49 protein-coding genes (1 of these 49 running past the window's edge) are annotated in these 57671 nt (G+C 30.9%); 26 read left to right on the top strand and 23 right to left on the bottom strand.

Annotation, left to right across the window (positions count from 1 at the left end; translation table 11 throughout):
- Together B4E59_RS08020 and B4E59_RS08015 are read right to left on the bottom strand one after the other, a co-directional pair.
- Positions 1–338: the beginning of an acyltransferase family protein gene (locus B4E59_RS08020; protein WP_219034896.1), read on the bottom strand. Its footprint begins 712 nt before the window's first position; the window shows 338 of its 1050 coding nt (coding positions 1–338); its start codon is at positions 336–338; the stop codon falls past the left edge of the window.
- Positions 338–943 carry an IMPACT family protein gene (locus B4E59_RS08015; protein WP_219034897.1) on the bottom strand — a complete coding sequence of 202 codons (606 nt, stop codon included), beginning with the start codon at positions 941–943 and terminating at the stop codon, positions 338–340. Before B4E59_RS08015 ends, B4E59_RS08020 begins: the two co-directional genes overlap by 1 nt.
- A gap of 73 nt (positions 944–1016) precedes the next feature.
- Between B4E59_RS08015 and B4E59_RS08010 the strand changes: the two genes are divergently transcribed.
- Positions 1017–1502 (top strand): hypothetical protein, encoded by a 486-nt coding sequence (locus B4E59_RS08010; RefSeq protein WP_291052412.1) that lies wholly within the window; start codon positions 1017–1019, stop codon positions 1500–1502.
- 41 nt (positions 1503–1543) lie between these two features.
- On the opposite strand, the gene ribD is transcribed toward B4E59_RS08010, so the two are convergent.
- From ribD to B4E59_RS07980, 5 genes are read right to left on the bottom strand one after another with little or no spacing between them, the layout of a single operon-like run.
- Positions 1544–2596 carry a bifunctional diaminohydroxyphosphoribosylaminopyrimidine deaminase/5-amino-6-(5-phosphoribosylamino)uracil reductase RibD gene (gene ribD, locus B4E59_RS08005; RefSeq protein ID WP_219034899.1) on the bottom strand — a complete coding sequence of 351 codons (1053 nt, stop codon included), beginning with the start codon at positions 2594–2596 and terminating at the stop codon, positions 1544–1546.
- A 9-nt stretch (positions 2597–2605) separates the two neighbouring features.
- Entirely contained in the window at positions 2606–4468 is a 1863-nt protein-coding gene (locus tag B4E59_RS08000; RefSeq protein WP_286495758.1) for a DUF349 domain-containing protein, read from the bottom strand.
- A gap of 54 nt (positions 4469–4522) precedes the next feature.
- Entirely contained in the window at positions 4523–5932 is a 1410-nt protein-coding gene (locus tag B4E59_RS14590) for a VTT domain-containing protein (protein ID WP_312067109.1), read from the bottom strand.
- Between the two features lie 10 nt (positions 5933–5942).
- Positions 5943–7253 (bottom strand): UDP-N-acetylglucosamine 1-carboxyvinyltransferase, encoded by a 1311-nt coding sequence (gene murA / locus B4E59_RS07985; RefSeq protein ID WP_291052409.1) that lies wholly within the window; start codon positions 7251–7253, stop codon positions 5943–5945.
- Between the two features lie 24 nt (positions 7254–7277).
- Complete coding sequence (locus B4E59_RS07980; RefSeq protein ID WP_038336666.1) at positions 7278–8015, bottom strand: DUF4290 domain-containing protein; 738 nt, start codon at positions 8013–8015, stop codon at positions 7278–7280.
- Between the two features lie 359 nt (positions 8016–8374).
- On the opposite strand from B4E59_RS07980, the gene B4E59_RS07975 reads away from it, so the two are divergent.
- Entirely contained in the window at positions 8375–9154 is a 780-nt protein-coding gene (locus B4E59_RS07975; RefSeq protein ID WP_286495760.1) for an amidohydrolase family protein, read from the top strand.
- Here the strand turns inward: B4E59_RS07975 and B4E59_RS07970 are convergent.
- Positions 9066–9509, bottom strand: coding sequence for an amidohydrolase family protein (locus tag B4E59_RS07970; protein WP_286495761.1), 444 nt, complete (start codon positions 9507–9509; stop codon positions 9066–9068). The genes B4E59_RS07975 and B4E59_RS07970 overlap by 89 nt on opposite strands.
- Here B4E59_RS07970 and B4E59_RS07965 point away from each other — a divergent pair.
- Both B4E59_RS07965 and B4E59_RS07960 read left to right on the top strand, forming a co-directional pair.
- Positions 9509–9706 (top strand): hypothetical protein, encoded by a 198-nt coding sequence (locus B4E59_RS07965; protein ID WP_286495762.1) that lies wholly within the window; start codon positions 9509–9511, stop codon positions 9704–9706. The two genes, B4E59_RS07970 and B4E59_RS07965, sit on opposite strands and share 1 nt — an antisense overlap.
- 188 nt (positions 9707–9894) lie before the next feature.
- Positions 9895–10773, top strand: a complete 879-nt coding sequence (locus B4E59_RS07960; protein WP_291052404.1) for an alpha/beta fold hydrolase — start codon at positions 9895–9897, stop codon at positions 10771–10773.
- A 77-nt stretch (positions 10774–10850) separates the two neighbouring features.
- Here the strand turns inward: B4E59_RS07960 and B4E59_RS07955 are convergent, their stop codons facing one another.
- Positions 10851–12527 carry a PNGase F N-terminal domain-containing protein gene (locus B4E59_RS07955; RefSeq protein ID WP_219034907.1) on the bottom strand — a complete coding sequence of 559 codons (1677 nt, stop codon included), beginning with the start codon at positions 12525–12527 and terminating at the stop codon, positions 10851–10853.
- 73 nt (positions 12528–12600) lie between these two features.
- Positions 12601–13767: an acyl-CoA dehydrogenase family protein gene (locus B4E59_RS07950; protein ID WP_115000948.1), complete on the bottom strand. Its 1167-nt coding sequence runs from the start codon at positions 13765–13767 to the stop codon at positions 12601–12603.
- Positions 13768–13908: 141 nt separating this feature from the next.
- Here B4E59_RS07950 and amaB point away from each other — a divergent pair, with 141 nt between their 5' ends.
- The 9 genes from amaB (at position 13909) to B4E59_RS07905 (ending at position 23799) form a co-directional block, all read left to right on the top strand.
- Positions 13909–15438: an L-piperidine-6-carboxylate dehydrogenase gene (gene amaB / locus B4E59_RS07945; RefSeq protein ID WP_115000947.1), complete on the top strand. Its 1530-nt coding sequence runs from the start codon at positions 13909–13911 to the stop codon at positions 15436–15438.
- A 12-nt stretch (positions 15439–15450) separates the two neighbouring features.
- Complete coding sequence (gene lat / locus B4E59_RS07940) at positions 15451–16740, top strand: L-lysine 6-transaminase (protein ID WP_291052399.1); 1290 nt, start codon at positions 15451–15453, stop codon at positions 16738–16740.
- Between the two features lie 60 nt (positions 16741–16800).
- Positions 16801–17580, top strand: coding sequence for an HAD family hydrolase (locus B4E59_RS07935; protein ID WP_291048964.1), 780 nt, complete (start codon positions 16801–16803; stop codon positions 17578–17580).
- A 144-nt stretch (positions 17581–17724) separates the two neighbouring features.
- Positions 17725–18477 (top strand): GLPGLI family protein, encoded by a 753-nt coding sequence (locus tag B4E59_RS07930; RefSeq protein ID WP_291048962.1) that lies wholly within the window; start codon positions 17725–17727, stop codon positions 18475–18477.
- Between the two features lie 6 nt (positions 18478–18483).
- A complete protein-coding gene (locus B4E59_RS07925; RefSeq protein WP_291048960.1) occupies positions 18484–19209 on the top strand; it encodes a GLPGLI family protein in 726 nt (241 codons plus the stop codon).
- 14 nt (positions 19210–19223) lie between these two features.
- A complete protein-coding gene (locus B4E59_RS07920; RefSeq protein ID WP_291048958.1) occupies positions 19224–19973 on the top strand; it encodes a GLPGLI family protein in 750 nt (249 codons plus the stop codon).
- A 268-nt stretch (positions 19974–20241) separates the two neighbouring features.
- Entirely contained in the window at positions 20242–20997 is a 756-nt protein-coding gene (gene yaaA / locus B4E59_RS07915) for a peroxide stress protein YaaA (RefSeq protein ID WP_038336050.1), read from the top strand.
- Between the two features lie 66 nt (positions 20998–21063).
- Complete coding sequence (locus B4E59_RS07910) at positions 21064–23382, top strand: hypothetical protein (protein WP_291052396.1); 2319 nt, start codon at positions 21064–21066, stop codon at positions 23380–23382.
- 3 nt (positions 23383–23385) lie between these two features.
- Positions 23386–23799, top strand: a complete 414-nt coding sequence (locus B4E59_RS07905; RefSeq protein WP_286495774.1) for an SRPBCC family protein — start codon at positions 23386–23388, stop codon at positions 23797–23799.
- A 33-nt stretch (positions 23800–23832) separates the two neighbouring features.
- On the opposite strand, the gene B4E59_RS07900 is transcribed toward B4E59_RS07905, so the two are convergent.
- A complete protein-coding gene (locus B4E59_RS07900; protein WP_286495775.1) occupies positions 23833–27555 on the bottom strand; it encodes a metallophosphoesterase in 3723 nt (1240 codons plus the stop codon).
- Positions 27556–27579: 24 nt separating this feature from the next.
- Between B4E59_RS07900 and B4E59_RS07895 the strand changes: the two genes are divergently transcribed.
- On the top strand, positions 27580–28773 hold the full coding sequence (locus tag B4E59_RS07895) for a Pycsar system effector family protein (RefSeq protein WP_219034917.1): 1194 nt from the start codon (positions 27580–27582) through the stop codon (positions 28771–28773).
- Here B4E59_RS07895 and B4E59_RS07890 read toward each other — a convergent pair whose 3' ends face one another.
- Complete coding sequence (locus B4E59_RS07890; protein WP_219034918.1) at positions 28774–29241, bottom strand: DUF6265 family protein; 468 nt, start codon at positions 29239–29241, stop codon at positions 28774–28776.
- Positions 29242–29404: 163 nt separating this feature from the next.
- Between B4E59_RS07890 and B4E59_RS07885 the strand changes: the two genes are divergently transcribed.
- Positions 29405–31213, top strand: coding sequence for a chloride channel protein (locus B4E59_RS07885; RefSeq protein ID WP_125349835.1), 1809 nt, complete (start codon positions 29405–29407; stop codon positions 31211–31213).
- A 51-nt stretch (positions 31214–31264) separates the two neighbouring features.
- On the opposite strand, the gene B4E59_RS07880 is transcribed toward B4E59_RS07885, so the two are convergent.
- A complete protein-coding gene (locus tag B4E59_RS07880; protein WP_185144180.1) occupies positions 31265–32104 on the bottom strand; it encodes a GNAT family N-acetyltransferase in 840 nt (279 codons plus the stop codon).
- Positions 32105–32693: 589 nt separating this feature from the next.
- On the opposite strand from B4E59_RS07880, the gene B4E59_RS07875 reads away from it, so the two are divergent.
- Positions 32694–34019, top strand: coding sequence for a DcaP family trimeric outer membrane transporter (locus tag B4E59_RS07875; protein WP_291052391.1), 1326 nt, complete (start codon positions 32694–32696; stop codon positions 34017–34019).
- A 15-nt stretch (positions 34020–34034) separates the two neighbouring features.
- Complete coding sequence (locus B4E59_RS07870) at positions 34035–35417, top strand: MFS transporter (RefSeq protein ID WP_180904577.1); 1383 nt, start codon at positions 34035–34037, stop codon at positions 35415–35417.
- 124 nt (positions 35418–35541) lie between these two features.
- On the opposite strand, the gene B4E59_RS07865 is transcribed toward B4E59_RS07870, so the two are convergent.
- The 3 genes from B4E59_RS07865 to B4E59_RS07855 all read right to left on the bottom strand — a co-directional run bounded on the left by B4E59_RS07865 (position 35542) and on the right by B4E59_RS07855 (position 38768).
- Positions 35542–35829 (bottom strand): HU family DNA-binding protein, encoded by a 288-nt coding sequence (locus B4E59_RS07865; RefSeq protein ID WP_019975917.1) that lies wholly within the window; start codon positions 35827–35829, stop codon positions 35542–35544.
- Positions 35830–35961: 132 nt separating this feature from the next.
- A complete protein-coding gene (gene fmt / locus B4E59_RS07860) occupies positions 35962–36903 on the bottom strand; it encodes a methionyl-tRNA formyltransferase (protein ID WP_257468211.1) in 942 nt (313 codons plus the stop codon).
- A gap of 2 nt (positions 36904–36905) precedes the next feature.
- Positions 36906–38768, bottom strand: a complete 1863-nt coding sequence (locus B4E59_RS07855; RefSeq protein WP_291052386.1) for a RecQ family ATP-dependent DNA helicase — start codon at positions 38766–38768, stop codon at positions 36906–36908.
- 68 nt (positions 38769–38836) lie between these two features.
- Between B4E59_RS07855 and B4E59_RS07850 the strand changes: the two genes are divergently transcribed.
- Both B4E59_RS07850 and B4E59_RS07845 read left to right on the top strand, forming a co-directional pair.
- Positions 38837–39385 carry a hypothetical protein gene (locus tag B4E59_RS07850; protein ID WP_291048938.1) on the top strand — a complete coding sequence of 183 codons (549 nt, stop codon included), beginning with the start codon at positions 38837–38839 and terminating at the stop codon, positions 39383–39385.
- A complete protein-coding gene (locus tag B4E59_RS07845) occupies positions 39363–39668 on the top strand; it encodes a hypothetical protein (protein ID WP_291048935.1) in 306 nt (101 codons plus the stop codon). Before B4E59_RS07850 ends, B4E59_RS07845 begins: the two co-directional genes overlap by 23 nt.
- Before the next feature lie 95 nt (positions 39669–39763).
- Here the strand turns inward: B4E59_RS07845 and B4E59_RS07840 are convergent, their stop codons facing one another.
- Genes B4E59_RS07840 through B4E59_RS07830 form a run of 3 tightly spaced genes read right to left on the bottom strand, consistent with a single transcriptional unit; the run spans position 39764 to position 43370 of the window.
- Positions 39764–41806, bottom strand: coding sequence for a S9 family peptidase (locus B4E59_RS07840; protein ID WP_291048932.1), 2043 nt, complete (start codon positions 41804–41806; stop codon positions 39764–39766).
- 36 nt (positions 41807–41842) lie between these two features.
- On the bottom strand, positions 41843–42604 hold the full coding sequence (locus B4E59_RS07835; protein WP_291048929.1) for a hypothetical protein: 762 nt from the start codon (positions 42602–42604) through the stop codon (positions 41843–41845).
- A gap of 7 nt (positions 42605–42611) precedes the next feature.
- On the bottom strand, positions 42612–43370 hold the full coding sequence (locus B4E59_RS07830) for a hypothetical protein (protein WP_291048926.1): 759 nt from the start codon (positions 43368–43370) through the stop codon (positions 42612–42614).
- 188 nt (positions 43371–43558) lie between these two features.
- On the opposite strand from B4E59_RS07830, the gene B4E59_RS07825 reads away from it, so the two are divergent.
- Entirely contained in the window at positions 43559–44311 is a 753-nt protein-coding gene (locus B4E59_RS07825; RefSeq protein ID WP_291048923.1) for an SDR family NAD(P)-dependent oxidoreductase, read from the top strand.
- An 83-nt stretch (positions 44312–44394) separates the two neighbouring features.
- Entirely contained in the window at positions 44395–45051 is a 657-nt protein-coding gene (fsa, locus tag B4E59_RS07820; RefSeq protein ID WP_125349844.1) for a fructose-6-phosphate aldolase, read from the top strand.
- Between the two features lie 386 nt (positions 45052–45437).
- Here fsa and B4E59_RS07815 read toward each other — a convergent pair whose 3' ends face one another.
- The 3 genes from B4E59_RS07815 to B4E59_RS07805 form a co-directional block, all read right to left on the bottom strand.
- The gene (locus B4E59_RS07815) at positions 45438–46547 is read right to left on the bottom strand and encodes an endonuclease (RefSeq protein ID WP_291052384.1); all 1110 of its coding nucleotides are present in this window, start codon (positions 46545–46547) and stop codon (positions 45438–45440) included.
- Between the two features lie 85 nt (positions 46548–46632).
- Complete coding sequence (locus tag B4E59_RS07810) at positions 46633–47067, bottom strand: hypothetical protein (protein WP_291048915.1); 435 nt, start codon at positions 47065–47067, stop codon at positions 46633–46635.
- Between the two features lie 111 nt (positions 47068–47178).
- On the bottom strand, positions 47179–48459 hold the full coding sequence (locus tag B4E59_RS07805; RefSeq protein ID WP_291048912.1) for a UDP-N-acetylmuramoyl-tripeptide--D-alanyl-D-alanine ligase: 1281 nt from the start codon (positions 48457–48459) through the stop codon (positions 47179–47181).
- A 221-nt stretch (positions 48460–48680) separates the two neighbouring features.
- Here B4E59_RS07805 and B4E59_RS07800 point away from each other — a divergent pair, with 221 nt between their 5' ends.
- Positions 48681–49208 (top strand): GNAT family N-acetyltransferase, encoded by a 528-nt coding sequence (locus tag B4E59_RS07800; RefSeq protein WP_286495783.1) that lies wholly within the window; start codon positions 48681–48683, stop codon positions 49206–49208.
- A 74-nt stretch (positions 49209–49282) separates the two neighbouring features.
- Here B4E59_RS07800 and gldJ read toward each other — a convergent pair whose 3' ends face one another.
- A complete protein-coding gene (gldJ, locus tag B4E59_RS07795; RefSeq protein ID WP_524535944.1) occupies positions 49283–50917 on the bottom strand; it encodes a gliding motility lipoprotein GldJ in 1635 nt (544 codons plus the stop codon).
- 158 nt (positions 50918–51075) lie between these two features.
- Here gldJ and porU point away from each other — a divergent pair, with 158 nt between their 5' ends.
- From porU to B4E59_RS07775, 4 genes are all read left to right on the top strand, one after another.
- Positions 51076–54939, top strand: a complete 3864-nt coding sequence (gene porU, locus B4E59_RS07790; protein WP_291048908.1) for a type IX secretion system sortase PorU — start codon at positions 51076–51078, stop codon at positions 54937–54939.
- A gap of 37 nt (positions 54940–54976) precedes the next feature.
- Entirely contained in the window at positions 54977–56167 is a 1191-nt protein-coding gene (porV, locus tag B4E59_RS07785) for a type IX secretion system outer membrane channel protein PorV (RefSeq protein ID WP_286495786.1), read from the top strand.
- Between the two features lie 126 nt (positions 56168–56293).
- Positions 56294–57199: a pirin family protein gene (locus B4E59_RS07780; protein ID WP_291052380.1), complete on the top strand. Its 906-nt coding sequence runs from the start codon at positions 56294–56296 to the stop codon at positions 57197–57199.
- Positions 57200–57206: 7 nt separating this feature from the next.
- Positions 57207–57608 (top strand): OsmC family protein, encoded by a 402-nt coding sequence (locus B4E59_RS07775; protein WP_221855955.1) that lies wholly within the window; start codon positions 57207–57209, stop codon positions 57606–57608.
- Positions 57609–57671: the final 63 nt, after the last annotated feature.

Here is a 57671-nt window from a genome sequence, read left to right as displayed (position 1 = left end):
GCAATATCCCAATGAAAATAACCTTGCCAAACATTGATGATAACAAATGGTAACATGACACAAAAGGTTAGGACATGAAGTGGATAAATTCGAGCAATTCGCGCGATATAAAACTTCTTTTTATCAAAATTTGGATTGTCGATGACTTTCTTTTCGTAATTAAGCGCTATAACAAATCCGCTTAAAATAAAGAAAAAACCAACACCAAGATAACCTTCGAAAAAGACGTTATTTTTTAGATAATTATACCAAGCTAAATCAGTTTTTACAAACGTTAAATGGCTTAAGAAAACGACAAAAGCAAAGAAAAAACGTAAAGAAGTTAAGCTATTTAGCATTAGTCAATAATTTTAATTTCCATTTGATAATATTCGTCAAACATGCGAATAAATTCTTCCAATTTACTTTCTCTTACTGAAATTGTAAACATACATTTATCAGAAAAATGTTTGTCTTTAATTTCTCCAGAAATCCGATAGACATTGCGTTCTACAATTCCTTGTTGATCATAGTTAAAAACCATTTTCACACGTTTTGAAACAAATTTTTCTACAATATTTGCTTCTTCTAACACAACTTGTGCCGCATATTTATAGGCTTTTACCAAACCAGGAATTCCTAATTTTGTTCCACCAAAATAACGTACAGAAACAATTAAAACATTGGTGATTTCGCTTGATAAAATTTGATTATAAATTGGTAAACCAGCCGAACCATTTGGCTCACCGTCATCATTTGCACGATGATTTTTACCATCTATACCAAGAGCGTACGCGTAACAATGATGATTTGCATCGGGATGAATTTCGCGTAATTGATCCAAATAAATTTTGATGTCATCTTCATTTTCAATTGGATAAGCAAAATTAATAAACTTACTACCCAATTCTTTGAAAATTACATCTTCCACCGCTTTCTCGATTGTACGATAATTGTCCGTCATGTTGTATTGAAAAGTAGCGCAAAGATAGTTTAAATAGTACTTTTAAAGAAAAAAGGTTTTATATTTATGAATGATGAAAAAATTTAATATAAATGAAAGCTTATTTATTTTTATTCATACTAATGTGTTCGAGTATTCTTTTTGCCAGAGTATTTCAAAGAAGGAATTTAAAAGGATCATTAATAATTCAATGATAGATTATAATTATAGAATTATTACAGATAATCAAGATAGTATGTTTTACAAAACTGAAAATCTGAAGATTTATAATAGTTCAATTGGAAAATCTAAATTTCAATTTCGTCGTACAATAGAATTTAGATTTTTGAAAAATAATAAAGTAAATTTAATTGATTGCCAAAATTGTAATGAACCATCATTTTGCTATGTAACAAAAAAACAAAATATTTTTAATTATAAAATTGATAATGTTGGTGGGAAATTAATATTTAAGCTACAAAATAAATTTTATAAAATGAGTTTTCTTGTTGAATCAATAAATAACATAGAATTTGAGAAGAATAAATTTTCTGAAATAATTATTAAACGAAAATTTTAATAAATTCAAATAAATCATAAATAAAAAAAGAACCTTAAAATCTAAGGCTCTTCAATTTCTATTCTATTTTCGAAAATATTTAATTCATCATTCAGAAAACGATGTTTTTCAGTTCGTGTTCCTTTCAGTCGAGGAGCTAAAATTCCTTCATTCCAAATAGTATCCGAGCTCAAAATTCGTGCTTCATCCCACAAATCAGCATCAATAAAATGTCGTATGGTATCACTTCCACCTTCAATAATTAAGGATTGAACATTGTTTTCGTATAAATAATCCATCACTTGTGGCAATATTTTTTGCGTAAAATCTAATTGAACAAGTTCTAAATTTTCTTCAGAACAATTTTCAATCGAATTGAAAATTACAGTAGGTTGTGTTTGATCAAACAAATGGAAACTTCTCGGAATCGCTAAGTTTTTGTCAATCGCAATTCTCAACGGATTATTTCCTTTCCATAATCGTGTGTTAAGTTGTGGATTATCAATCAAAGCGGTGTTTTTTCCAACCAAAATAGCTTGTTCTTCCGTTCGCCATTTATGTACTAACTGTTTTGTATATTGGTTTGTAATCCACAATTGTACATCATCACGCCCCATGTATCCGTCTTCTGTTTGCGCCCATTTTAAGATAATATATGGACGTTTTTTCTGATGAAATGTTATAAAACGCTTATTGAGTTTGATACATTCTTTTTCCAAAACACCAAGCGTTACATCAACACCATTTTTCAACAAACGTAAATAACCTTGCCCATTTACTTTCGCAAAAGGATCTAAAGTTCCAATTATGACTTTTGGAATTTCTTTTTCTATAATCAAATCCGCACAAGGAGGCGTTTTTCCGTGATGCGAACAAGGCTCTAACGTAACATATAACGTAGATTCTTTTAATAATTCTTGATTTTTAACCGAATTAATAGCGTTCACTTCGGCGTGCGGTCCGCCATATTCTGACGTAAAACCTTCGCCTATAATTTTGTTGTTATGTACAATAATAGAACCAACAAACGGATTAGGATATGTTGTTCCTAACCCGTTTGTTGCAATTTGTATACAACGAGCCATATATTGCTCATCGATAGATTGTTGTGTCATGCCTAAAAATTATGCATTAAAATCAATATTGAATAATGTTTTCAGTTTGATTTCTGCTTCAATTAATTTTTTACGTTTATCGTCAATTTGTTTGTAAACGTCTTTTAATAAAGGATTATTCTCATTTGCATTCGAAAAGAAATGTACATTATTATCCAATTGATTGATTTCTTTTTCTAAATCCTCAATTATTTTACGTGTTTTTCTAATCTCGTCATCCAATAAATTTCCATTATTTCCAGATTTTACTTTATTGACAAATGATTTCAACTTATAATCGTTCAATTCATTTTTAGAAAGATTTAAAGCATCTAATTTTTTGTGGTAAACATCTGTAAATTCTTGATTGATTGAAGTTTTTTCTGATGGAACTTTTCCTAAACTTGTCCAATTATGTTGGATTTCTTCTAGTTGTTTCAACGCCTCTTCTTTGTTTTCAGAAATCGTTTGATTTTTGAAATCGTCTAAGAAAGCTTGTTTCTTTTCTAAATTTTGTTCCATTTTTTGATTCGCTTGTTCGTGACGTTTTTTGTAACGATCAAAGAATTGATTACATGTATCTTTGAATTCTTTCCAGATTTTGTCTGAATTTTTTCTTGGAACATGTCCAATTTTTTTCCAATCATTTTGGATTTTTTTAATCACTTGTACAGAAGCATTCCAATCCGTGCTTTCCGTATGTTGTTTTGCAATTTCTAACAAAGCCAATTTCTTTTCAAGATTCAGTTGTTGCTCTGATTTTAGATTTTTATAGAAATCATTTTTGATGTGATTAAATTGTCTTGTCACTTCTTTGAAAGCTTCCCAAGTTGCAGAATTTTTATCTTTCGGAACACGTCCAATTGTGATAAAGTTCTCACGCAAAGAGTTTATTTCAGAAATAGCTTTTTGCCAATCGCCATGCGATTTTGTTGTTGCTTGCTCAGAAATTTCTTTGATACGAGCGATAATTTGATTCTTCTTTTCTAAATTATCTTTTTGCTCTTGTTTTATTTTTTCATTCAATTCCCCTTTACGGTCATGAATTTTATTTGTTAATTCTTTGAATTTTTGCCACGTTGGTTCGCGCAAATCTTCTTGTACAGGGACGGCTTCTTCTTTCCATAAACGATGCAAATATTGCAATTCATTCAAAGCTTTTTGCACGTTTTGCTCTCCAATTAATTCTTCTGCACGTTTAATAATCGATTGACGAACTTCCAGATTATGTGCATAATCCAATGTTTGCAATTCCTTATTCATATCCAAATATGTGTAGAAATTATCTAAGTGGAAAAAATAATTTTTGAATACATTTTCAGCATTTTTGCTCGGAATTCTTCCTGCATTGTGCCAACGAGTTTTTAACTCACGAAATTTCTTGAACATTGCCGCCGAAGAATCACTTGGTTCTTGATACAAGGCTTTCAATTCGTCAATAATTTCTAAACGTTCCTTTAAATTATCAGATTCCTTTTTTTCGTTTTCTTTATGAAAAACTGCTAATTGATTTTTAAAATCGTTGTAAACAGCGTTAAATTTTGCTCTAAAAGATGTTTCGTATTTAAAATCTAATTCATCACCACCTTCACTTAAGAAAGCTTCTTTTTTTGCAGCTTCATCTTCTTCTAATTTAGTTTTGAATGCATCACGAATTTGATTAAAATGCTCGCGAATCTCTTGAACATCATATTTGCTTAATAGATTTTTTGCTTCGTTAATCAAAACATCAAAACTAAATTTTTCGTAATCTTTGAACGAAATATCGCTTATTTTTTCTTGGTTCGTTAACTCTACCGTTTTGTAAGATTCCGTGTTAGAGTCGTTTGTATTTGCAGGTTTAGGTAATTGTTCTCCGTCTGCATTTTGCAGGTTATCCATTTCAGTATTCATAAGAAATTAAGTTTTGTTTCTCAAATCTAATAAAATTTGAGGACAATATCAAGTCTATTTTGTACGATTATTCCAAATTTCCCAAGCTTTTTCGGCTTGTAGAACCAACATTTCGTGACCATTTTTTATTTTGGCTCCATTTTGTTGACCATTTTCTAAAAATTTTGTCAATGGTGGATTGTAAATCAAGTCGTACAATAAATGATTTTCGTTGATAAATTGGTAGGGTAGAAGTGGAGCGATTTCAGTATTTGGAAAAGTACCAGCTGGCGAACAATTCACAATAATTTGATGATTATGAATGATTTCTTTATTTAATTCATCATATGAATAATGATTTTCAGTTTTTGTTCTTGAAACTATTTTATATTCAATTTTCAATAAATCAAGAATATAAAAAACCGCTTTTGCAGCACCTCCATTTCCTAACACCAATGCTTTTTTATGATGAGGTTCTAAAATAGGTTCTATCGAATGATGAAAACCATAACAATCTGTATTATGCCCGATTCGTTTTCCATCTTGTATCAAAACTGTATTAACCGCACCAATTGCTTTAGCTTCTGGTGATAATTCGTCCAAAAATGGAATGATTTCTTGTTTGTAAGGAATTGTAACATTAAAGCCCACTAAACCTTCGGTTTCGAATACTTTTTCTACTTCATCGATTTGCTGTAAATCAAAAACATTGTAGACAGCGTCTACAATGTTTTCGTTTTTAAATTTTTCAGCAAAATAAGATTTAGAAAATGAATAGGAAATATTTCTTCCGATTAATCCAAATTGTCTTTCTTCTGTTTTATTTTTATTGAATTGAGCTTTCACAATTCGGATAATCAACGGCATATTCGCCAATAATATAATTCCGAAAATGAATTTCTCTAAATTATTTTTTACAATGTCAAACTGACCTAATGTGTGTCCCAAAAGAGAAATAACACCAACCCAAAGTACCGCGCCTATAAAACTATAGGTAATAAATGTGCGATAATTAAGGTTTGTAACACCGCAAATAAATGGAATTATTGTACGAACAACAGGCATAAAACGAGCGATAATAATTGCTTTTTTACCATTTTCGTTAAAAAATTCTGTTGCTTTTTCGATATGTTTCTTTTTAAGAAACCACGAGTCTTTTCGTCCTAAAATCCAGCCACCAAATTTTCGTCCAACATAATAATTTACGTTATCACCAAGAATTGCTGCAACCATCAGTAATGGAATAATATATTCGATATGCAAATGGTTTTGATCATCGCTTGCTGCAATCATTCCAATCGAAAAGATTAGTGCATCTCCAGGTAAAAAAGGCATTAAAAATGACATGATAATTAAGCCTGTTTCAGCAAAAATTATCAAGAATAAAATAGCATATATCCAATAACCGTAATTATTGATAATGTCCATTAATACCTTGTCTGGGCGTTGAACAAAATTAGTGATAAACTCAATAATAGATTGCATTTTTTATTTTTTAAGCTCTAATTATATCAGCTCCAATAGCACGTAAACGTACATCGATATCTTCATAACCACGGTCAATTTGATCGATATTATGAATAACAGTTTTTCCTTTTGCAGAAAGGGCAGCTATCAATAAAGACATACCAGCACGAATATCTGGAGAAGTTAATTCGGCTCCTTTTAAAGGAGTTTCGTGATTAAGACCAATAACAGTTGCGCGATGTGGATCACATAAAATAATTTGCGCTCCCATATCAATTAATTTATCCACGAAGAATAAACGAGACTCGAACATTTTTTGGTGGATCAAAACGCTTCCTTTTGCTTGAGTGGCAATTACCAAGATAATTGATAATAAATCTGGTGTAAATCCTGGCCAAGGCGCATCAGAAATTGTTAAGATAGAACCGTCAATAAAACGCTCGATTTCGTAATGTTCTTGTGCTGGAATATAGATGTCGTCATCACGACGCTCTAATTTGATTCCTAATTTTTTGAACACATCTGGAATAACACCTAAATTCTCCCACGAAACATTTTTGATTGTTAATTCAGATTTTGTCATGGCAGCTAAACCAATCCATGATCCAATTTCAATCATATCTGGTAAACATGTATGTTCAGTTCCGCCTAACTTCTCAACTCCTTCAATCGTTAAAAGATTCGAAGATATTCCAGAAATTTTAGCACCCATTCGGTTCAACATTTTACACAATTGTTCAATGTAAGGCTCACATGCAGCGTTGTAAATAGTTGTTGTTCCTTTTGCTAAAACTGCAGCCATAATAATATTTGCAGTTCCTGTTACAGAAGCTTCTTCCAATAACATATAAGAACCTTGCAATCCGTTTTCGTCTACTTCTACACCGTAGAAATCTTCGTCTGGATTGAAGCGATATTTTGCTCCTAACGCAAAGAAACCTTCGAAGTGCGTATCTAAACGACGACGCCCAATTTTATCTCCTCCAGGTTTCGGCATAAAAGCTTCTCCGAAACGAGCTAAAAGTGGTCCCATTAACATGATTGATCCACGTAATGCAGCACCATCTTTACGAAATTGTTTTCCTTTTAAATAATCTAATCGTAATTCGTCGGCTTGGAAAGTAAAATCTCCTTTTCCATTTTTTTGTGTTTTTACGCCTAAATCACCCAAAATTTCAATCAAACGATTGACATCTCGGATGTCTGGAATATTTTTAACACGAACTTGTTCATTGGTTAATAAAACCGCACATAAAATTTGTAGTACTTCATTTTTAGCACCTTGCGGAGTAATTTCTCCTTTCAAAGGTTTCCCTCCCTTTATTTGAAATGTAGCCATTTAGTTGTATTAAATAGTTTTGATTTAACCTTTATTGTTTCGAACGTTTTGGTTTCGATTGTTGTTATTTTGATTATTTCGGTTATTGTTGTTTTGACGATTATTCGAATTTTGGTTATTATTTCGATTGTTGTTATTTTGATGATTACGATTATTGTTTTGGTAACTTCTATTGTTTTGATTGTTGTTTGAATGATTATTATTCGAATTTAAACGATCAGGAGAAACCAAATGATCATCAACTTTTCTCAAATCAATTTTACCATCAGATAATTCGTACAAATGATTAAAAATAACTTGATCATCAACAGTATCTTTATTCCAAAGTAAATAACATTTTTTCATGTGATTGGCAATCGCAAAGTACAAACCTTCGCGTTTTTCGCCTTCTTCCCACGTTACAGCAACATCAATCATTTTACGAATATTGTTTCCGTAATATCTGTATTTATAGATGCTTTTTGGATATTCTACTTTATTTGGTTTACTATTTACCGTATCTTTTTTTGTCGGAATTGGATAAGGAGATTTTACATCCAAATCAAATTCTGCCATGATAAAAAGTTGATCCCAAAGTTTATGTTGAAAATCTGGTACATCGCGCAAGTGAGGATTTAATTCTCCCATTACTTCAATTATAATTTCGGCAAATCCGTTGCGTTCTGTTTCGTCTGTTATTGTTTTACAATGATTTACCATTTCTTGAATATGACGACCATATTCTGGAATAATCAATTGCGAACGAAGTGTATTATATTCCATTAAATTTTCTAATGTATTGGTTACAAATTTACAAAATTCTATCCGATTATTTGGGTAGAAAAGGTGTATTGATTGCTAATTTTTTATTAAATTTTATTCCTTAACAAACGATTATAGTCGGAAGAAGATAAGCCGTAAAACAAGATTTTGTCTATTTAATTCAAAACAGTTAAAAATCTTTATCACCAAGGAAAATTAAGTTAAAACCTTTTGGTTGTCAACAAATATAGTATTTTCTTTTAATAAAAAGTAAATTTGGGTTTTTGTTTGAATGATTTAAATGAATATATTTTTAATTTAAACTTTATCCTCAAATTACACGCATTCAACGTATCTTTAGGGCAATTAAACAATAAATTATGAAAATAAAGTCGATAATAGCACTTTTTTTTCTCGCTACCACTTTTACTTTTGCTCAAACAAAACAGATTTTAATTGAAAATGTTAGAATTTTAGATCATCAAACTCAAGCATTAACATCGCCGATGAATGTTTTGGTTTCTGGGCAAAAAATTGAAAAAATTAGTTCTGCAAAAATTTCTTCACCTAATCAAGACGTTGTAAAAATTAATGGAGGAGGAAAAACGTTGATGCCAGGTTTGATAGATGTTCATGTACACATGGTATTTGGTTCATTGACGATGGCGCAAATGATGTCGCCAGATATGTCCGAAGAAATGTTAATGAATAAGGTTGGCGAAGCTTCCCACAAAATGTTGATGCGTGGTTTTACGAGTGTTCGTGATGCTGGTGGGCCAATTTTTCCCTTGAAATTAGCCATCGATAAAGGTAAAGTTGCAGGGCCTAGAATTTGGCCTTCGGGTGCAACGATTAGTCAAACAGCTGGTCACGGAGATTTTAGAACTCCTGATGAACGTTCGCGTCGTTTTTTTGGTAAAGCATCTCGTGCAGAGGAATTAGGAGCTACTTTTATTGCTGATGGAAGAGATGAAGTTTTGACTGCAACAAGAGAGAATTTACGTTTTGGTGCGAGTCAAATCAAATTAATGGCAGGTGGAGGAACGTCTTCTGCTTATGATCCGATTGATGTTACACAATATACTTTTGACGAAATGAAAGCTGCAGTTGATGCTGCTGAAGATTGGGGAACGTATGTAATTCTCCATTATCTTGCGTAACCATCTTTAAAATTTCGGCATTTGTAAACCATTTTTGAAGACGTAATATGTAACTATTTTGATCATCATTCAACTCAGGTTCAAACAAGAAATCCGTTCCCCATGCAAGCTTCACACCAAGTTTTTTTGCTAAAGGCCAAACTTTATCTTGACCATCCAAAACTGGTTTACGTTTTTCTTTTCGCTGCTCGTCCATGTTTTCATTATTATCCATCAAATTTTGAAGGCTTAACCAAACTCCTTTTTTGGCAAGAATTTTTAATGTTTCTTCATCTAACATTTGACCATGCTCAATTGACTTCACTCCTGCTTCCACAGCACGTTGCACAGCTCTCGGCGTATAGGCATGTACCATTGTTGCAATTATCTGGTTTAAGAAGTCCATATCCAGGGAAATTAGGCGTTGTTGAAGAACAAGCTTTAGCCGATTTGATTTTGGTTGATGGAAATCCGTTGAAAGATTTATCATTAATTGCTAATCCTGATAAAAATTTTTTAGTGATTATTAAAGATGGACAGATCTATAAGAATACAATTAAAACTAAAAAGTAAAATTATCGTACATCATAAAAAAAACGAGGTTAATTTTTATTTTACCTCGTTTTTTTAGTTGTAAAAATTAGAAATTTTAGATCTTATTTATTAGCTTGAAATTTGTTGAAAAAGTCAATGGTTTATTTATAAAAAATATTGATTTTGAATGAGTAAAACTGTAAATTAATAATTAAATCTTAATAAAAATGTCAATACTAGAAAATATTTATTATAGAGTAATTCTTCCAGAAGATGAGATTAAAGCAACACTGATAATTGTCCATGGTATGCAAGAACATAGTGGGCGATATGAGAATTTTGCAAAGTATTTGACGGACAAAGGAATTCTAGTTTTGTTATATGATCATTTAGGACATGGAAAAACAGCGAAAATAGAAGAAGATTATAGTTTTTTTAGTTTAGATAGTCCAACAGAAAAACTGATTGAAAATACTAAAATTATGGTAAAATGGTTAGAAGATCAATATCCTTTATTACCACATTTTATTTTGGGGCATTCAATGGGATCGTTTATAACACGTTGCCTACTTCAAGAATATGGAAATCATTTTGATGGTGCTATAATTATGGGAACAGGAGGTAGAATTCCTGGAATTAAATTATTGAGTAGTTTTTTAAGTCTTCTAAATAAATTGATTCCTCATAAAAGAAGTAAATTACTTAATATTATTTTTTTAAAATCAAATAATAAATATTTTAAAAATGAAGAAAATTTTTATGAAACTAATTGGCTTAGTTTAGATGAGTTAAATCGTTTAAATTTTCTGAAAGATCCTCTTTGTGGAATACCTTTCACTGTTAATGGTTTTTATACTTTGATTAATTTAAATATACAAGCAACAAAAAAGAATTGGACAAAAGCTATACCGCAATCTTTACCTATTTATTTTGTGAGTGGAGCAGATGATCCAATTGGTGATTTTGGTAAAGGAGTTTTGCAATCGTATAAAGATTTAGAGCAAAATGGTTTTGAAAAAGTTTCAATAAAATTATATCCAAACTTGAGACATGAAATATTGAATGAATCTATTAAAGAGCAAGTTTATCAAGATATTGTATTGTAGATTGGTTAACGGTTTTGATAAATCATAAAAAAATAGAGCAAAAAGACGTTTAATAAATCTTTTTGCTCTAAAAAAAACTATTCTCCTAAAAGAACACCAGAAACATTCCAATAACTGAAACTATTTCCTTCAGGTTTTCCTTGCGGTATTTTTACTTGTATACTATGTTTTCCGGCTTTTAAATTGCCTAAATCTATGAAGTATGGATTTGTGATTGTTCCAGGACACCAATTAGAACGGCTATAATCTGATGATGATAAACCATTATCAAAATTACCAGAAGCAGGATTATAAGCGCGATACGAACCACAATCTTGTCTCCAAGGAACTATATTAAATACTTTTTGTCCATCAAGAAAAATACTATTTTCTTTTGGAACAAACTCATCTCCATTTTCCCAACCGCCATGTCCAGTTGTTGTAAATCTTAATTTAGCATTGTTGTAATCTTCTTTCAGCGTGAATTCTACCGTAAAACCATTCGGATTTTCGAATAAAGTAGGGTATTCTTGTCCAGCCATTTCCATCACATTTGCAGTGTTGAAAATTGGTAAAGCCTTTTTAATTGGCATTGTTGTAGAACCTGATGGATGAACAGAAATATTGGCAGAAATAATATGTCCGCCTTGATCATAATTTCCAATAAAGAAACCGATTAAAACCTCTTGATTAGATAATAAACCTTGGAATTCTGTGATTTCTTGACGATATTTTGCTTCGGTTTCCCAAGTTTGATTTTTTAATTGAATATGATTGAATTTTTTGATTCCAAAAGGTGTGAAAAATCGCATTAATTCTATCGTTGGTGAATAATTTTCAGTTAAAAAATAACCTTGATATTTTTTATTATTTGCTGATGTATAAATTGGTAATTGATTGATTCCTTTTTGTAAACCATCCATAAATGTAATTTTAGAATCACGTGGAATCAAAAATACAGAACCTGTTCTATCGTAAGCATCACCATTTGATTGTTGCGAAACATTTAAGAAAACTTGGCTTCCTACTTTAATTTGAGGAATTTTAATTTTTCGAATTACAACAGTTCCATTTGCAAAGCGATAAATTGAATCATTTGACGAAAAATCTTTACTAAAATTAACTTGTTGATGTGATAAAAGCGGAATATCGACAAATTTACTTTTCCAAATAATATCTTTATATGTCAATAAATCAACTCGATTTTGATGCAATTCTTTTTGAATAAATTGACTTGGAATCAAATCTTTTTCACGTTCTATTTTTGAAGCTCGAATGGTTGAATTATTATTTCGAGTAAGTTCTAAAACAAACCCCAAATTCATTCCAACCATTGTTGGTGAGGCATTCAAATCCATATTGTCAACAAACCAAACGTCTATTGTATTCGAATTGATATTTGTCGTCGCCTTTTTACAACGTAAACCTAAAATTCGTTTCGTTTCTTTAGAAATTGTGAAAACAGATTTATTAAACGCAACCGAATCATTTGTAATGATAGAATTAGTCGGATCAAATTGTGTAATCAAGGAAATAATTGATGGATTTGTTTTGGTATAATAAAACATTTCATCAGGATAATTTGATGAATAACTAAAACTTTGTTGCTTTCCAATAACTGTTTCTTTTGTATTAGCAATAACTTGTATGGGGTTATTTTCTTCGACTTTTTTTCCATTCGAAAAGCGTTCATACGTAATTTTGTAGGTTTCCTGCGCATCAAGAATAATAGCCTGAATACAAAAAATAATAAGTAGAATTGATTTCAATTTCATGTGTGATAAAATAAAAAAGGTTTACAAACGAATTGTAAACCTATAAAATTATCTGATTGTATGGAAAAATATCTTACACAAAAGCATTAATTCCTGTCACATCTGCGCCAGTTATTAGTAAATGGACATCATGTGTTCCTTCGTAAGTGATTACAGACTCAAGATTTGCAGCATGTCGCATCATAGGGAAATCGCCTACAATTCCCATTGCACCAATGATTTGTCGTGACTCTCTCGCAATATCGATAGCCATTTTTACATTATTTCGTTTTGCCATTGATATTTGTTCAGGCGTTGCTTTATTTTCGTTTTTCAGTGTTCCTAATCGCCAACATAACAACTGAGCTTTCGTTATTTCTGTAATAAATTCAGCTAATTTTTTCTGCTGTAATTGATAAGAAGCAATCGGTTTTCCAAATTGTGTTCGTTCTAATGAATATTTTAAAGCTGATTCGTAACAATCAATTGCAGCACCAATTACACCCCAAGAAATTCCGTATCTAGCAGAATTTAAACAAGATAATGGTCCGCGTAAACTACTCACTTCTGGTAAAATTTGAGATTCTTCAATCTTCACATTTTCGAAAACTAATTCACCTGTTTTTGAAGCTCTTAATGACCATTTATTCAAAGTTTCTGGTGTTGTAAAACCTTGCATACCGCGTTCTACAATTACACCACGAATTTTTCCTTCTTCATCTCTTGCCCAAACAACTGCAATATCACAAATTGGTGAATTTGTAATCCACATTTTTGCTCCATTTAAGATATAATGATCACCATTTTTTGTTAAACGAGTTTCCATTCCGCCTGGATTTGAACCATGATTTGGTTCAGTTAATCCAAAACTTCCAACGAATTCTCCTGAAGCTAATTTTGGTAAATATTTGCGTTTTTGTTCTTCTGATCCAAAAGAAAAAATTGGATACATCACTAACGAAGATTGTACTGATGCAGCAGAACGAACAGCCGAATCGCCGCGTTCTAATTCTTGCATGATTAATCCGTACGACATTTGATCCAAGCCTGCACCTCCATATTCTTCAGGAATATAAGGTCCTAAAGCACCAATTGCACCTAATTTTTTCATTAAATCTGGAATATCTTTATGATGTTGCGCGGCATCATCTATCACAGGTTTTATTTCGTTATCCACAAAATCTCGAACAGATTGACGAATTAATTTATGTTCTTCGGTTAATAAATCATCAATCTTAAAATAATCTGTAGTTGAATTCATTTTATGCGGTTTTATTTTATTAAATCTAACGATTATTCATTAAATTAAAAATTATTCTGAATAATATTTATTAAAAATTTTAATTTATGAAACTTTTGACTAATTTAGGTAAAAGTTAAAAACACAAAATAACACAAAAAAATGATAGAAAACGAATTAAAAGAATTAGGTATTTCTTCCGAAAATCTTGGAACATCAACAGGAAATACTTGGTTTGGAAAAGGTGAAGAGCTTTCTTCTTACTCGCCAGTAGATGGAAAATTGATTGGAAAAGTAAAATCATCAACAAAAGATGATTATGAAGAAGTGATAAAAGAGGCACAAGTTGCTTTCAAAGAATGGCGAATGGTTCCTGCTCCGAAACGTGGAGAAATTGTGCGTCAATTTGGAGATAAACTTCGTGAGAAAAAAGCTTCCTTGGGAAAATTGGTTTCGTACGAAATGGGAAAATCCTATCAAGAAGGTTTGGGTGAAGTGCAAGAAATGATTGACATCTGTGATTTTGCAGTTGGATTATCGCGTCAATTATATGGTTCGACAATTCATTCGGAAAGACCTTTGCATCGCATGTACGATCAATATCATCCGCTTGGAGTTGTCGGCGTTATTTCTGCCTTCAACTTTCCAGTTGCTGTATGGTCTTGGAATACGTGTTTAGCGATGGTTTGCGGTGATGTTGTTGTTTGGAAACCAAGTGAAAAAACGCCTTTATGTGCAGTTGCATGTCAGCATATTTTAGCAGAAGTTTTAAAAGCAAATAATATTTCAGAAGGAGTTTCTTCTTTGGTGATGGGCGATAAAACAATTGGAGAATTGATTGCACAAGATTCCCGTGTGGCTTTGGTTTCTGCAACAGGTTCTACGCGAATGGGAATTGAAGTGAATAAAGTTGTTGCAGCTCGTTTGGGTAAAACAATTTTAGAATTAGGTGGAAATAATGCGATTATTGTTACACCAGATGCTGATCTAAAAATTATGTTGACTTCGGCTGTTTTTGGTGCAGTTGGTACGGCTGGACAGCGTTGTACAACAACAAGGCGTTTGATTGTTCATGAATCGATTTATGATAAAGTAAAAGAATCGTTAGTAAATGCTTACAAACAGATAAAAATAGGTAATCCGTTGGATATAGCAAATCATGTTGGACCGTTGATTGATAAACATGCGGTTGAAATGTATTCAAAAGCATTAGAAAAAATTAATGAAGAAGGAGGAAAGATTATCGTTGAAGGAGGAATTTTAGAAGGAAATGGTTTTGAAAGCGGTTGCTATGTAAAGCCTGTTATTGCTGAGGTTGAGAATCATTTTGATATTGTTCAACATGAAACTTTTGCTCCAATTTTATATTTAATCAAATATTTTGGAGATGTGTTAAATGCAATTGAAATTCAGAATAATGTGGCACAAGGTTTATCGTCTTCTATTATGACAAATAATCTTCGTGAAGCTGAATTATTCTTGAGTCAGCAAGGCTCTGATTGTGGAATTGCAAATGTAAATATCGGAACTTCTGGAGCTGAAATTGGCGGCGCTTTCGGTGGAGAAAAGGAAACTGGAGGTGGGCGTGAGTCAGGTTCGGATGCTTGGAAAGCGTATATGCGACGACAAACGAATACAATTAATTATTCGACAGAAGTGCCATTGGCGCAAGGAATTAAGTTTGATTTTTAAAAATTTACAGAGATGAGTACAGTACACGAAAGATTAGCAAAACATATATTGGCAGATGGATATCCGATTGTAATGGATATGGATAAGTCGCATGGATCCTATGTTGTAGACGAAAATGGCATTGAATATTTGGATTTATTTTCAATGTTTGCTTCGACTGCGATTGGTTATAATCATCCACATTTGATGGCGAAAATAGATTTTTTAGGTCGAAATGCAGTCAATAAACCTGCGATGTCAGACATTTATACAAAAGATTACGCCGATTTAATTGATACATTTGAGCGTGTAGCGATGCCGAAAGAATTGCAATATTTATTTTTTATTTCTGGTGGAACATTGGCAGTAGAAAATGCATTGAAAACGGCTTTTGATTGGAAAACAAGATTAAACTTTTCGAGAGGAATTGAGAAAGAAGCAAGTGATGTTATTCATTTTAAACAAGCTTTTCATGGGCGTTCTGGTTATACATTATCGCTAACGAATACGAAAGATCCTCGTAAATACGAATATTTTCCAAAGTTTGATTGGCCAAGAATTGAAAATCCAAAACGAATTTATCCTGTTACAGAAGATAATTTATGCAAGGTTGTTGAGGCTGAAAAACGTGCGATTGAACAAATTGAAAATGCTTTAGAAACACGCAAAAATAAAGTTGCTTGTATTATTATTGAGCCGATTCAAGGTGAAGGAGGAGATAATTATTTTCGAAAAGAATTCTTTCAGAAATTGAGAGAAATTTGTGATAGAGAAGAGATTTTATTGATTTTTGATGAGGTACAAACAGGAATGGGAATGACTGGTAAAATGTGGGCTTTTCAGCATTATGATGTGATTCCTGATGTGATTTCGTTTGGAAAGAAAACACAAGTTTGTGGAATTTTAGCGAATAAAGAAAAGTTAGATCAAATTCCGAATAATGTTTTCAAGGAATCAAGCCGTATTAATTCGACTTTTGGTGGAAATTATATCGATATGTTGCGTTTCAAATTAATTTTAGAAGTGATTGAACAAGAAAAATTAGTTGAAAATGCGGAAGAGAAAGGAAAATATATTTTATCAAAATTGAATGAAATCGCAAAAGAAACGAAGAAAATTCATTCGATTCGTGGATTAGGATTGTTCATTGCGTTTGATTTTTCATCAGATTTGGATCGTTCAGAATTCATCAAAACATGTTTCGAAAATCATATGATTATTCTTCCTTGTGGTGAAAACTCGGTGCGAATGCGTCCTCATCTCAATATTTCCGAAGAAGATACCAATAAAGCAATAGAAATTATTAAATTAGCATTAAAATAAACAGCAAAAGCAACCAAACAAAGGTTGCTTTTTTAATTTTGTAAAAGATAAAACTAAAGTATGATAGATTCTTTTTTCTTCGATTTTGACGGAACATTACAAGGTTTTGAAAACCATGAAATCAGTGATTCGACAATCGAAGCGTTGAAATTATTGAAACAAAAAAACAAAAAAATATACATCGCAACAGGACGAAATATGGTGGATATGCCTGAGCATATTTTTGATTATGGTTTTGATGGTTACATCAATAATAATGGAGGAATGTGCTCCGACGAAAACCGTCAATCATTTTTTGTAGATTACATCAACCCTAATGATATAGAGGCTTTGTTACAATATGATGATGAAAATCCTTTCTCATTTTCGTATATGACGAAAGAAGCGTTTAGTATCAATCGTGTGAATGAGAATGTAGAAAAATCGTTTGCTTATTTTGGAATGGAACTTCCAGAAGTGGTTGATCCTCGAACTTTGCCGAAAGATAATATTATGCAAATGAATTTTTTTGTGAACGAAGAACAAGAAGATTATTTGATGAAAAATGTGTTGACAAACAGTGTAGGAACACGTTGGATAGAATATTTTGCTGATATAAATCCGAAAAATATTAGTAAAATGCGTGGAATAGAGCGAATGGCTGAACGCGATAATTTAGATTTAACTAAAACAATGGCTTTTGGTGATGGTGGTAACGATATTAGTATGTTGAAAGGTTGTAAAATAGGCGTAGCAATGGGCGATGCGAAAGAGAATGTTCGTGAAGCGGCTGATTATTATACAACTTCTGCAGATAATCACGGAATATGGAATGCACTGAAACATTTTGAGGTAATTTAGAAACTTATTTTAATTTTTAGAAAAAAAATCCAGCCTAAGTTGGATTTTTTTTCTTTTCATAATGTTGTGTTAATTACGCATTCTATTGTTGTAGAATTAAAAAATAAAAATTATTTTAGAGTATTAATTAAAAACTACAATATAATGAAACAATTATTACTAGCTGGATTTTTACTTTTTTCGAATTTTGGTTTTGGGCAAGAAAAGCTTATTGTCGATTATAAATATGATATAAAGCATGATGAAGAAAAAATAAAGGAGTTTGAAAGAGAGCAAGCACAAAAAGGAGGAGGTACAATAAAAATTGGAGGGTCTCCAAATATTTATTATCAATTAGAATATAGTGATCATCAGTCCGTTTACAAAAAAATAGAAACCATTAATAATGATCAAAATGGTAGCTCTATGGGGGCTTTTTCAATTAATATTGGAGGAGAATATAAAGCTTTGATTAATGAAACAAGTAAGAAAGAGTTTCGTCAAGAAGTCGTTTTAGATAAACAGAATTTTATTGTGGTTACGCCATATAAAGACTATGAATGGAAAATTACAGATATTGAAGATACGATTTTGGGTCACAAAGTAAAAAAAGCTATTGGTAATGATAAAGGCAAGCAAATAGCAGCTTGGTTTGCACCAGATATTAAGGTTGATGCAGGACCAAATCAAGTGAATGGATTGCCAGGTTTGATTCTGAAAACGGTGAGCGAAACGGGTGGTAAATTTGGTTCGATTATGACTTATGAAGCGGATAAAATTACCTTAAATCCTAAGAAAATGTCTAAAACTAAACCTATGAAAGGTGAAGAAATAACACAAGAAGATTTTAAAAAATTGCAAGATGAATCTCGTCAAAAAATGAGAGAATCTTTTTCAATAGGAGTGGATAAAAAATAATTTTGAATGAAATATTTAGTAATTTTTATAAGCCTTTTTTCTATTGTGTTACAAGCACAAGATGCATTAGAAATTGAATACGAGGAGGTTTCTATTCCTCGTCTTTTTGGGAAGGATGGAAAGGAAGAAAAATTGGGTGATGATTTTATAAAAGCACTTTCTGTTCCAAAAAATTATGTACTACAAATAGAAAAAGGAAAAAGTGTTTTTTCTAAGATTGAGAAAATTAATAATTCTCAAGGGAATGCGTTAGTTACGATGTATGGTATTTTTTCGTATAATTTTGAACAAGATTTCAATCAAAATAAAATGAAACAAGAATGGATGATAGAGAATAAAAAATACCTTGTAACTGATACCATTTCGACACATTATAAATACGAATTAACGCAAGAAAAATCGACTTATTTGGGTTTTGATGTTAAACAAGCAGTTGTAAAATATAATGACAATAATAAATCAATCATTTGGTACGCACCAAGTTTACCCAAACGTTTTGGTCCAAAAGAATTTATTAATCTTCCAGGTCTGGTATTAAAAATAGAATCTATTCGAAATGGAATTATTGATCCATCTTATTCTTTGAAAGCAACTTCTGTTACAACAAAAGATCATTTAGAATTTAAGAAATTATTCAAGGCTAAGGAAATTTCTAAAGCCGAATTTGAAAAGCTGAAAGCTGATTATAACCAACAAAGTTCGAATGAACACCAAGGTGTAGATAAAGATTAACCTAAATAAAAATTATGAAAAAATTATTATTGATTGTATTAAGCAGCTTATGTTATTTTGCAAATGCGCAAGATGTTTTAGAGGTAGAATATGATGTATATACAGTATATGACGCAAGTAAAACTCAAGGTTCAGTTACAATTGACAACCGAAAATTAAGTAGAGATGAAACGATTAGATACTTTACTGAACAAATGAAAATTCCTAAACCTTATATTTTAATAACAAATAAAACGGCTTCTAATTATAATCAAAAACCAACACTAAATAGTGGAAATTCAGTAAGCTACAGTAGTAATCAAGGAAATGGATTATATTACAAAAACTTACTTGAAAACTTTTATATGCACGAATCGGTTGGCTTTGGGATGGATCGAATTATCAAAGATTCTATTCCTAAAATTAATTGGACTATAACGCGCGACAAGAGAAAAGTCTTAGGCTTTGATGTTCGTAAAGCAACTGCAAAAATCAATAAAGAAGAGTTTACAGCTTGGTTTGCTACTTCTTTGTCTTTTCCTTCGGGACCTGATAAGTATATGGGATTACCTGGTTTGATTTTAGAATTAGAAAGAAAAACGAACGACGATGCTGATATGGTTATTACTTATAATGCAACATCTGTAAAAGAAGCTAAGAAAAATGTAACAATAAATCAACCAAAGAAAGGGAAAATTGTTGATTTCAAAACGTATAAAGCAGAAATGGATGCTTTTTTTAAGAAACAACAAGAAATGAATAGCCAAGGAGTAGATAAAGATTAAGTTTATAGTATAGAGAACAATAAATAAATCAACCAAAGGAAAACAGATAAGTCAGTCAGATTTCGAAAAAATGATTGACGAAGAAAACCGAAAATTTAATTAAATCCTTTTTGATATTAATTAATAGTTATTTATAATCTGTGAATATTTTTAATCAATATAATTACACTTTTTCTAAAGCAAACAATTCTTATCTTTGTTAAAGAAGAGTTGAATTAGATTTTATTCTAACAGAATACTTTTTTTATTAATTAAGATTTTTTGATACATGAAAATATTACTTTCGCCAGCGAAGATGATGAATTTGGAAACGAATGCTAAATGGAGAGCAACAACACCTCAATTTTTAGAACATTCGCAAAAAATTATGGATGTTATGAAAGAGATGAGTACAACTGATCTTGAAAAATTAATGAAAATTTCGAAAGATATTGCAGAAATGAATGTGGAGCGTAATCAGGTTTGGAATGTTAAACCTACTGCGAAACAAGCTATTCCAGCAGCTTTAGCTTTCAAAGGTGAAGTGTATAGAGGTTTGAATGCTGAGACGTTAAACGACGAAGCACTTGATTATTTCAATAAACATGCATTTTTGTTATCTGGGCTTTATGGAATGTTGCGTCCTTCGGATAAAGTAATGTTGTATCGCTTGGAAATGGGTTCGAAATTAGATGTTCATGGTTCGAAAAATTTGTATGGTTTTTGGAAAGAAATTTTGACACCTTTTCTAAATTCGAAACTAAAAAAAGGAGAATTTATCTTAAATTTAGCAAGTAATGAATATGCTAAAGTTTTGGATAAAAAATCGTTAAAAGTTCCGATGATTGATGTAGAGTTTCAAGATTACAAAAACGGTGAATTGAAAAAAATCATGATGTATTTTAAACATGCTCGTGGTGCAATGGCGCGTTATTGTGCAGAAAATAAAGTTGAAACTTTGGATCAAGTGAAAGCATTTGACGTGGATGGTTATCGTTTTGATGAGAACCTTTCTACCGAAGAAACTTTGGTATTTACAAGATAATGACTAAAAAAAATAATAACTTGAAGACTGCTTTATTAGTAGTCTTTTGTTATTTTTAAATCATATATGAAAGAAAATTTTATCGATAAATTACCCATCAAAATTATTTACTCGTTCCAATCGCTGATTGAAGAATTAGAACGATCTGAATACAACTTTGGAGAGTTTAAAGCTTTTTTAGAATATCTGAAAGCTACTCGACCAGAGTTGATTGATGGTGTTGAAACATTTGAAGATTTTCAGAAAATTATTAAAGATGTTGAGCCAATTATTGAGAAAATTATTCCTAAACCATTTGTAAAATATAATTTAAAAGCGATAACTTTTCCTTTTTCTGACAAATTTATTTTTGCAACAGATCGACTTAAAGAGTTGATTGATAATAATGAATCACGACTAAAATTCAATTTTGAAGATTTAGATTATGATACATTATATAAGTTTTGTTGTTGCTTCATCTTATCGAAATATTATCATAAAAATTTAGATTTTAATCTATCAAATCAGTTGGTGATAGACAATCAAAATGGCTACAGAATTTATCTTGGGACTGATATAAACCATGATTATTTTCGTATTTATCCATCCGAAGATAAATTTAAATTGACTGAAGATGAAATTGAAGAGTTGTTGAATAATTATGAAGATACAGCTTTGTGGATGAGAAAAATTCCAATTGGATCTTGGATTGCAAAAGGGTTTAATCTTGTTTCATTTTTTGATAATACGACTGAAATTGCACTTTCTAACTTAAAATCTAAATTATTATCTTATGGAGAACCTTTTAATATTGTTCGAAATGATATTATTTCTGCATTAAAATCTATTTTTAGAATCAATAATTTAGAAGTTGGTTTTTCGGCTTATAATTCGGATAAAAATCAATTGGAAATTAGTCATTTATTACAATTGAATGATAGTTTATTGATTGATAATCATAAAAAAATAAAACTGAATCAAATTTTTTGTGCTGATTTAGAGAACAAAATATCGAAATCAGATTATTATGTTGTTTCTAATATTGACGCAGCTTTGGAGAAGTTTCCGCAAGATAAAATGTTGAGAATGGCAAATGAATCTGGTCTGAAAAGTTTGATTCTTTATCCATTGAAAAACGGAAAATCTCATTTAGGTATTTTAGAAATAGGCTCGAAAGAAGCTGGAGTTTTCAATCGAATTAATGCAAACTTTTTGCGCGAAATCACGCCTCTTTTAGAAGAATCTATTTATCGCTATACGGTAGAGTTTGAGAATCAAATCAATGCTTATATACAAACCGAATATACGTCGTTGCATCCAAGTGTAGATTGGAAATTTAGAGAAAAAGCTCGCGAACATATATTGCATCCGGGAAATACAAAACAAAAATTGCAGATCTCTTTTCAAAATGTATATCCAATTTATGGTGAATTGGATGTGAGAAATTCGTCAGTGATTCGAAATCAATGTTTAAAAATGGATTATACTAATCAGATTAATTACTTGATTTTGATTTGTAACGAGTTATATAATCGTACAAAAAAGAATAAATTTTTGGATTATATTGACGATTTGACTGATTTTTTGCAACGAATAGATAATGTAGATAAAATCTATTTCGAAAGCGAATTATTTGATTACATTACGTTGCATATTCATCCTGAAATTCCCAAATATGTAAAGGACAATGAGAAATCAATTATCGAAGAATATCTAAAAAAATTAGATTCTACAACGGGATTATTTTATGTAGATCGCAAAAAATTTGACCAAACAATTGTAATGACAAATTCACTTTTGTCGAACAAATTAGATACTTTTCAGAAAGATGCTCAAGGTGTATTTCCGCATTATTACGAACGTTTCAAGACAGATGGAATTGATTATAATTTGTATGTTGGACGAAGTATTGCGCCGTTCAAAAAATTCTCCTATCAAAATATTCGTGAAATTAGATATTGGCAATTACAGGCGATGATTTCGATGGAGCAATCGTATAAAGAAATTCAGAAAAAAACACCGCTAAAAGTAGAGGTTGCTTCGTTGATTTTTGCAACGAATACCACTATAGATATTTTGTTCAAATTAGATGAGAAACGTTTTGATGTTAATGGATACAACAATGCAAAATATGAAATAATTAAGAAAAGATTGAGTAAAGCTTTTGTGAAAGGAACAAATGAACGAATCAATTTGCCACACAAAATTTGTATTATTTATACCGAAGATATCCTAAAAGAAGAATACTCAAATTATATCAATTTATTAATTGATAAGAAATTTTTGAAAAAAGATGTTGAATATTTGGAAATTGATGATTTGCAGGGTATAAGCGGTTTGCAAGCAATTAGAGTTTCGATTAATTATAAAAATAAACTCGAAAAATATACTAAAATAGAAGAATAAAGAATGGAAAAAGATGATGTATTGCTTAATATTTCGATAGATAGTACTGCCGAAAATATTTGGAAAGTTTTGACAGATGAACAAGCGTTTAATGAATGTTTTGAAAACATAAAAATGACTTGTAACGAATGGAAAGTAGGAGAGAGGATAAAGTTTGTAACGCAAAAAAATAATGAAACGTTGGTAGATGAAGCCTTGATTACATCTATTATGGAGAATGAACGTTTGCGATATAATTATAAAAAACAAAATACAGACCATGAGATTGAAGTAATTTTTAATCTAAAATCTTCAGGTAATTTTACTTATCTATCAATTGAAGGAAAAGATTTTGCGGATGATTTTGAACGCTCACATTCAGAGAATGCGTGGATAAATATGATGCAAGCAATCAAGAAATATGTACAAAAAAAATAACCTTCAAATTTTTGAAGGTTATTTTTTTATATGTTAAAATCCGAAATTCAAACCAAAAACGATTCGCCCTGGATCTTCACCTTTAAAGTATGAAACTGTTGCGGTAATAGATTGTGCTCCGTTTATCCAAAGTCCACCACCCATAGATGAATGCCATTTATTTGAGTCTTCTCCGTTTAACCAAACTCGTCCATAATCAGCTCCAACAAAAAGACCTAATCGAAGTGGAACAACAGCTTTGAAACGTAAAGCATCAAATCGTAAATCAGATGTTTGTAAGAAAACTTTGTCTCCTGCAAAACGACCTAATCGATAACCACGTAAATCCTGATCTCCACCTAAATTAGCCATTTGATAGAATTCCATAAAATTACCCCAAACTGCTTTACCTTTTAGCATAGAAGCAACTGTTAATCTTCCATTTGCAGAAATTTTATGTGTGAAACCTAAATTAAGTTCGGTATAAAAATGATTACGTTCAAAATCTGTCAAATTAGAAATCCACTTTGCATTTGCTAAAAATGTCATGCCTAATTTTGGCAATGATTCGTTATCGTAATTTTTGAACAAATATTTAGCTCCAATTTCTCCGAAATGTTGTCCTTTGAAAACGTCTCTATTAATTGATGGGAAATCTTCGACGATACGATCTTTATTCTCTTCAATCTTTTTGTAACTATAAATTGCAGAAAAATCTAAACGACCATTGTTATTCATAATCTTGAAAATAGACGGTCCAATGCTATAACTTTCTAATCGAACACGGTTATAATCCATTCCAATTTCTTCTTGATTATTCACGGTCTCGTTTCCTAAACCAAAGAAATTTGTACTATAAGTCGGGCTCGTGTAAGCTGCATTAAGATCTAAATTCCACTTACCCAACGCTTTTGTAAACGTTCCTTTATATTTGGCATCCCAACCGCCTGTCGCAAAATAATAACTTAATTGCAAATTGTGACGTTGCGAATATGGTTTACGATCAAAACCGTTGACAGTGTAGGTTGGCGATAAACCAATTTTTATTCCGTCATCAGGATTGTAGCCAATATTAGGTAACATAGTAAAGAAATTATACATCGGTTGTTTGTAATCGTATGTATTAACCTCGTAATCGTTGACAAAATTTTTCGATGTTAAAAAGGTAGATTCTGATGCATCACTTCCGTTTGCGTAATCATATACTTTTACTTTTGCAGAACGCTTTACTTCGTATATATCGTCATCTATTCCACCAATAATACGAACTAAAATAGCGTTATTTGGCTTTCCTTCAACCTTGAATTTATCTTTTCCGTTTAATCCATATAAACGAATTTCTTTCGTTTCTTTTTTATCAAAATCTTCATCAAGAATTAAAGTTCGATCTTGTCCTGAATAGATTTTTACATTTGTTTTTCCCTTTGGTAAACGAGTGATCACAAAATCTTCATCTTCGTTTGTTCCTTTCAGAATGATTAATTTGCGAAGAACTTTATTATATTCTTCTGCAAATTTTTCTAATTTAGATTTTCGGGCAATAAGATTATTGATTACTTCTTGATCGTATTCTTGTTTTGTTTCTTCAGGAATTAATTCAAATGATTGTTTGATATAATCATCACTCAAATTATCTTGAATATATTTTGCTTCTTTTATCCATAATTCAAGATCGGATGATTCTAAAATGGCTAAATCCAATGGATAAGGTTCTCTATTGAACCATTTTACATTTTTGATGTCATCTTTATAATCTTGCATATGTCTCAAAGGAGGAATTTTCATAATTAAATGAAAGAAAAGTCCATCATAACGTGGAAATGCTTGATCTCTATCGCGTGGAATTGGTTTATAAACAGTTTGTTTATTCTCTTTGTAAACGCCCCAACGCCATTGGTCAGAATGTCGATCCCAATCTCCAACTAACATATCAAAAAGTCGTGCACGAATGTAGGCTTGCTTATCCACGACAACATCTTTGTTTTTGTGAATCGCAGCCAACATATCATCTGTGCTAACAATATCTTTTGGTTTTCCGAAAACACCGTCTTGATATCCGGACATTGGTCGTTCTTCTATCATGTATAATTCATCACCAAAATTCTCATTATATGCTTTCAAGGCTTCTTGTTTTGGAACGTAATATAATTTTGGCGTAGAATGCATAATATTGATTGGTTTCATCAAATTAGCAACTGTTAATGGATAATATGGATGATTGGTTGTATAGAAATCCATCAAAAATTTCTCTGTGAAAGAATCTTCAAATTCATCTGCAACATATTTATTTTTAAATGCTACTTGCTGAATGAATTGCGTGGCACTTTTCTTCACCGAGCGCATATTGTATTCTTCACCTTTTGCATTTGCCAATCGTAAACTTTGCGTTTGATGTCCACCACCCATTCTAACAGGGGTTAAACCTCCATTTAGTTGACTTAAATTAACAGTATTAGCAGTAATTGTTTGTCCATATGTTCGACGATAATGACGACCAAAAAAGAATTTATACGGATCAGATTTACGTGTAACGTCTAATGGATATACACTTGTTTCTTTCGTTTTTGGCATTTTTTTATCATCATAAACTTGTGCCAAATATTCCTTTTTCTTTTCTGTAATTTGTTTTGTTAATAATAATTCGATTCCATCGTCTTTAAAACCATAGAAATTAGCTTTAGAAGCGCCATTATCATATAAATCTAGTACAACAAAACCATTATCTCCGTAAGAAAAATCGTTTTTACCAACCGCTTTTGCAGATTCTTTTTTAGAACCAGAACCGCTGATAATTTGTTTGACATTGTTTTGTTGAATATATTGCAAGTTGTGATCGTGTCCAGAAACAACAATTACATTATTTCTATTTTCGATAAGTGTTGCAATACGAGAAGCCATTTCTCTGTATTTGAAATTATTAACATCTTGAGGACTAAGACCTGTTGTACTTCTTAATAAATTAATAAAAGATCCGATTACCGGTAATGGAACTTTGAAATTATCTCCTAATGGATAAAACTGTTTTTTGAAATCAAATTGTCCACCATGTGTTCCGTTCGAATATAGCGGATGATGCATTGTGATAACAGTTGTTCTGTTTTGATATTTGTTCAACTGCGATTCTAATTCTTCGAAGAAAGCTTCTCGCGATTTGATATCACATTTTTCATTTAGACCAGGATGTTTGTCCCAATCTTGCAAATACCATTCAGAATCTATCGCAATAATTCCGATACTATCATTTACATTTATTTTATCAATTGGACACGCATCTTTTGGTAAAAATGATTTTTTATTACCCAATTGTTTTTTGACTAATTTTTCTTGTTCTTTTAATCCTTTTACACCATTTCGCCAATCATGATTTCCTGGAATAAAAAGGGTTTTTCCTTTAAATTCTTTCGCTAAATCAATCTGAAATTGAAGTTTCTCTCTACTTGTTGTATATTCAGCTTTTGTAGAATCCGTTACAATTCCATTTTCGTAAACATTATCACCTAAAAAGAAAAGATAAGAAGAAGAGTCAGCTTTCGCTAATTGATTCTTTAAAATTTCTAAATTTTGTTTATTTTTTGGTTGATCAAGATCTCCTGCATCGCCTATTAAATAGATAGATTGAATTTTATTTCCTTCTACATTTTGTACTTTTTCTGTCTTAATGTTTTTCCCATATTGAGGATGTTGCGTAGCGCAAGATGTCATATAAAGGCAAGAACCTACTAAAGCCAAAAAAGGATAATTCAATTTTTTGTTGTTTAGTGTTGGTAATAATTTCATACATTTAAGCGTTAAAAACTTGTGATGAACCAATTGTTATTAAATATAGAAAACTATGTTTTCAATCTGTTCAAAGATAATCTTTCTTTAGATTTTACGTATCATAATTTTATGCATACCGTAAAAGTTGTAGAAGCAATAAAAACGTTGTCTACTGATGAGCAAATATCTACAGATTTACGAGAAAAATTATTAATAGCGGGTTGGTTTCATGATACGGGTTACACAAAAATCGTGCAAGGGCATGAAAGTGAGAGTGCAAACATTGCAAAAGAGTATTTGATTGAGCATAATTTTGACGAAAATTACATCAAAGAAGTCCAAGATTATATTTTAATCACAGCGCTAAATAATGTTCCAAAAAATATAGGTGAAGCAATTGTAAAAGATGCAGATAACTATCATTTAGGACAAACTGAATATCCTAAAATTTCTGAGTTATTACGTGATGAAATAGCTAAAATATGTCACAAAGAATTTTCTGATTATGAATGGCATGTAGAGAATAGAAATTTTTTTCTAAACATACATCATTTTTATACGGATGCCGCAAAAAAGCTTTGGCAGAAAGGAAAAGAAGAAAATTTGATCTTTACCCAAAATAAAATCAAAGAGATAGAGTTGATTGGTGATATTCCCAATAAGTATGAAATCAAGAAAAAGAAAAACGATAAGATTCAACAACCAGATCGTGGTGTTGATACACTTTTTCGTGTAACGTTGAACAATCATACTCGTTTAAGTGATATTGCTGATAGTAAAGCCAATATTTTATTGTCTGTAAACGCGATCGTGATTTCGATTGCACTTTCTACTTTGGTTCCAAAGTTAGGAAGTCCAAAGAATGAGTATTTACTTTTACCTTCAATTGTAATGCTTTTATCAAGTGTTGTTTCAATTATTTTTGCAATTTTAGCAACTAAACCAAATGTAACATACGAAAGTTTTAACGAAGAAGATGTCAAAAACAAAAAAGTGAATTTGCTTTTCTTTGGTAATTTTTATCAAATGTCACTTGAAGCCTACGATGATGCTATGCAAGAGTTGATGAAAGACAGAGATTATGTATATACTTCTTTGACAAGGGATTTGTATTATTTAGGAAAAGTTTTGGAACGAAAATATCGTTTGTTAAGCATAACCTACACAATTTTTATGATTGGAACTATTTTATCTGTTCTAACGTTTGCTTACGCGATGATCACAAATGTTGCTTAATTATTTTTTTACTTTTTCAAAAGTAAAAGCAATTTTACTTGATTCATCATTGCTAATTTCAGCTTTTAACTGATGACCAATTTTCCAATATTTGATAAGTTTAGGAAAATCATTCTCTTGATTTTCTAATGTAAACGAATTTCTATCAGAATTGATTAACTCAAAATCAGTTGTCTCTTTTTTAGTTTTGTCCAAATTAACTTTCAATATCCATTTATCATCAATCTTTGTGATAGTAAGATGTTCCTGCGAAATTGTATCATTATTTTTGATTGTAAACCCGCAACCTAAAAAAGTGTTTTTATCAACTTTTTTCCAGTTTTCATACGTTTTTCGATCCGATTTTTCATTTGTTCTAATCCATTCTCCAACCAAAAAATCAAAACTTGGTTTATCAGCAGAAGTTTTAGTTGATTCGCAAGAATTCAACAAAAAAATAAATAAAAGAAGAAAAGTAAATAGTTTCATATTAGTGTGCTTAATAGTAAAAATAATCAATTTGAAATAGTTAAAATGATAGAAATGATTTTTTCTCAAAAATTTTATTCTTTTATGTATTATTGGTTTACTTTTTGTGTAATTCGTGGCAGTTAAATTAGGCAATAAACAAAAGGTACACTATTTTTGAAGTATGCGACTTTCTACAAAACAAAAGTTTTTTCAATACATTAAAAAATCATTTAATTTTTTTCAAAACTTGTTGAACCTGTTAAAATTGGTTTTATCAGAGCGACAATTTTTGTATTTATCGTGTATTTTAGTAGCTATTTCATCTGCTTTTGCAGTGATTGTGCTAAAAACTTTTGCGCACAATGTTTTTCAATTTACTATTTATATTAATAATTTAGTCAAACTACCTTATATCAATAGTATATTGCCAATTATAGGTATTTTGTTGACGGTTTTTGTTGTGCAGAAATTTTTGGATGGTTCGATAGAAAAGGGAACTTCTCAAATTATGATTGCTGTAGCTAAAAAGTCTGGAATAATGCCTAAAAAACAGATGTATGCTCAGATTTTAACGAGTTCCTTAACAGTTGGTATGGGTGGTTCGGCTGGTTTAGAATCTCCAATTACAATTACTGGTGCAGCTTTTGGTTCTAATTATGCACAATATTACAGATTCAAATACAAAGAAAGAACACTTTTGTTGGCTTGTGGTGTTGCAGCTGGTATTGCGACTGCATTCAATGCACCAATTGCAGGTGTTTTGTTCGCGATAGAGATTGTATTAGCGGATATGAGTGTTACTGCTTTTATTCCTTTATTGTTATCTTCTGCAACAGGAGCTTTAATTGCCAATTTAACATTAAAAAGCAATATGTTATTATCCTTTCGTTATGCGTTAGGATTTGATTATCATAATGTTATTTTCTATGTGATTTTGGGTGTTTTAGCGGGGTTTGTTTCAGTTTACCATGCTCGATTATTTCGTAAAGTTGAACATTTGATAGGGAATTATTCGGATAATGTATATTGGCGAGCGATTGTTGGAGCGGGAAGTTTAGCAATATTGATTTTCTTTTTCCCAACATTATTTGGTGAAGGTTATGAGAGTATAAAATATTTAGCAAATGATGAAGCTGGTTTTATTTTAAATAATTCATTGTTAGAGAGTTTTAGAACGAATCAATGGATAGTTTTAGGATTTGTTTTTGTCACAATTTTAATCAAATCTATTGCAACAGGTTTAACTTTAGGAAGTGGAGGAAACGGAGGAAACTTCGCGCCTTCGTTATTTGTTGGGTCATATCTTGGTTTTTTCGTTGCAAAATTCTTTAATTTAATCGGTTTCAAAGAAGTTCCAGTCGGTAATTTTACTGTTGTTGGAATGGCAGCTGTTTTAAGTGGGTTATTTCATGCGCCATTAACAGCAATTTTCCTAATTGCCGAAATTACGGGAGGTTATGGATTAATTATTCCCTTAATGATTGTTTCTTCGATAAGTTTTGCAATTTCAAAACGATACGACAAATATTCGATGGATATATACGCAATAGCAGAAAAAGGAATTGTTTTTACATCTGATAAAGACCGAAATTTGTTTAATAAAATTGATTTGTTTTCGATTTATATCAAGAATATCAAAACATTGACGGTTTACAATTCAATTGAAGATATAAAAGAAATTTTTTCTACTACAACACAAGATTTTATTCCAGTCCTCAATGAAGATAAATCGATTCATGGAATTATAGTTTTAGATAATATTCGATCATTTATTTTTAATGATAATATTGATAAAAGTTACTTAGAATGTATAACAGAAGCAACTTCGACATCTATTTTTACGAATGCTGCTAACGTGATGAAAATGATGGAAGCAAAAAAAATAGATTATATTTTACTCACTAAAAAAGGTAAATTTGAAGGTTATGTAACCGAAAGTTTATTATTAGAAAGTTATCGAAGTAATTTGAATAAGTTGAGAATTGAGTAGAAATATTTGAATATAATATACAAAAAAAGCCTCTTAAATAGAGGCTTTTCATTATAATTCTTTTTTCATTTCGTATTGTTTGTCGTACAATTCTAATCCCATCGATTGAATAAAATCATTTGTAGAGATTTCTCTTTCGTCAACATTAATCATTTTAATCTCTTTATTTTTCAAATCGCTGAAAAGGATGGAAGCTAAATAACGATTTCTATAATCGTGATGAACACCAAATTGATAAATACGTGTATTATTTTTGTTGATAATTTTGTAAGCAACTAAAATTCCATCTTCATAAATTCCATTTATTTGACAATCTTCGATGATATTTTTTACACTTTGAATATCATTTTTCCAAGTAGGTTTTATATCCCAAAAGTTTTCACTTGTAATCAAATCTAAATCACTAAATTCTATAATTTCATGTAATGGATTTACGACCAAAATAGGAATTCCTTTATAACTGTTTAAAGTTCTTGTTTTTTCGAAACCACAAGCTTCATAAGCGTTAATAGCAAAATCATTTTTAATATTTACTTCTAAAAATATGTTTTTCACTTGTTGTTCTTTCAATTTTGGAAAACTAAAATCTAACATTTGTTGTGTGATTTTTTTTCCACGATGTTCAGGACAAACGCCCGTTCCACCAATATAAGCTGTTTTTACATCATTATAATTTCTAATTCCATAAAGTAAAAAGCCAACTAATTTTCCATCAATACTAGCACCTACAGAATAATCAAGATTGATATCTTCCATTTTTAATTTTCCCTGAAATTGTTCAGTTGAAAGATTGATAGAAACGTAATAATTTTGATAAGAAAGATTATATAAGGCTGATAATTCTTCCAAATCAACATGAGTTAATGAGTGTATTTCAATGTTTGTTTGCATAGCTGTAATTTGCATAGCAAAAATAGCCCCAACATTTAAGTTTTTTCTAAAAAAAATCTTAAAAAATTAATAAAGATTGAATTTTATTTGAACTATGTAATCCGAATTTGATAAAAATATAATTTATTTAATAATATTGACTGAATAATTATACATAAATTTTAAAAATAGTGTAGAGGATAATATATAGAATTAAGAAAACTTCTTTTTTTATGATTTAACATAAGCTTATTATTGATTATGCTGAAGAAAATTCTGTAATCAATAAATTTGCATACATTTTTAAAACTAAAACTACGAGAGAAGTCTAACTTTCTCCTCATTTGTTGAAACAATTATTCTTCTCTCGATTTTTTTTTGAAAAATACTCCTCTAAGAATTCAAGTAAAGTGTATTTCGTACACTAATTAAAATACCAAATTCTCAAAATTTCTTTCCAAAACTTATTTCAAAATATCTATTTCTCAAAAAATATTTAAACATATGATGAATTTAATAAAGCTTTGAAAAATTATTAAAAAATGATTAACGAACATTTGTTAGTTTTTTTCTTTTGATTATTTTAGTCGTTCAAATTATCACAAAAAAAATGAGTAAAAATTTAACAAAATTGGCTTGTCTAGCTATATTTTGCAGCTATAGCTATGTCTCTGCTCAACAGAAAACGACAGATAGTGTGGTTGTAGAAAAAGTAGAATTAATACAACCAAGAGAAAACAAAGACAAAGTTGATGTGCAGTTTTATGGATTTATCAGGAATGATATTTTTATGGATACGCGTCAAATGATTGGAGCAGGAGAGGCTTTGGTTCCGCTTTATCCAAAAGATCGTTTATCGGATGTAAACGGTGCTGATATCAATGCAGCTTCTAAATTTCACATGTTATCGATTGTTTCGAGAGCTGGTGTTAATTTGAAAGGTCCAGAATTACTTGGAGCTAAAACTTCTGGTATTTTAGAGGGAGAATTTTTTGGAGCAACAGAAGGAGGAATCAACGAGTTTCGTTTGCGTCACGCATATGTGATGTTGGATTGGGAGAAAACGCAATTAGGGATTGGACAATATTGGCATCCTTTCGTTGTGTTAGAAGCTTTGCCAAATGTTGCAAATTATGGAACTGGTGCGCCTGTTTATGCTTTGAATCGTAATCCTCAAGTTCGTTTAACGCATAAATTCACAGACAAATTTAAAGTTATTGCTGCTTTACATTCTCAACGAGATTTTACTCCAAATACAGAGCCCTTTCGAAATAGTGGAATGCCAGCGGCTCATCTTCAATTTCAATATAAATCACAAGTTTTTACTGCCGGAATTGGTGCGCAATATGAAAATTTGAAGCCAAAATTATCTTCAGGAAATCCTCCTGTTAAGTCTAATGAACGAGTTGAAAATGTTTCGTTTATGGCTTATTCTAAGTTAAATACAAAACCTTTACAAGTAACTTTCGCTGGATATTTGATGCAAGATGCGTCGTCTTTTGTACAACTTGGTGGAATTGTAGGATATCAAACAAGTCCGACGGCTGTTGAAACATATAAACCAATGAATACGCATAGTATGTGGATTGATTTGCAACAAAACTCAACAGGTAAATTTTCGTTCGGATTATTTGCAGGTTATGTTAGAAATAATGGTGTCAAAAATCCTGTAGAAGGAGCAATTGCATCAACATCTTATGGTGTAACGACAAATTGGGGCGCAATTTCGGCAACTCCAGGTACACGCACTGTAAATTATTTGTACAAAATAGTTCCTCGTTTAGATCTTACCTTAAGCAAAGCCTTAAAATTTAGATTAGAATATGATCGAAGCACAGCGCAATGGGCAGATGCGACGATAAAAGGTACGGGAACCGAAAATAAATATTTAGCAAATAACAATAGATTTCAACTGACAACATTATTTAACTTCTAATATTACACAAAAAACATGAGTACAAATACTTTAGATACTTCGCAAACAGTAGCGAAGAAGGATAATATTTTCCAAATTATTTTAGCATCATCTGTCGGAACATTAATCGAATGGTACGATATGTTCTTGGCAATCATCTTAGCTAGTGTATTATCAACACAATTATTTCCTAACGATGGTTCGTCACATTTCTTAGAAACACTTGCAGTAGTGGTTTCATCATTTATGTTCCGTCCGATTGGATCATTAATTTTTGGAAGTATTGGAGATCGTATTGGTAGAAAATATTCATTCTTAGTTTCTTTAATTATGATGGGAGCAGCTACATTCTTGATTGGTTGTATTCCAACTTTTGATAGTGTAGGTTGGTTTGCTCCTGTTTTATTATTGTTTTGCCGCATTATGCAAGGACTTGCAATTAGTGGAGAATATGCAGGTGCGGTAATTTATGTAGCAGAACATGCTCCAGCAGAGAAACGAGGATTTTATACAGGGTTTATTCAAGCAACTGTTCCAATTGGATTATTATTATGTTTAACAGTTGTTTTCTTAACACAATCATTTTTATCAGAAGAGGCTTTTGCAAGTTTCGGATGGAGAATTCCATTTTTGTTTAGTGGAATATTAGTGATTTTGAGTTACTTTATTCGTCAACGCTTACATGAAAGTCCAATTTTTGAACAATTAAAAAAAGAAGGAAAAACATCTAAAACTCCAATTAAAGATGCTTTTACAACTCCAGGAAACGTAAAGTTAATGTTAAAGGCTATTTTTGGAGGAAATGCGGCGCAAAGTACAATTATGCAAACAACGTTATTCGTAACACTTTTCTTTTTGCAAAGAGCGGTTAATTTACCTTACGAAACAGTTTTAATTGTTGTTTTATGTTCTACATTATTTAGTTCATTTTTTTATCAATGGTTTGGAGCCTTGAGTGATAAAATTGGTCGTAAACCTGTTATGTTAGGAGGAATGATTTGTAGTTTTATTTTAATTCCATTATCATTTTTCTTATACATGAAATTAGGAAATCCTGAAGGATTGAAAGAAGTTCATGATATTTCGAATTTAGCAGTTTTCGGAATTGTTATTGTAAGTTTAATTACTTCAATTGCAGGAGCAGCAACTTACGGACCACTTGGCGCATTTATGTTAGAAATTTTCCCAACTAAAATTCGTTATACAAGTATGGGATTTGCACAAAATATGGGAAATGGATTTATTGGTGGAGCAACGACTTTTGTAACGGAATTAATCAAAAGTACGATTATCGTTTCGGCTGCTATGTCGCCTTATATCGGATTAGCTTATCCATTGATATTAATCTTTATTGCGATTTTAGTGAATTACTTTACAATTCCAGAAACATACAAAACAGATTTAACAGAAGATAATTAAAATCAATAATAGACAAAATGTAAAAATCCTTCAAGTAATTCTTGAAGGATTTTTTTAGAGGAATTAAATTTCAATGCAAAAAAAATCCACTCAAACGAATGGATTTTTTATTGTATCAGAAATATTATTTTTTCTTTTTTGTATCAACTGCTCCTGATAATTCAGATCCAGCTTTAAATTTAGCTACTGTTTTAGCAGCAATTTTAATTTCTTTTTTAGTTTGTGGGTTGATACCTGTTCTTGCAGCTCTCTCAGAAGTTGAGAAAGTACCGAATCCTACTAAAGCAACTTTGTCTCCTTTTGCTAAAGCTTTAGTTACATTTTCTGTAAATGAGTTTAAGGCTTTTTTAGCAGCTTCTTTAGAAATTCCAGCGTCAGCTGCAATCGCATCGATAAGTTCTGATTTGTTCATAGTTGTAACTTTTTAAATTAATTTATACACAAATATACTCTTTCCCTTTATTTGTGCAAGTTTCAACGCAAAAAATTTCAAGAAAAATGCAAAATTTTATGAAATCTGTGTCAAAAATCAGTAAATAAGTACTTATTTTACGAATAAGGTATCCTCGTTTTGATGTCCATTGATGAAATCTTTGGCTGTCATACGACGCTTTCCTTCCGGTTGAAGTTCTAAAATTTCGTAAACTCCTTGAGGTAGATTGATATAAAGGTTATTTTTTTGTAAAATTAATTGATAATCTTCTCCTTCAACAACAATATCCGTTTTTAGACCTGCATATATTTTTAACGATTTATAATTTTCGCCATTTCCAAAAGTTGTCCATGCACATGGATAAGGAGAAAGTCCTCTAATCTTATTGTGAATAGTATTGATTGAATCGTTCCAATCTATTTTACAATCTTCCTTAAAGATTTTTGGAGCATGTTTTAATTCTGTTGTTTCATCTTGCGGATGAGGTTTTAATGAATCATTTTCTAAACCATCCAACGTTTTCACGACTAATTTCGCACCGATATGCATCAATTCGTCATGAATTTTACCAACATTATCATTTTCTCCAATTTCTACTTTATCAGAAATTAAGATATTTCCGGTATCAATTTTTTCATCAATTAAGAAAGTTGTTACTCCAGTTTCCTGATCACCATTCATCACAGCCCAATTAATTGGTGCAGCTCCGCGATACTGAGGAAGAAGTGAACCGTGTAAATTGAATGTTCCTTTCGACGGAATTGACCAAACAACTTGTGGCAACATACGAAAAGCTACAACAACAAAAACATCAGCATTCCAGCTTTTTAATGTTTCGATAAAAGCTTCGTCTCGTAATTTTTCTGGTTGAGCCAAAGGCAAATTATGTTCAACTGCATATTTTTTGACATCAGAAATATTCATTTTTTGTCCTCTACCAGACGGTTTATCTGGAACAGTAACAACTCCAACTATTTCGTGATGACTATTTGTATTGATTTCATTCAAAGATGTCGCCGCAAATTCGGGCGTACCCATAAAGACTACTCGCATTTTTATTCTATTAGTTTATAAGAATCGAATCCAATTGGTTGAACTCGCATTTCGTCTATCAAATATTGCAATTCTTCGACGATTTTATCTTTTGGCGAATTTATGAATTTTGAAAGGATTTCGGCTTGCGTTTTTGTACCTTCTTTCAAATATTCAATTAAATCGGTTGAATTAAAGTTTTCATTTTGTTTTTTGGATTGACAAACATCGCATTTACCACAATTTTGATCAGATTTTTGATTAAAATATCCAAATAATAAACGTTCTCTACAAATTGTATTTTGTTCGGCATAATAAGCCATAGCTTGCAAACGTTTCCAATTATTCACTTGAATTGCTTCGAAATCTTTCCACAATTTATTTTTAAACGCATTAGAATCGCGCGGAACAAGAAATCTAAATCGCGCTAAAAATCGATCCGAATAATCAATAGAACCATTTTTTGCATATTCGTGTAAGCTATTCCTAATGTCGCCAATACTCATATGCAATTCAAACGCCATTTTACTTTCCGAAATTTCTCTATTATAAGTGTAAATTCCAGGGTAATGACGTTGTAAATAATCAAAAATTCGGTTTTCATTCAAATTAATCGAATGTGGTGACGCCAAAATTTGAATGCTACTATTTTGTGAATAATTTTTTTGCTGAATGATTTCTTTCGTATTTAAAAACTCTAAAAATTGAAGAACCATTTTAAGATTTAAACCAAATTTTTCGGCAAATTTTGGAAGATCCAATTGATAATTCATTTCCGTTAATTCGCCTTCCGCTAATTGCAATTGACTAAACAAACAATTCCCAATTTTGATAAAATCTTGTTGCGAAGGTAAATTCGCTTTGAAAATATTTTCTGCTTGAATTCGATCATCAGGATTGTACAAATAAATTCCATACGATTCCTGTTCATCACGTCCAGCGCGCCCAACTTCTTGGTAATACGCTTCTATTCCTTGTGGCAAATCGATATGAAAAACGGTACGAACATTTGGTTTGTCTATTCCCATTCCAAACGCATTTGTCGAAACCATAATTCGCGAATTACTTAACATCCAATCTTGCTGTTTTTGCTCTTTTTCGTCTTTGGTTAATTTGGCGTGAAAAAAATCGGCATCAAATCCATTTTGACTTAAAAAACTTGCAATCTCGTAGGTTAATTTTCGATTTCGAACAAAAATAATACTCGAACCAGGATATTTTTTTAAATAATAAATCAAATCATTTTTCTTGTCAGCAGAAAGGAAAACATTGTACGAAAGGTTTTCTCTTTTTAAAGAAGATTTGAAAACATCAGGATTATTTAGCTCTAATTTTTCAACAATTTCTTGCTGAATTTTCTCTGTCGCTGTTGCAGTCAAAGCTAAGATTGGAACTTTAGGAAGAATAGTTTTTAATCTTGAAATTCGATGATATGCAGGTCGAAAATCATGTCCCCATTCAGAAACGCAATGTGCTTCGTCAACAGCTAGCAAACTAATATTGATTTGTTTCAATCGCTCGACAAAAATTCTACTTTGCAAACGCTCTGGCGAAACATATAATAATTTGATTTTATTGTTTTGACAATCGTCCAAAATTTTTCCAATCGTATTTTGGTCAATTTCATTGGTAATATATGCCGTAGAAATTCCTTTGGATTGTAAATTCTGAACTTGATCTTTCATCAACGCAATAAGCGGCGAAATGACCAATGTTAATCCATCAAAAATAATCGCAGGAACTTGATAACAGATAGATTTTCCGCCACCAGTCGGCAAAATTGCTAATGTATCTTTCTCTTCCAAAACACTTGCGATGATTTCCTCTTGCGGCGTTTTGAAAGAAGAATAATTCCAATACTTAAAAAGAATTTCTTTTGGTGTCAAATTACAAAGCTTTGTTGTAAATTTAAGTAAAATAGTGTTATTCTTCAAAAATTATATATTTAAAACCTATGAAGTCAAAAAATCTAATTTTATTTATATTGTTGATGGTTTCATCATTGATTTTTGCACAAGAAAAAATTAATAATATTGAACTTTCTATTGGAAATTCAAAAGATTTTTTTGAGAATGTTTATGTAAAAGACCTTGAATCTCAACAAAGAAAAATGCTTAAAGATGGATTTTATATTCTTGAAAATTCTTTTCAGAAAGGAAAATTTGAAATAAAAAATGAATTAATTAATGGAGATATTGTTTTGTATGAAGGAGAAAGTTATAGAAAAGAGTATGCGATTCAGAATTCTAAAATTATAACATTAAAAATATATCATAATGATTTGTTAGAAACTGATACATTTAGAGCAAATGATAAATTAAATTTCAAGAGTTATAATGATCAAAATAGACTTACCAATGAAGGTTTTGTTTCTTTGAATCGCCAAGCGCATTATAAAAAAGGAATTACAAAATCGTATTATAAAAGTGGAGTATTAGCTTCTGTGGAGAATTCAATTTTAGGAATAAATACGAGATACTATGAAAATGGAAGTTTATGGTAAAAGTTATGAGAAATATAATGAAGATGGAACTTTAGAAACAAAACAATATAGGAAAGAAGGTGTTTTTTATATTGAGAATTATTACAAAGGAAAACTATCGTCTAAACAATATGAAACGAAAGATAAGGAAGAGATAACGCTTGTTTATGATCATGATAAGTTTATAAGAAAAGAAGTAATTAAGAATATTGATGGCGAAAAATATCTTTATAAATATTCGCCAAATGGAGAATTTATTGAAAAAGAGAAATATTATGCACCAGGAAAAGTAATTTCACCTTAGTCGATTATACCTTTTCTGTATTTTACAAAAAGTGGAATTTCATTCATTAAAAAATACAAAAAGCCAACAAATTTGTTGACTTTTTGTATTGAAATTTATTCTGTAATCCCTTCTAACATAAATAAGAAAGCATCTTCTTTTGCATCTTCTTTCAACGATTCAAATCGGCCAGAAGCACCACCGTGTCCTGTATCCATATTTGTATCTAAAAGTAGAATGTTATTATCTGTTTTTAAATCTCTTAATTTCGCTACCCATTTTGCAGGTTCCCAATATTGTACTTGAGAATCGTGCAAACCTGTCGAAACATAAAGGTTTGGATAAGCTTTTGCTTCCACCTTATCGTATGGCGAATACGATTTCATGTAATCGTAATATTCTTTTTCGTTCGGATTTCCCCATTCATCATATTCCCCTGTTGTCAATGGAATAGAATCGTCTAACATTGTTGTCACAACATCCACAAAAGGAACTTGCGCAATTACCCCATTGAATAATGTTGGCTCGTAATTAATCACAGCTCCCATCAACAATCCACCAGCAGAACCACCCATCGCGTACAAGTGTTTTGATGAAGTATAATTTTGTTGAATCAAATATTTTGCTGCATCAATATAATCAAAAAATGTATTTTTCTTTTCTAACATTTTTCCATCTTCATACCATTCGCGACCAAGATATTGGCCACCACGAATATGCGCAATCGCATAGATAAAACCTCTATCCAAAAGACTTAATCGAACCGAACTAAAATAAGGCTCGATCGTGTAACCATATGAACCATAGGCGTAAAGTAGAAGAGGGGTTTCGGCAGAAAGAGGCGTATCTTTTCGACGAACTAATGAGATTGGAACCATTTCGCCATCGCGAGCTTCTGCCCAAATACGTTCAGAAATATAATTTTCTTTATCAAAATCACCTATAACAACTTGCTCTTTTTTGATTTCGAATGTTTTATCATTCATGTTAAAATCAATCACAGAAGAAGGAGTTGTCAATGATGTATATCCGTAACGCAATATGTCAGTATCAAAATCTGGATTTGTTCCAACATTTGCTGTATAGGTTTCTTCATTAAATGGCAAATAATAATCAGTTGAATTGTCCCACGCTTTGATATTCATCTGCAATAAACCATTTGTACGCTCTTCGATAACCAAATAATTCTTGAAAATTTCGAAACCTTCAATCAATGTTTCTTCGCGATGAGGAATTACATCAATCCAATTTTCTTGTTCTGTTTTTTCGACAGAAGTTTTCATTAATTTGAAGTTAAATGCATCATCTTTATTGGTTTGAATATAAAATGAATCACCAAAATGTTCGATTGAATATTCTAAATCACGTTCTCTTTTTTGAAAGATTTTAAACTCAGCATCTGGTTGATTAGAAGGAATATATCTAAACTCGTCAGAAACAGTACTTGAAGATCCAATAATGATGTAATCTCTAGATTTTGATTTGTAAACAAACGCATTAAACGTATCATCTACTTCTTCAAAAACTAAAATATCATCTTCTTGTTTTGTACCTAATTTGTGTTTCCAAATTTGATAAGCACGCAATGTTTCATCTTTTCTTGTATAAAACAAAGTCTGATTATCAGCGGCCCAAACAGAACCTCCAGTTGTGTTTTCTATTTTATCAGAAAGAATTTCTCCAGTTGTTAAATCTTTGATCTGAATCGTATAAATTCTTCGCGAAACATTATCAACTCCAAAGGAAACCAATTGATTATTTGGTGCCATCGAAATTCCACCCAATTGATAGTACGAATGACCTTCAGCCATTGTGTTGACATCAAAAAGAATTTCATCTGGATTCTCTAAACTATCTTTACGACGTTTGTGAATCGGATATTCTTTTCCTTTTTGATATTCCGTCAAATACCAATAACCATTCAATTTGTACGGAACAGACGAATCATCTTCTTTGATTCGCGCTTTCATTTCCTCAAAAAGTTTGGTTTGTAAAGCTTCTGTTGGTTGTAGAATAGCTTTTGTGTATTCGTTTTCTTGGTTCAAATAATTGATAACTTCAGAGTTTTCACGATCATTCAACCAATAATAATTATCGATGCGGATATCTCCGTGTTTTTCTAATTTTTGTTCTATTTTTTTCGCAATAGGTGCTTGCATTTTCTAAAATTTAAGGTGCAAATGTACTATAAAAACTTACTTTGAATAAGTTGTAGTTGACCAAGATTTATCACCTGTTTTATATTCGATGATGATATTATTTTCGTTTAAATAACCAATTGTTTGATAATTTCCGTTTTGAGAAATCACTGTCACATGGAAAATATTTTGTTGAGCAGCTGGATAAAATTGTGCAATAACTTGTGAATTTTCTTGGTCGATTAATACAAATACGTTGTTATTTGTACTTGCTGTTGTGTAATTTTTTCCGTTCGATTTGTAAACGTTTTTGTTTTCTACAGTTTTTTTTGACACTTGCGTAACGACTTTATTCGTTGTTTCTTTAACGGTTGTAGTTGTTGTATTTTCTGTTTTAGTTACAGGTAAATCTTTCGCATTTTGTTTTCCAACCTGATTCATAGCAAATGTTAAGGCTTCTTGATAACCTTTTGTAAAATCTTTTTCCTTTGACGAACCTTCATAAGTTGAAATCACATTATTATTACAGTCTGTAAACGTTACTTTTAATTTATTTTTAAAAGCAACAGAAGTATTTTCAATATTTGCTTTTGTAGCTAAACAAGGATTGATTTGCACATCTAACGGAATAGAATTTTCATTTACTATTTCATATTCTTTTTTTCTCAAAGCAGTTTTCAATCCTGTATTCAATTGATAATCTTCTTTTACGAAATCTTTAAAGAGTTGAGGAACGATAACATATTTATAATCAGCTACATTTTGTGCTTGTAATGACGATAAAGCAATAAGAAATAAACTTGATAATATAGTTTTCATTATAAGATTATTTAGCCGATAATTTAACTTCTTTCCAACTATTATTTTCAGAAACCTCATAGGAAATCGTATTTCCACTGATGTATCCTACCGAAAAATAATTCGAATTTCCTTTAGTAACAATTACTCTGTAAATTCCATTTTTTAGGGTCGGTTCAAATTTTGCAACAACTTGATTTCCATTTTCGGACATCAACATAAAACCACCATTTTGCAGTTCTATTTTTTGATACGTAGTTGTTCCATCTGTCAGCAAATTAGTAGCTGTTACCTGAGTTCCTTTTGGTTCTGGTATATATGCAGTTGTTGTTTCTGTTTGGGATTTATCTAATTTTACCATCGGAACAGAAGCTTTCGCATTTTGAGATTTTAAAGGATTTAAAGCTAGTTTTATAGCTTCTTGGTAACCTTTGTCATATTCTTTAATCTTAGAAGTTCCTTCAAATTTTTGAATACTTTTATTAGAACAATCTGTAAAACTTACCTCTAATTTATTATTCAAAAAACTTTTAACTTTTAAAATATCCGCATTCAAAGCTAAACAAGGATTTTGCACAACTTCTTGTGGCCAAGAAGATTTATCAGAAGGTAAAACTTCATATTTTTTCTGCGTCAAAATATATCTTAATCGATTATTTAATTGATATTCATCTTTATCAAAACTAGAAAATTTTTCAGGAATATTGATGTACTTATAATCACTTGTTTCTTGTGCATTTATCGTAGAAAAACTACATAAAAGTATAGCAGCTATTAAATTTTTCATTTAAAAAGTTATTTGTATCAAATATAAAAAAATAGAATTGTTTTAACCTAAATATATTTGTTATGCTGAATTTTTCATTCCAAAATAGTTAATAAAATTGAATCATTTAAAATAATATTATTTGTAAGAAATGATTTATAGATCTGATTATAAATGATTAACTTTATTTAAATTAAAATCATAAAATTATGTCAAGTTTAAAAGATAAAGTTGCGATTGTAACTGGAGCTAGCTCTGGAATTGGGAAAGCTGTTGCTGAATTATATGCCAAAGAGGGTGCGAAAGTTGTGGTTTCGGATATTAATGAAGAAGGTGGAAATGAAGTAGTAGAAATTATCAAAAAGAATGGAGGAGAAGCGATATTTTTCAAAGTTGATACTTCTTCGCCAGAAGATAATGAAGCATTAGTAAATAAAACGCTTGAAGTTTATGGAAAACTTGATATAGCTTGTAACAATGCTGGAATTGGTGGTCCTGCCGAGCTGACTGAAAATTATCCGTTAGATGGTTGGAAAAAAGTAATAGATATCAATTTTAATGGTGTTTTTTACGGATGTAAATATCAATTACAAGCAATGGAAAAGAATGGAGGAGGTTCTATTGTTAATATGGCTTCTATTCATGGTACTGTCGCTGCGCCAATGAGTTCGGCTTATACTTCTGCAAAGCATGGAGTTGTAGGTTTGACGAAAAACATTGGAGCGGAATACGGACCAAAAAATATTCGTTGTAATGCAGTTGGACCAGGTTATATTATGACGCCTTTGTTGTCGAATAATTTGAGTGCAGATCATTTAGAGTTGCTTGTTACAAAACATCCAATGGGTCGTTTGGGACAGCCAGAAGAAGTTGCGGAGTTGGTTTTATTCTTAAGTTCGGACAAAGCATCCTTTATGACAGGCGGTTATTACCTTGTTGATGGAGGATATACAGCGGTTTAAAATATTTTTGATCGAATCTTTAAGATTAAATGGTTTTCTATAATTTAATCCTTAATTTTGCCTGAACGAAATACAAACAAACAATGAAATTTTTTATCGATACAGCTAACTTAGCTGACATTAAAGAAGCCCAAGATTTAGGAGTTTTAGATGGTGTAACAACAAATCCATCTTTAATGGCAAAAGAAGGAATTACAGGTCAAGAAAATATTTTGAATCACTACAAAGCAATTTGCGAATTAGTTGACGGAGATGTTTCTGCTGAGGTAATTTCTACTGATTTCGAAGGAATGGTAAAAGAAGGTGAAGCTTTAGCAGCTTTAAATCCTCAAATCGTAGTTAAAATTCCTATGACGAAAGATGGTGTAAAAGCGTGTAAATACTTTTCTACAAAAGGAATCAGAACTAACGTTACTTTAGTTTTCTCTGTAGGACAAGCATTATTAGCTGCAAAAGCTGGTGCAACTTACGTTTCTCCATTCATCGGACGTTTAGACGATATTTCGACAGATGGTTTAAACTTAATCGAAGAAATTCGTTTGGTTTATGATAACTATTTGTACGAAACTCAAATTTTAGCTGCTTCAGTTCGTAATACAATGCATATTGTTAATTGTGCAAAAATTGGTGCTGATGTTATGACAGGACCTTTATCATCAATCTTAGGATTGTTAAAACACCCATTAACAGATTCTGGATTAGCACAATTCTTAGCTGATTACGCTAAAGGAAATCAATAAATTGAATAGAATTTTCTATATATGAGTCGCTTAATTTTAAGCGACTTTTTTTATGAATTTATATTAATGAAAAGCTTTTAATTATCAAGTTGATAAAAATAGTGTTAATAAATAAAAAAAGATGTTTTATTATGAATAATATAAAATTATTAATTGTAAATTGATAAAAGTATTAGAAACTAAAATATTTTTTATTAGTATGTTAAAAACATTTATTTTATTATCAGTCACGCTTGGTATCCCTTTTGTATTAATCATGTTTCTTTATGGAAGCACATTTTTTAAGAAAAATATCAATAATGACTAATAATTTTTTCCATTTACTAAATTAAAAAATCCTTCACTTGTATGAGCGAAGGATTTTTTTATGATGGTTTGATTAATGATTATTTTATTACAACTCTTTTGTTGATTTCCATTTGTTTTCCAACAACTTTGATGATATAAATACCTGGGTTTTTGAAATTAACTTCAACTTCTTTTTGATTTGACGAATTTGAAACTTCATTAATTAATTGTCCATTGAAATTAAAAACAGAAACTTTCTGAATTGATTTCGAATTATTTTCAAGTTTAATTTTAATCGAACGATTTGTTACATTGTAAACTGAAATATCATCACGCTTTTGATATTCGAAATCTCCAGTTCCTAAATTCGAACCCCAAATTTTTTCTGCATATTCAGGATGATCAATAAATGGGTTTCTGTTTTTTTGGTATCTGTAGACTAAATTATTAATATCTTTTTCACGATCAGAAACAGGATCATTTAAATGCCAAGTCATTAATATTTTCAAGAAAGTATCTGTAAAAACTTTATCTTTTGTTTTATTAAACATAGCATAAGACCAACTCTGAATACCATTTTCTTGATAACGAGTAGCAAAATAAAAATAAGCACGAGCTATATCACCTTTAAACTCATCAATTGGTTCGAAAACTGTTCCAGAAAATCCCGCAGAGTATCCAGAGTTTTTATTACTTCCTAATTTAGAGCCATTTAAAGAAGTGTATGTTGCACTTTCAACAACTCCATAAGGAAAATTATCTCTTTTATTATTAACATAACCATCAGTTGGCCAGATATGGAATGCATCTGCAACCATAGGAGAGTTTTTATTAAAAACACTTTGAGGAATAATATGCTCTCTGTTGTAGCAGTCTCCTTCATTTTTATAACCAGAACTGCCACATTGATCTGAAGATTTTATAAAATTATAAGGATCAATTTTTTTCGGTATCTCTGAATAAATATCATAAATAGAATTATCTTTTTCATCATATTTATCTAAAAAACCATTATCAGAATCTGTTCTATTATAAAGCGTCCATAATCCTCCATACGTTAAATCTGTGTGGTTTTTTATTATTTCATATAGCTGTGTTTTTAAGGTAAAGCTGCTACCAGTTGCATTTTCGTAATAGTTACTTGGAGCTTGAGCTGAGGCTAAAATACTTACTGTAAATATGGATAAAGTGTATAAGATTTTTTTCATAAACAATTTAGTTAAAAAAAGCTGTGATTTTCACAGCTTTTATTTTGTATAAATTTATGAAATTTAAAGTTTACTAATTGTTAAATTACTTACTGTAATTTTGATAAATCACCAATGAATCTTGAATTTGTTTATTTAATAATTTATATAAATCTGGTTGATTTAATGAAACTCCAGCTATCGATTTCAATTTTTTCTGAAAATTCTTAGAACCTGACAAAAATTTTGCTCGATAAGAATCTTTATCCATGACTTTTTTGGCTTGTAAATCTTTAAAATCTTTTCTGATTTTTCGTGCATATAATTCAGATAAGTCAAATTGCAACTGCATTTCTTTTAAAATTTCTGCATGTTGCATAGATAGCCACGAATTACTTTCATCAAATTTATTGGTAACCCAAAGTTCAGGAAGTTCTCCAGTAGATTCTGCAATTTGCCAACCTAATTTTGAATCTAAAAATCCTTGAGGAACCTTTGTTTGAATAGGTTTCTTTTTAAAGTTTTCGTAATTAAGTTTCATATCTTTTTTCCATTCAATTACAGATTGAGCCTGAAGAGAATGAGAAGTGAAAAGAGTAATTATAATAAAAAAAAATATTGATTTATTCATCAGATAATCAAGGTGTTGATTTTAAATATTTTCTAACAAATCAAGTCTCATGCCATGAGAACCTTTTATCAAAATATTTCGAGTTTTGATTGGATTTTCTTTTAAACATTCTTCAAATGCAACGCGGTTTTCAAATTTTTGTACTTTCGGATTATTCGTAATTGTTTCACCAAAATTATGTCCTAGAATATAAATTTGATCAAAATCTAAACTTTCAGCTAAATCTAAAATACGTTGATGCTCAGCTTTGGATTCTTCTCCAAGCTCAAACATATCACCAATAATAATTGTTTTAGAACCTTCAAATTTTGCAAAATTATTTAACGAAGCTTCCATACTACTTGGGTTTGCGTTGTACGCATCCATCACAATTTTGTAATTTTCTTTATTGATAATTTGTGAACGATTATTTGATGGAAAATAATTTTCGATTCCGTTTTGAATAGATTTAGCGTCAATCCCGAAATGTTGTCCAATTGCAATTGCACACGAAATATTGCTAAAATTATAGTTTCCTGTTAAATGTGATTGAATTTCTAAATCTTGGTATTTAACCGCCAAATATTCAGTTTCATTTTCTATCAATTCGATTTGAACATTAGCATTATGTTGATCAGAAAATGTAATTCGATTAATATCCTCAGTTTTTTCAACTTGAATTGGATCATTAAAATTAACAAAAGCAGTTCTGTTACTTGCTCTCAAAAAATCATATAACTCAGATTTACCTTTAATCACACCTTTAATTCCTCCGAAACCTTCTAAATGAGCTTTACCAAAATTAGTGATATATCCAAAATCTGGTTGAGAAATAGAAGCTAATAACTCGATTTCTTTTTGATGATTCGCACCCATTTCGATCACAGCCATTTCTGTATCTTCTGGAATAGATAGTATAGTTAAAGGAACCCCAATGTGATTATTCAGATTTCCGAAAGTATAATGCGTTTTGAATTTCTCTTTTAAAACAGCTGAAATCAATTCTTTTGTCGTTGTTTTCCCATTAGAACCAGTCAATCCAATAAATGGTATTTTAAGATAATTACGATAAGTTCTCGCTAAATCTTGTAAAGTTTCTAAAGCATCATTAACCAAAAAAATATTTTGAGATGTATTTTCAAATTCTTTCTCGTCAACAATTGCCATTGCAGCTCCTTGATTGATCGCTTCTTGAGCGAAAGTATTTCCATTAAAATTAGCTCCTTTTAAAGCAAAAAAGATACAATTTTGTGAGATGTTGCGTGTATCAGTCGTAACGATTTTCGATTTAAGAAATTGATCGAATATTTCTGTTGTATTCATGTTATCTAAATAAAATAGATGAGATTCTGTTTTAAAAAAAATAGAAAGAAATTATTCTTTTTATTTCGTACAAATATAAAATTTTATGATTCTATTTTTGACATTTAACGAAGTAATTTACGATAATTGCAAATAAATTAGATGAGATTAATCTTGGTAGCACAAGTTTCTCTATTTTATTTATTATATTAAAAAAATATCTCTAGGACTTTGATAAAAGTATGAAAATAAAAGAAATTACCATTAACGAATTAGAAACTGAACGATTGATTCTTGTTCCTTTTACGATTGATATTTGTGAAAATATGCTGTATAATGATTTTAATATGTTGTATGACAAAGGTTTTGTAAAAAGCAAAGACTGGCCGGATAAAGATATGATGGATACAGTGCCTAAAATTATTCAGAAATTATTAATTCATAATTACGTGACAGGCTTCGAATCCTGGATGATTATAAGAAAGGATACGAAAGAAATAATAGGTGATGTAGGATTTAAAGGGTATAATGCGGAGGAACAAAGTGTAGACATTGGTTATGGAATCATCCGTAAAGAAAGAAGAAAAGGATTTGCAGAAGAGGCGTGTAGAGGTCTTATAAAATGGGCATTTTCTCAAGAAATAGTAAAAGAAATAACAGCCAAATCTTTTTCAGATAATGTCAAATCGATTAATTTATTGAAAAAGCTTGGTTTTGAAAAGATTTTTGAATACAAAGAATTTGTGTATTGGTCATTGATCCAATCTTGAGAACAGAAAGAATTTAATTAACAAATAAAAACTCGATACTATAGTACCGAGTTTTTTTTTATTAAGAAAGATTTTTATCCTCTACGTTTACGTTTTGATTCGAAACTACCAGAGTATTCTTGTGCCACACGGAAACCAATCCAGTTTGTTGCACTTGCTTGGTGTAAGTAACGTCTTTGTCCTGGATCTATCCAGTAAATAGGGTCTTTCCAAGAACCACCTTTTACAACACGTGTTTCATCAGAGATGTCAGAAGTACGTTTAGAAGAATCTTTTTCTAAGATTACTCGACCTTTTTCATCTACTCTAAATTTACGTTGAGGAGCGTTGTACATGTCTTCTGTTGCTTGATCAGCAGATTTACCTTCCTCAGTACGTGGTGATAAAGAAGAATTAGGGTCACCATCACGATAATTTGTTAAATCGTATTCTATTTGTTTTTTGTAAGCGCCTGGTAATCCTCTATAAACTAAACGTCCGTTGTCTAATGTATCATATTCAACATTTGTTTCGTCATATTTTTCAAAACCACCTGCGCCATTGTCAATTTTTGTTTTTAAAATATTTCCACGGTAGTAGTTGAAATCGTTTGCTTCTTCATCAATAATTGGACGATAAACATCAGAAACCCATTCAGCAACGTTTCCTAACATTCCGTAAAGACCAAAATCATTTGATGGATATTTACGCACATCACTTGTAATTGCAGAACCATCGTTTCCAAATCCTCCAATACCAGAGTAATCTCCACGTCCTTGTTTGAAGTTGTCTAAATATTGTCCTCTTTGAGCTCCTTTTGTAACTCTCAAGTTATTTTGAGCAACATCTTTTCCTTTGTATTCGTTGTATTCACGATTTCCAGGTAAAGCTAATGCTGCATATTCCCATTCAGCTTCTGTAGGTAAACGGAAGGGTTGTACTTCATCTGAACCAGTTGCACGATTTGCTTTTAAGATACGTGTATTTTGCGTTTTAATTTGATTCGCTTTCATAATTTTAGTCGAATCAATCGCTTCGTTTACATTTGTATCGCCTAACTTATATTGTTCAGCACTAAATGTTTTATTTCCGTAATTATACTCCTCGTTATTGTAATAATCTTTTGATAAGATTCCTTTGTTCATTAAAGATTTTTCAAGAGCACGGTCTGTTAACCAATCACAATAGTTAACGGCTTGTAACCAAGAAATACCAACTACTGGGTAATAGCTGAATTCTGGAGAAAATAAATAATTTTCTGTAGAGAAATCATCACGAGATAATTGATTGTTAAAAACCGTTTCATCTGGTAATGCTCCATTATAAATATCCTTGTATTGCGTGTCTTCTGGTGGGAAAACAACTTTCAACCAAGTTAAATATTCTCTATATTCGTAGTTTGTAACCTCAGTTTCACCCATAAAGAAAGATTTTACTTGCATACGAACAGGAGAATTATTCCAATCGTGTAACACGTCGTCTTTCGTAATTCCCATCGTAAAAGATCCACCTTCGATGAAAACCATTCCAGGCCAAGCTTTGATGTTTTCTTTCTTTTTACCTGAAAAAAACCAACCTTTACTATCGTTTGGTTTCCATCCTGTACGGCTTGTGAAATTTTTTGTTCCACCTCCTTTTTTCTTTCCTGAACTGCTTGCACAACCCATGAACACACTCATAGTTACAGCTGCAAGGGCAAGAGAAAAAATACGTCCTTTATTCATTTTCATAGAATATTTCTGGTTTTCGAAAATTAAATTTAATGCAAATAAAAGCATTTGACATTAATCTTACAACGAAAAAATGCTTTATTTCTTGTATCAAACGTAAGAATTATTTTTTTATTTTACGATTGAAAATATATTTGTCAAAATAGCGTTATTCAGACATGAAGAAATATTTTATTTTAGTTGCAACTTTGCTTCAATTTCCTCAATTATTTAGTCAAAATTACAAAATAAATTGGGAGAATAATCAAACAATTTCTTTAACGAATGGAAATAAGGTAAATGTGCCGTTTTTTTCGAATAAAGATAATTATTTTGTTGGAGGATATTTTCTTCCAGAATTTGTCGTTGAGTTAAATTCTACAAATCAAGAAGTTGAATTATCAAATGTGCAATTTAGAGAAGTACAGGATGAATTGGCCGATTTGAATACGTCTTCGATTACAGATAAAATTAATTTTTCTTCATATAATATTATTGATAAAAATGGTCAGCAAAAACTAATTTTTAAAGTTGTACCATTTGTCAAACAAAATGATAAGATTTTAAAAATAGAATCTTTCTCAATTGTACCGAAATCAATTCAATCTCGAAAAACATCTTCTCGAAAATTAATTGATAATTCGACTACAAGTGTTTTGAAAACGGGAGATTGGTACAAAATAAAAGTCTCGAAAGATGGAGTTTTTAAATTAGATAAAAGTTTCTTTACTAAAAATGGAATTCCGACCAATTTTAACCCAAAATCGCTAAAAATCTATGGAAATGGAGAAGGGCGTTTGATGGAGAATTTAACGGAAGATAGAACTGGAGCTTTGAATGAAATTCCAATAAAATTTGTTGGAGGTGAAGATGGAAGTTTTGATAGTAATGATTACGCGTTGTTTTATGCGAAAGGTCCGCATCAGTGGTACAGAAATAATACGACAACGTTGAAAGATGCAAAAGTTCGCTATAATTTGTATGATGATTTTGCTTATTATTTTATCAGTTTTAATGGAGAAGATGGCAAAAGAGTAGGAGAACAGGCGCTTACAGCAAGTCCTATAAAAACTTTTTCTACTTTTGATAATTTACAATTTCATGAAAAAGATTCGATTAACTTAAATGGTCTTGGGCAAATTTGGGTTGGAGAAAATATTGGTTTAAATGGAGGTTTCAAGAAAACGTTCAAAGCGAATGCTGTAAATGGTGGAGAAGCATATTTGCGTTATGCGGTGGTTGGAAAAAATGCAAACAATACATCATATAGCGTTAATTTAAATGGACAAACTTTTACTCATTCTTTAGGAAACTCTTTATTTGATAGAAATATTCAAGATAAAACAGTTTCATTAGGTTCAAATTCTATCGATATTGCGGTTTCTTCTAGCGGAACCAATCCTTCTGGATTAGCTTATTTGGATTATTTACAATTGCGTTTCAAAGATGGTTTAACATATAGCAATGAGCAATTCACTTTTCAGTTTTTAGAAGATATTAATAATGGAAGTGTGAATGCTTTTTCATTGAATAATGCTGCAAATGTTTCTGTTTGGAATGTTTCTGATATTCATTTAATTTCTTCAATTGTTCCGCAAAGTAATTTGTATAAGTTTAGCACAAATCATCTGAATCAGTTTGTCGCATTCAAGGATGAAAATGCTTTTACAGATGCAAAATATGTAGGGAAAGTAGCAAATCAAGATATTCGTAGTTTAACCGATATTAATTATATAATTGTCACGCATCCAAAATATTTGGATCAAGCTACTCGCTTGGCGAATTTTAGAAAAGAACATGATAAGATAAATGTTGCAGTTGTAACAACGGAACAAGTTTACAACGATTTTTCTTCTGGAAGTCAAGATCCTATTGCGATTCGTGATTTCTTTAAATTCTTAAAAGATAGATCAAGTCCAAATTTAGAATATGGTGTTTTGTTTGGAGCAACAACCTATGATCCAAAAAATAGAGTAAAGGATTTTACAAATTATCTTCCAACTTTTACAGACGAACCTTCTCTTGATATTGATGGTGCGATTGCAACGGATGATTATTTTGCAATGTTAAATGATAATGTAAAAATGTTATCGAATAGCGTAGACGGAATTTATAGTTACGATGCCAATTGGTTTGAAATAGCTGTAGGACGAATTTCTGCTTCTAATTCTACTGAGGCAAAGATTTTGGTTGATAAAATAGTTTCATATTACGATAAAGTTCAAGGAAAAGGGACTTCCTATGGCGATTGGCGAACAAAAATTGTTGCAGTTACTGATAATGATAATAATGTAAATACTCCAGGCTTAAATGCCAAAATTGATACTGAATTTTCTAAACCTGAGAATCAAATTTATACGATTAATAAAATATATTCGGGAGCTCATCAACCTGAAAGTACTTCTGCCGGAGTTAGATATCCAACCGTAAATCAAGCAATTTTGAATGGAATCGAGTTAGGTTCAAACTTCTTGATGTATTACGGTCATGGAGGTCCTCGTAGTTGGGCACAAGAGCGAATTATTACAGCAGAAGAATTAACAAATTTATCCAATTTTAATGCAGCTTATTCACGTTTACCTATCGTAACAACTGTGACTTGTGATTTTACAATTTGGGATTTACCGCAATATAATTCTGCCGGAGAAGCTATGTTGAAAAACGCAAATGGAGGAGCCTTGTCTATGATAACAACCAATCGTCCAATTGGAACAGGTTACGGAGATTCGATGAATAATTTTTTGATCGAACAGTTTTTCAAGAAAGTTGGAATAGAAAATCAAACAATTGGTAAAGCGCTTAATGAAGCAAAATTAAATTATTCTCCAAAACATCAAAATAACAAAAGTGTAAGTATTCTTGGAGATCCGATGTTAGTAATTCATCGTCCACAACAAGATATTGAAATATTAAGCATCAAAAATAAAAAAGATGTAGATGCCCTTGCTGGTGGTAAAATGCAAGCATTAGATTTTATAACGATTACAGGTAAAGTAAATCAATTATCTAATACTTCAATTGATAATAGTTTCAATGGGAAAATTGCGATTAGTTTGTATGAAAAACCTGAAACGAAAACCATTTTATCGGAGTCTGATTGGGCTGGAAAAACTTTCGAAACAGAAAATAAAACAATTTATAAAGGAATAGGAAAAGTAGAAAAAGGTGAATTTACGATTCAATTTTATGTTCCGAAAGATATTAATTATGAATTAGGAAATCGTAAAATAAAATTTTATGCTTGGGATGAGAAAGATGGTAAAGACGCATCGACTTTAAAAACAATTACGATTGAAGGAATTAACGAAGAAGGATTGAATGATGATGAACGTCCGCAAGGAAAATTATATATGAATAACCTTCATTTTGCGAATGGAGGAATTACAGATCGTTCGCCTTATTTGGTTGGTTGTTTAACTGATAATTCAGGTATTAATGCAACTGGATCGAGTATTGGACACGATATTGTTGCAACGCTTGATGGAAAAGTGCAAGATGCTTATGTGTTGAATGAATATTATGATGGAGGTGATGCAAACCCATGTATCAATAAGAATTTTGAAGATTATCAGAAAGGACAAGTAATGTATCAATTGAAAAATCTTGAACTTGGTCAACATACTGTGAATTTAAAATTTTGGGATATCAACAATAATTCGAATACTGTAACGTTAGACTTTGTAGTAATGGAAAATGGAACAGGACAATTACATATTGATAAATTGTTAAACTGGCCAAATCCATTTACAAAGAATACGTTTTTCCATTTTGAACATAATTGTGATTCTGAGTTAGATGTAATGGTTCAGATATTTACAATTTCAGGAAAATTAGTCAAAACGATTCGTAAAACTGTTTCAGCAGAACCTTTTAGAGAAGGATATCGAACAGGTAAATATGCGATAGAATGGGATGGTTTGGATGATTTTGGCGATAAAATAGGAAAAGGTGTTTATATTTACAAGGTCAATGTGAAAGGTGTTGATGATACGGTTTGTAAAGGATCAGCCACCGCAGTTGAAAAACTTGTCATATTAAAATAATAAACAAAAAGAAAAAATATAATCAATAATATAACGAATGAAAAAAATTACAGCAAGTTTATTGATTTTAGCATCAGGATTTACTTTTGCTCAAAATAAAGATGAAGTTAATAATCCGATAATGACAGGAGCTCCATTTTTAAGAATTTCTCCAGATGCACGTGCAGGTGGTTTGGGAGATCAAGGAGTTGCAACTTCTGCGGATAATTATTCTCAATTTTGGAATGCGGCAAAGTATTCTTTTGCTCCTGATTATTCAGGTGTAGCCTTTTCATATACACCTTATATGGGATCTTTGGTGAATGATGTATTTTTATTGAATGCTACTTATTATACGTTTTTAGGTCAAGATGAACGTAGTACATTAGGAGCAAGTATCTATTATTTCAATATGGGCGAAATTCAGTTAAATAGACTTGGAGCAGGCGGTATTGATGGAAGCGATATAATTAATGACGGAGTAGCCAAACCAAATGAATTCTCAATCGATTTATCATATGGTTTACGTTTAACAGATAATTACTCGATGGCGGTGACAGGTCGTTTCATTCGTTCAGATTTATTCAATGGAGTAAGTGATGGTACAGTTCAACCAGCAAACACTTTTGCTGTAGATATTGCTGGATATTATCAATCAGAAACAATGAATACAAATAATTTTGAAGGAAAATTACGTGGAGGTTTCCAAATCTCTAATATTGGTCCAAAATTAGATTATTCAAACTCAGAAGATAATGCATCATATTTACCAACAACATTACGTTTAGGTGTTGGATATGATTTCAAATTTGATGATTACAATAAAGTTGGTATTACAACAGAATTTTCTAAATTGTTAGTTCCTACACCTCAATATGAATATGATGAAGAAGGGAATGTAACGAATCGTTATATACCTAATAAAGGTGTAATGTCTGGAATTTTCAGTTCATTTGGAGATGCTCCAGGGGGAGGAAAAGAGGAGTTAAAAGAAATTATGTATTCTGTTGGTGCAGAGTACTCTTATAATGATGCTTTGTTTATCCGTGCCGGTTATTTTCACGAAAGTCCAATGAAAGGTGATCGTCAACATTTGACATTAGGTTTAGGGCTAAAATACAATGCGTTTGCTTTTAATGCTTCTTACTTAATTCCAATGTCAGATACAAACAATGCTTTAGAAAACACATTACGTTTCGGTATTGCTTGGAATTTTGGAGGAGAAACACAAAATAGTTACGATTACTAGAAATCGTTAAGATTAAGTTATAATTGGCTAACCTTTTGGTTAGCCTTTTTTTATTTATTAACTTAAATCAAGTTTTAAATTAATAGTTAAAACTAATTTTACATCAATTAAAAAACTAAACTAATTATGTCTAACGTTGGATTAATTTTAGAAGAAAAAGCTGCTGATATAGGAAATTTTTTGGTTGGTAGATTATTACCATTTCGTCAAAAAAGACATGTCGGACCATTTGTATTTATCGATCATATGGGACCAACAAAAATGAAAGATTATCAAAATCTTGATGTAGGACCGCACCCACATATTGGTTTATCAACTTTGACTTATTTATTTGAAGGAGCGATTATGCATCGCGATAGTTTAGGAACTGAATTAGAAATTCAGCCTGGAGCTGTGAATTGGATGACTGCTGGTAAAGGTGTTGTACATTCTGAGCGAACTCCGGAATATCTACGTACAACAGAAAAAACATTACATGGTTTACAAATTTGGGTGGCTTTGACAAAAGAATTAGAAAATATGGAGCCGAGTTTTGTTCATGTTGAAGCAGATAAATTACCAAATTGGTCGGACGAAAATGCTGATTATAGATTGATTGCTGGTAAGTTTGGTGAACATACTTCTGGCGTGCCTGTTTATTCCCCTTTATATTTTATTGAGATTAAAGCGAAAAATGATTTCAAAGTTTCTTTAGGTAAAGATTTGTATGGAGAATCTGCTTTGTATGTATTAGAAGGTTCTATCAAAGATGGAGGAGAGACATACGGAACAAAACAATTATTAGTTGCGAAAGAAGCTACTTTGTGTGAGTTCGAAATTACGGCTGGTTCTACCGTTTATATTTTTGGAGGAGAAGAATTACCGGAAGAACATTTTATCTTTTGGAATTTTGTAAGTTCTTCAAGAGAAACGATTGAAACGGCGAAGGAAAATTGGATTAATCATCGTTTTCCTAAAGTTCCTGGAGATGACGATTACGTTCCGATTCCGCAAGCTCAACAAAAATCTAAAATAAAAGAAAACGAAAAATAAATTGATAATGAGTGATATTAATGTAACATCAACTTCGACAGATAAAAATTATATTTCGAATATTAAAGCTGGGAAACACGAATTTAATGTAGATGAACCTTTAGATAAAGGAGGTTTGGATACAGCTGCAAAACCAAGCGAATTATTGGGAGCTGCATTGGCTTCTTGTACTTCGATTACATTGCAAATGTATATGAATCACAAAGAATTTGCTTACAAAAAAGTTGAGGTAGATGTCAATTTTGATATGATTACAACTGAGCCAATTACTTTTCAGCGTCATGTTATTATAGAAGGTGATTTCGATGAAAAACAACAAACAAGATTATTGAAAGTTGCAAATTCTTGTCCTGTACACAAAGTGTTAGAAAAAGGTCACGAAATAGAAACAACGATAGAGTTTATTTAATAAAAAAAACCACTTCATCTGAAGTGGTTTTTTTTATCTTAATATTGTCCCGTCCTGAAATAG

Source organism: Empedobacter sp. UBA2044, assembly GCF_002333005.1.
GTDB lineage: Bacteria > Bacteroidota > Bacteroidia > Flavobacteriales > Weeksellaceae > Empedobacter > Empedobacter falsenii_B.
The sequence above is the reverse complement of the archived record's forward strand: the minus strand, read 5'-3'. Positions and strand labels throughout refer to the sequence as shown.

Coding starts and splice junctions, on each gene's coding strand:
- B4E59_RS07835 (WP_291048929.1), bottom strand. CDS start 42,604: ATGAAAACTATATTATCAAGTTTATTTCTTATTGCTTTATCGTCATTA.
- yaaA (WP_038336050.1), top strand. CDS start 20,242: ATGAAAATATTACTTTCGCCAGCGAAGATGATGAATTTGGAAACGAAT.
- B4E59_RS07955 (WP_219034907.1), bottom strand. CDS start 12,527: ATGAAATTGAAATCAATTCTACTTATTATTTTTTGTATTCAGGCTATT.
- amaB (WP_115000947.1), top strand. CDS start 13,909: ATGATAGAAAACGAATTAAAAGAATTAGGTATTTCTTCCGAAAATCTT.
- B4E59_RS07840 (WP_291048932.1), bottom strand. CDS start 41,806: ATGCAAGCACCTATTGCGAAAAAAATAGAACAAAAATTAGAAAAACAC.
- B4E59_RS07775 (WP_221855955.1), top strand. CDS start 57,207: ATGAGTGATATTAATGTAACATCAACTTCGACAGATAAAAATTATATT.
- fsa (WP_125349844.1), top strand. CDS start 44,395: ATGAAATTTTTTATCGATACAGCTAACTTAGCTGACATTAAAGAAGCC.
- B4E59_RS07910 (WP_291052396.1), top strand. CDS start 21,064: ATGAAAGAAAATTTTATCGATAAATTACCCATCAAAATTATTTACTCG.
- B4E59_RS07925 (WP_291048960.1), top strand. CDS start 18,484: ATGAAATATTTAGTAATTTTTATAAGCCTTTTTTCTATTGTGTTACAA.
- B4E59_RS07970 (WP_286495761.1), bottom strand. CDS start 9,509: ATGGTACATGCCTATACGCCGAGAGCTGTGCAACGTGCTGTGGAAGCA.
- B4E59_RS07805 (WP_291048912.1), bottom strand. CDS start 48,459: ATGAATACAACAGAAATATTCGATCAATTTCTTAAATCGAAAATCGTT.
- B4E59_RS07830 (WP_291048926.1), bottom strand. CDS start 43,370: ATGAAAAATTTAATAGCTGCTATACTTTTATGTAGTTTTTCTACGATA.
- gldJ (WP_524535944.1), bottom strand. CDS start 50,917: ATGAAAATGAATAAAGGACGTATTTTTTCTCTTGCCCTTGCAGCTGTA.
- fmt (WP_257468211.1), bottom strand. CDS start 36,903: ATGCGAGTAGTCTTTATGGGTACGCCCGAATTTGCGGCGACATCTTTG.
- B4E59_RS07880 (WP_185144180.1), bottom strand. CDS start 32,104: ATGCAAACAAACATTGAAATACACTCATTAACTCATGTTGATTTGGAA.
- B4E59_RS07900 (WP_286495775.1), bottom strand. CDS start 27,555: ATGAAATTATTACCAACACTAAACAACAAAAAATTGAATTATCCTTTT.
- B4E59_RS07960 (WP_291052404.1), top strand. CDS start 9,895: ATGTCAATACTAGAAAATATTTATTATAGAGTAATTCTTCCAGAAGAT.
- B4E59_RS07920 (WP_291048958.1), top strand. CDS start 19,224: ATGAAAAAATTATTATTGATTGTATTAAGCAGCTTATGTTATTTTGCA.
- B4E59_RS07975 (WP_286495760.1), top strand. CDS start 8,375: ATGAAAATAAAGTCGATAATAGCACTTTTTTTTCTCGCTACCACTTTT.
- B4E59_RS07815 (WP_291052384.1), bottom strand. CDS start 46,547: ATGAAAAAAATCTTATACACTTTATCCATATTTACAGTAAGTATTTTA.
- murA (WP_291052409.1), bottom strand. CDS start 7,253: ATGGCTACATTTCAAATAAAGGGAGGGAAACCTTTGAAAGGAGAAATT.
- B4E59_RS07780 (WP_291052380.1), top strand. CDS start 56,294: ATGTCTAACGTTGGATTAATTTTAGAAGAAAAAGCTGCTGATATAGGA.
- ribD (WP_219034899.1), bottom strand. CDS start 2,596: ATGACACAACAATCTATCGATGAGCAATATATGGCTCGTTGTATACAA.
- B4E59_RS07895 (WP_219034917.1), top strand. CDS start 27,580: ATGAACCAATTGTTATTAAATATAGAAAACTATGTTTTCAATCTGTTC.
- porU (WP_291048908.1), top strand. CDS start 51,076: ATGAAGAAATATTTTATTTTAGTTGCAACTTTGCTTCAATTTCCTCAA.
- B4E59_RS07825 (WP_291048923.1), top strand. CDS start 43,559: ATGTCAAGTTTAAAAGATAAAGTTGCGATTGTAACTGGAGCTAGCTCT.
- B4E59_RS07890 (WP_219034918.1), bottom strand. CDS start 29,241: ATGAAACTATTTACTTTTCTTCTTTTATTTATTTTTTTGTTGAATTCT.
- B4E59_RS08010 (WP_291052412.1), top strand. CDS start 1,017: ATGAAAAAATTTAATATAAATGAAAGCTTATTTATTTTTATTCATACT.
- B4E59_RS07905 (WP_286495774.1), top strand. CDS start 23,386: ATGGAAAAAGATGATGTATTGCTTAATATTTCGATAGATAGTACTGCC.
- B4E59_RS14590 (WP_312067109.1), bottom strand. CDS start 5,932: ATGCAATCTATTATTGAGTTTATCACTAATTTTGTTCAACGCCCAGAC.
- B4E59_RS07810 (WP_291048915.1), bottom strand. CDS start 47,067: ATGAAACTTAATTACGAAAACTTTAAAAAGAAACCTATTCAAACAAAG.
- B4E59_RS07935 (WP_291048964.1), top strand. CDS start 16,801: ATGATAGATTCTTTTTTCTTCGATTTTGACGGAACATTACAAGGTTTT.
- B4E59_RS07800 (WP_286495783.1), top strand. CDS start 48,681: ATGAAAATAAAAGAAATTACCATTAACGAATTAGAAACTGAACGATTG.
- B4E59_RS07845 (WP_291048935.1), top strand. CDS start 39,363: ATGAAAATGGAAGTTTATGGTAAAAGTTATGAGAAATATAATGAAGAT.
- B4E59_RS07885 (WP_125349835.1), top strand. CDS start 29,405: ATGCGACTTTCTACAAAACAAAAGTTTTTTCAATACATTAAAAAATCA.
- B4E59_RS07950 (WP_115000948.1), bottom strand. CDS start 13,767: ATGAATTCAACTACAGATTATTTTAAGATTGATGATTTATTAACCGAA.
- B4E59_RS08000 (WP_286495758.1), bottom strand. CDS start 4,468: ATGAATACTGAAATGGATAACCTGCAAAATGCAGACGGAGAACAATTA.
- B4E59_RS08015 (WP_219034897.1), bottom strand. CDS start 943: ATGACGGACAATTATCGTACAATCGAGAAAGCGGTGGAAGATGTAATT.
- B4E59_RS07850 (WP_291048938.1), top strand. CDS start 38,837: ATGAAGTCAAAAAATCTAATTTTATTTATATTGTTGATGGTTTCATCA.
- B4E59_RS07875 (WP_291052391.1), top strand. CDS start 32,694: ATGAGTAAAAATTTAACAAAATTGGCTTGTCTAGCTATATTTTGCAGC.
- B4E59_RS07930 (WP_291048962.1), top strand. CDS start 17,725: ATGAAACAATTATTACTAGCTGGATTTTTACTTTTTTCGAATTTTGGT.
- B4E59_RS07980 (WP_038336666.1), bottom strand. CDS start 8,015: ATGGAATATAATACACTTCGTTCGCAATTGATTATTCCAGAATATGGT.
- porV (WP_286495786.1), top strand. CDS start 54,977: ATGAAAAAAATTACAGCAAGTTTATTGATTTTAGCATCAGGATTTACT.
- lat (WP_291052399.1), top strand. CDS start 15,451: ATGAGTACAGTACACGAAAGATTAGCAAAACATATATTGGCAGATGGA.
- B4E59_RS07865 (WP_019975917.1), bottom strand. CDS start 35,829: ATGAACAAATCAGAACTTATCGATGCGATTGCAGCTGACGCTGGAATT.
- B4E59_RS07870 (WP_180904577.1), top strand. CDS start 34,035: ATGAGTACAAATACTTTAGATACTTCGCAAACAGTAGCGAAGAAGGAT.